General features: G+C 43.9%; 49 protein-coding genes (2 of these 49 cut by a window edge). 23 read left to right on the plus strand and 26 right to left on the minus strand.

Features of this window, described 5'->3' with window-relative positions:
- Together mutL and QGN29_RS08625 are read left to right on the plus strand one after the other, a co-directional pair.
- Positions 1-127, plus strand: partial view of a DNA mismatch repair endonuclease MutL gene (gene mutL, locus QGN29_RS08620; RefSeq protein WP_310797449.1) — the final stretch only. Its footprint begins 1805 nt before the window's first position; only the last 127 of its 1932 coding nucleotides appear in the window; the start codon falls outside the window, past its left edge; its stop codon occupies positions 125-127.
- 20 nt (positions 128-147) lie between these two features.
- Positions 148-870 (plus strand): sulfite exporter TauE/SafE family protein, encoded by a 723-nt coding sequence (locus QGN29_RS08625; protein WP_310797450.1) that lies wholly within the window; start codon positions 148-150, stop codon positions 868-870.
- Here QGN29_RS08625 and QGN29_RS08630 read toward each other — a convergent pair.
- Together QGN29_RS08630 and QGN29_RS08635 are read right to left on the minus strand one after the other, a co-directional pair.
- Entirely contained in the window at positions 860-1432 is a 573-nt protein-coding gene (locus QGN29_RS08630; RefSeq protein ID WP_310797451.1) for a PAS domain-containing protein, read from the minus strand. The two genes, QGN29_RS08625 and QGN29_RS08630, sit on opposite strands and share 11 nt — an antisense overlap.
- A gap of 63 nt (positions 1433-1495) precedes the next feature.
- Positions 1496-2350 carry an alpha/beta fold hydrolase gene (locus QGN29_RS08635; protein ID WP_310797452.1) on the minus strand — a complete coding sequence of 285 codons (855 nt, stop codon included), beginning with the start codon at positions 2348-2350 and terminating at the stop codon, positions 1496-1498.
- A 114-nt stretch (positions 2351-2464) separates the two neighbouring features.
- Between QGN29_RS08635 and zapE the strand changes: the two genes are divergently transcribed.
- A complete protein-coding gene (zapE, locus tag QGN29_RS08640; protein ID WP_310797453.1) occupies positions 2465-3667 on the plus strand; it encodes a cell division protein ZapE in 1203 nt (400 codons plus the stop codon).
- A gap of 158 nt (positions 3668-3825) precedes the next feature.
- Positions 3826-4887 (plus strand): class II fructose-bisphosphate aldolase, encoded by a 1062-nt coding sequence (fbaA, locus tag QGN29_RS08645; protein WP_310797454.1) that lies wholly within the window; start codon positions 3826-3828, stop codon positions 4885-4887.
- A 133-nt stretch (positions 4888-5020) separates the two neighbouring features.
- On the opposite strand, the gene QGN29_RS08650 is transcribed toward fbaA, so the two are convergent.
- The 9 genes from QGN29_RS08650 to QGN29_RS08690 form a co-directional block, all read right to left on the minus strand.
- Entirely contained in the window at positions 5021-5212 is a 192-nt protein-coding gene (locus tag QGN29_RS08650; protein WP_310797455.1) for an SMc00767 family acetate metabolism repressor, read from the minus strand.
- 136 nt (positions 5213-5348) lie between these two features.
- Positions 5349-6038, minus strand: a complete 690-nt coding sequence (locus QGN29_RS08655; RefSeq protein WP_310797456.1) for a cupin domain-containing protein — start codon at positions 6036-6038, stop codon at positions 5349-5351.
- Positions 6039-6140: 102 nt separating this feature from the next.
- On the minus strand, positions 6141-6710 hold the full coding sequence (pgsA, locus tag QGN29_RS08660) for a CDP-diacylglycerol--glycerol-3-phosphate 3-phosphatidyltransferase (protein WP_310797457.1): 570 nt from the start codon (positions 6708-6710) through the stop codon (positions 6141-6143).
- A 249-nt stretch (positions 6711-6959) separates the two neighbouring features.
- Positions 6960-8837, minus strand: a complete 1878-nt coding sequence (gene uvrC / locus QGN29_RS08665) for an excinuclease ABC subunit UvrC (RefSeq protein ID WP_310797458.1) — start codon at positions 8835-8837, stop codon at positions 6960-6962.
- Between the two features lie 375 nt (positions 8838-9212).
- On the minus strand, positions 9213-9632 hold the full coding sequence (gene folB / locus QGN29_RS08670) for a dihydroneopterin aldolase (protein WP_310797459.1): 420 nt from the start codon (positions 9630-9632) through the stop codon (positions 9213-9215).
- 42 nt (positions 9633-9674) lie between these two features.
- The gene (locus QGN29_RS08675; protein ID WP_310797460.1) at positions 9675-10427 is read right to left on the minus strand and encodes an SDR family oxidoreductase; all 753 of its coding nucleotides are present in this window, start codon (positions 10425-10427) and stop codon (positions 9675-9677) included.
- A gap of 11 nt (positions 10428-10438) precedes the next feature.
- Entirely contained in the window at positions 10439-11389 is a 951-nt protein-coding gene (locus QGN29_RS08680) for a calcium/sodium antiporter (protein WP_310797461.1), read from the minus strand.
- A 109-nt stretch (positions 11390-11498) separates the two neighbouring features.
- Positions 11499-12836, minus strand: a complete 1338-nt coding sequence (locus QGN29_RS08685; RefSeq protein WP_310797462.1) for an NAD(P)/FAD-dependent oxidoreductase — start codon at positions 12834-12836, stop codon at positions 11499-11501.
- 39 nt (positions 12837-12875) lie between these two features.
- Positions 12876-13832: a 2-hydroxyacid dehydrogenase gene (locus QGN29_RS08690; protein WP_310797463.1), complete on the minus strand. Its 957-nt coding sequence runs from the start codon at positions 13830-13832 to the stop codon at positions 12876-12878.
- 357 nt (positions 13833-14189) lie between these two features.
- Here QGN29_RS08690 and rpmF point away from each other — a divergent pair, with 357 nt between their 5' ends.
- Complete coding sequence (rpmF, locus tag QGN29_RS08695; protein ID WP_310797464.1) at positions 14190-14375, plus strand: 50S ribosomal protein L32; 186 nt, start codon at positions 14190-14192, stop codon at positions 14373-14375.
- Positions 14376-14476: 101 nt separating this feature from the next.
- Here rpmF and QGN29_RS08700 read toward each other — a convergent pair whose 3' ends face one another.
- Positions 14477-15772 carry a spinster family MFS transporter gene (locus QGN29_RS08700; protein WP_310797465.1) on the minus strand — a complete coding sequence of 432 codons (1296 nt, stop codon included), beginning with the start codon at positions 15770-15772 and terminating at the stop codon, positions 14477-14479.
- A gap of 145 nt (positions 15773-15917) precedes the next feature.
- Complete coding sequence (locus tag QGN29_RS08705; RefSeq protein WP_310797466.1) at positions 15918-16640, minus strand: 2OG-Fe(II) oxygenase; 723 nt, start codon at positions 16638-16640, stop codon at positions 15918-15920.
- Positions 16641-16965: 325 nt separating this feature from the next.
- Between QGN29_RS08705 and mdh the strand changes: the two genes are divergently transcribed.
- The 8 genes from mdh to QGN29_RS08745 all read left to right on the plus strand — a co-directional run bounded on the left by mdh (position 16966) and on the right by QGN29_RS08745 (position 29021).
- Entirely contained in the window at positions 16966-17928 is a 963-nt protein-coding gene (gene mdh, locus QGN29_RS08710; protein ID WP_310797467.1) for a malate dehydrogenase, read from the plus strand.
- A 43-nt stretch (positions 17929-17971) separates the two neighbouring features.
- Positions 17972-19141: an ADP-forming succinate--CoA ligase subunit beta gene (sucC, locus tag QGN29_RS08715; RefSeq protein ID WP_310797468.1), complete on the plus strand. Its 1170-nt coding sequence runs from the start codon at positions 17972-17974 to the stop codon at positions 19139-19141.
- Complete coding sequence (gene sucD / locus QGN29_RS08720; protein WP_310797469.1) at positions 19141-20016, plus strand: succinate--CoA ligase subunit alpha; 876 nt, start codon at positions 19141-19143, stop codon at positions 20014-20016. Before sucC ends, sucD begins: the two co-directional genes overlap by 1 nt.
- A gap of 85 nt (positions 20017-20101) precedes the next feature.
- Positions 20102-23014, plus strand: a complete 2913-nt coding sequence (locus QGN29_RS08725; RefSeq protein WP_310797470.1) for a 2-oxoglutarate dehydrogenase E1 component — start codon at positions 20102-20104, stop codon at positions 23012-23014.
- A gap of 23 nt (positions 23015-23037) precedes the next feature.
- On the plus strand, positions 23038-24279 hold the full coding sequence (odhB, locus tag QGN29_RS08730) for a 2-oxoglutarate dehydrogenase complex dihydrolipoyllysine-residue succinyltransferase (protein ID WP_310797471.1): 1242 nt from the start codon (positions 23038-23040) through the stop codon (positions 24277-24279).
- Positions 24280-24293: 14 nt separating this feature from the next.
- Positions 24294-25697: a dihydrolipoyl dehydrogenase gene (gene lpdA / locus QGN29_RS08735; RefSeq protein ID WP_310797472.1), complete on the plus strand. Its 1404-nt coding sequence runs from the start codon at positions 24294-24296 to the stop codon at positions 25695-25697.
- A 126-nt stretch (positions 25698-25823) separates the two neighbouring features.
- Positions 25824-28610, plus strand: a complete 2787-nt coding sequence (locus tag QGN29_RS08740; RefSeq protein WP_310797473.1) for a hybrid sensor histidine kinase/response regulator — start codon at positions 25824-25826, stop codon at positions 28608-28610.
- Between the two features lie 42 nt (positions 28611-28652).
- Positions 28653-29021, plus strand: a complete 369-nt coding sequence (locus QGN29_RS08745; RefSeq protein WP_310797474.1) for a response regulator — start codon at positions 28653-28655, stop codon at positions 29019-29021.
- Here the strand turns inward: QGN29_RS08745 and QGN29_RS08750 are convergent.
- Genes QGN29_RS08750 through QGN29_RS08760 form a run of 3 tightly spaced genes read right to left on the minus strand, consistent with a single transcriptional unit; the run spans position 29018 to position 30918 of the window.
- Positions 29018-29347, minus strand: coding sequence for a hypothetical protein (locus QGN29_RS08750; RefSeq protein WP_310797475.1), 330 nt, complete (start codon positions 29345-29347; stop codon positions 29018-29020). The two genes, QGN29_RS08745 and QGN29_RS08750, sit on opposite strands and share 4 nt — an antisense overlap.
- Before the next feature lie 3 nt (positions 29348-29350).
- Positions 29351-30265, minus strand: a complete 915-nt coding sequence (locus tag QGN29_RS08755; protein WP_310797476.1) for a tyrosine recombinase XerC — start codon at positions 30263-30265, stop codon at positions 29351-29353.
- Positions 30262-30918: a COQ9 family protein gene (locus tag QGN29_RS08760; protein ID WP_310797477.1), complete on the minus strand. Its 657-nt coding sequence runs from the start codon at positions 30916-30918 to the stop codon at positions 30262-30264. Before QGN29_RS08760 ends, QGN29_RS08755 begins: the two co-directional genes overlap by 4 nt.
- A 185-nt stretch (positions 30919-31103) precedes the next feature.
- Between QGN29_RS08760 and rpsU the strand changes: the two genes are divergently transcribed.
- Together rpsU and QGN29_RS08770 are read left to right on the plus strand one after the other, a co-directional pair.
- Complete coding sequence (gene rpsU, locus QGN29_RS08765; RefSeq protein ID WP_310797478.1) at positions 31104-31322, plus strand: 30S ribosomal protein S21; 219 nt, start codon at positions 31104-31106, stop codon at positions 31320-31322.
- A gap of 72 nt (positions 31323-31394) precedes the next feature.
- The gene (locus QGN29_RS08770; protein ID WP_310797479.1) at positions 31395-32216 is read left to right on the plus strand and encodes a substrate-binding periplasmic protein; all 822 of its coding nucleotides are present in this window, start codon (positions 31395-31397) and stop codon (positions 32214-32216) included.
- A gap of 58 nt (positions 32217-32274) precedes the next feature.
- Here the strand turns inward: QGN29_RS08770 and amaB are convergent, their stop codons facing one another.
- The 3 genes from amaB to QGN29_RS08785 are packed head-to-tail and all read right to left on the minus strand — an operon-like array spanning position 32275 to position 36594.
- A complete protein-coding gene (gene amaB / locus QGN29_RS08775; protein WP_310797480.1) occupies positions 32275-33780 on the minus strand; it encodes an L-piperidine-6-carboxylate dehydrogenase in 1506 nt (501 codons plus the stop codon).
- A 9-nt stretch (positions 33781-33789) separates the two neighbouring features.
- Positions 33790-35439, minus strand: coding sequence for a thiamine pyrophosphate-binding protein (locus tag QGN29_RS08780; RefSeq protein ID WP_310797481.1), 1650 nt, complete (start codon positions 35437-35439; stop codon positions 33790-33792).
- A 39-nt stretch (positions 35440-35478) separates the two neighbouring features.
- Positions 35479-36594: a saccharopine dehydrogenase family protein gene (locus QGN29_RS08785; RefSeq protein WP_310797482.1), complete on the minus strand. Its 1116-nt coding sequence runs from the start codon at positions 36592-36594 to the stop codon at positions 35479-35481.
- Positions 36595-36953: 359 nt separating this feature from the next.
- Between QGN29_RS08785 and QGN29_RS08790 the strand changes: the two genes are divergently transcribed.
- Positions 36954-37376, plus strand: coding sequence for an Lrp/AsnC family transcriptional regulator (locus QGN29_RS08790; protein ID WP_310800028.1), 423 nt, complete (start codon positions 36954-36956; stop codon positions 37374-37376).
- A 31-nt stretch (positions 37377-37407) separates the two neighbouring features.
- Here the strand turns inward: QGN29_RS08790 and QGN29_RS08795 are convergent, their stop codons facing one another.
- Positions 37408-38760, minus strand: a complete 1353-nt coding sequence (locus QGN29_RS08795) for a sensor histidine kinase (protein ID WP_310797483.1) — start codon at positions 38758-38760, stop codon at positions 37408-37410.
- Positions 38750-40153, minus strand: a complete 1404-nt coding sequence (locus tag QGN29_RS08800; RefSeq protein ID WP_310797485.1) for a sigma-54-dependent transcriptional regulator — start codon at positions 40151-40153, stop codon at positions 38750-38752. Before QGN29_RS08800 ends, QGN29_RS08795 begins: the two co-directional genes overlap by 11 nt.
- A gap of 279 nt (positions 40154-40432) precedes the next feature.
- Between QGN29_RS08800 and QGN29_RS08805 the strand changes: the two genes are divergently transcribed.
- The 7 genes from QGN29_RS08805 to QGN29_RS08835 all read left to right on the plus strand — a co-directional run bounded on the left by QGN29_RS08805 (position 40433) and on the right by QGN29_RS08835 (position 52412).
- A complete protein-coding gene (locus QGN29_RS08805; RefSeq protein WP_310797486.1) occupies positions 40433-41899 on the plus strand; it encodes an efflux RND transporter periplasmic adaptor subunit in 1467 nt (488 codons plus the stop codon).
- Between the two features lie 49 nt (positions 41900-41948).
- Entirely contained in the window at positions 41949-42632 is a 684-nt protein-coding gene (locus tag QGN29_RS08810; RefSeq protein WP_375164699.1) for an ABC transporter ATP-binding protein, read from the plus strand.
- A 148-nt stretch (positions 42633-42780) separates the two neighbouring features.
- Positions 42781-45216, plus strand: a complete 2436-nt coding sequence (locus QGN29_RS08815) for an ABC transporter permease (protein ID WP_310797488.1) — start codon at positions 42781-42783, stop codon at positions 45214-45216.
- Positions 45217-45257: 41 nt separating this feature from the next.
- On the plus strand, positions 45258-47774 hold the full coding sequence (locus QGN29_RS08820) for an ABC transporter permease (protein ID WP_310797489.1): 2517 nt from the start codon (positions 45258-45260) through the stop codon (positions 47772-47774).
- A gap of 9 nt (positions 47775-47783) precedes the next feature.
- Positions 47784-50213: an ABC transporter permease gene (locus QGN29_RS08825; protein WP_310797490.1), complete on the plus strand. Its 2430-nt coding sequence runs from the start codon at positions 47784-47786 to the stop codon at positions 50211-50213.
- Between the two features lie 117 nt (positions 50214-50330).
- Complete coding sequence (locus QGN29_RS08830; RefSeq protein ID WP_310797491.1) at positions 50331-51314, plus strand: YheT family hydrolase; 984 nt, start codon at positions 50331-50333, stop codon at positions 51312-51314.
- Positions 51315-51452: 138 nt separating this feature from the next.
- Positions 51453-52412, plus strand: a complete 960-nt coding sequence (locus QGN29_RS08835; RefSeq protein ID WP_310797492.1) for a DUF2336 domain-containing protein — start codon at positions 51453-51455, stop codon at positions 52410-52412.
- Here the strand turns inward: QGN29_RS08835 and QGN29_RS08840 are convergent.
- From QGN29_RS08840 to lgt, 5 genes are all read right to left on the minus strand, one after another.
- Complete coding sequence (locus QGN29_RS08840) at positions 52405-53880, minus strand: SLC13 family permease (RefSeq protein WP_310797493.1); 1476 nt, start codon at positions 53878-53880, stop codon at positions 52405-52407. The two genes, QGN29_RS08835 and QGN29_RS08840, sit on opposite strands and share 8 nt — an antisense overlap.
- 106 nt (positions 53881-53986) lie before the next feature.
- Positions 53987-54922, minus strand: coding sequence for a ribose-phosphate pyrophosphokinase (locus tag QGN29_RS08845; RefSeq protein WP_375164700.1), 936 nt, complete (start codon positions 54920-54922; stop codon positions 53987-53989).
- Positions 54923-55081: 159 nt separating this feature from the next.
- On the minus strand, positions 55082-55882 hold the full coding sequence (gene pgeF, locus QGN29_RS08850) for a peptidoglycan editing factor PgeF (protein ID WP_310797495.1): 801 nt from the start codon (positions 55880-55882) through the stop codon (positions 55082-55084).
- Positions 55875-56969 carry a class I SAM-dependent methyltransferase gene (locus QGN29_RS08855; RefSeq protein WP_310797496.1) on the minus strand — a complete coding sequence of 365 codons (1095 nt, stop codon included), beginning with the start codon at positions 56967-56969 and terminating at the stop codon, positions 55875-55877. Before QGN29_RS08855 ends, pgeF begins: the two co-directional genes overlap by 8 nt.
- Positions 56970-56971: 2 nt before the next feature.
- On the minus strand, positions 56972-57671 hold the 3' portion of the coding sequence (lgt, locus tag QGN29_RS08860) for a prolipoprotein diacylglyceryl transferase (RefSeq protein ID WP_310797497.1). Its footprint extends 122 nt past the window's final position; the window shows 700 of its 822 coding nt (coding positions 123-822); its start codon lies off the right edge, out of view; its stop codon occupies positions 56972-56974.

Below are 57671 nucleotides of genomic sequence, written 5' to 3' on the forward strand. Positions count from 1 at the left end.
TGATGAGATGAATGCCCTATTAAGGGAAATGGAGGCAACTCCTCATTCAGGTCAATGTAATCATGGACGTCCCACGTATGTTGAGTTGAAGTTGGCTGATATTGAAAAGCTATTTGGGCGACGATAATCAATGAGAAGGAGCTATTTGTGTCAACACTTGATCTTTTCTTGATTTCATTAAGCTTTATTTCTTCATTTATTACAGTTGTTTTTGGTATTGGCGGTGGGACGATCATGCTTTTAGCCATGGTGGCCATCTTACCGCCAGCTCAAATTATCATGATTCATGGTCTGGTTCAGCTTTCTTCGAATTTCTTTAGAGCTGTAATGTTCCGAAAGACTGTTGTCTGGTCGAAAGTGAATGTTTTTATGCTGGCCAGCTTCCTTGGTGTTGGCATCGGCACGCTTCTGACAGTTGAACTTCCAGTGGTCGCGATTAAACTCTCAATCGCAGTCTTTATATTATTTACCCTGTTTGTAAAAATACCAGCAATGACAACGAAAGGTTGGCTTGTCGGCGGCGTTGTCTCAAGCATTCTCACCATGTTTGTGGGAGCAACGGGGACATTAGTCGCTGCATTGGTGAATGTTTTTGAACAGAGGAAAGATTATCTTATAGGTACATTGGCCGCAATGATGGTCGTTCAGCATGGCTTGAAAGTGATAGGCCTACTCTTAGTCGCGCATGTGGTTGAGATTGACTGGCTAGTTGTTCTATGCATTTGTACAGCAGGTATTCTAGGAACCCTTACTGGAAAGAAAGTCGGGCAAAGAATGGCAGATGATACCTATAAGAAAGGGCTTAAGATTGCACTGGGGTTATCTGCCTTATGGATTATTGTTGATATATTGATGGGTTTTACGACCTAACTCCAAATTCTTTTAAGTCTTTATGAATGCCATTGCCGAGATCAAAGTAGCGCATTAACGTAATTTTACTATGATCATAAACCTTTAACTCATATTCATCCATTGTTTCCTTAATCGCAGATTCTTCAAACAAACAAGCGACTCTATACACGGGTTGCCCTGCTTTGTTTGCGAGAGGAAGGTTTAGCATATGAATGTGTTTTCTTAGTCCCATTGCGTTCTTACGATTTTCTATTGCATAGCTTCCGCAAGGAGGATTGCAGATCCCCTCATAGTGTGTTTTGGTATACTCTTGAACGGAAGGATGTGCATAATCAATGGTATTGGAGCCACTGGTGTTTTCCCCCCAAATTTGATCGAGAATGGTGCCTGTAAGTCTTAAGAGAACCGTGTCTCTATCCATTACTTCTTGAATGACTATGTGGGGTAATATTTCCACAATTTCTTGCGGAAGAAAATCCTTTTTTAGGGGGACCTTGTACGCCCCATTCTTTGGTAGTTGTTGCCAGTAGTTCCATAATGCCAGTAATTTTTCTGGCATCTTATACTCAAAAATATTCATCGAAACAAAATCCATATACTCATTTTTTATGACAATAACGATATAGAGAGAAAAAGTGAAGATTTAGCTAAAATTATACCTATTTTTTAGAAAACTCTCTAAATCTAATATTGATTGTTCACTTTTTTCGAGGGGCAAGAGGTGCCCATATCCATCATAAGAGATTGATTTGCATTTGGAATTACTCAAAAGTTTTTTAAAGGTTTCAACGTCAGAGACTTTATAGTGAGGGTTGTTTGTACCGTGTAGGAGCAAGCTGTTGCAGGTGACTTTTGCCAAAGTCGTTTCAGCAGGTCCTATAATAAAGCTTTCCATACGCTTGAGAATCTCTTTTATTGTATTTGGGCGCGCACTTAATTTAATCAATTCTATCGCCAATCTTTTGTCGATTTTAGCTTGGGGACCTCGGTATCCTGCAATCACTTGTTCAAGAAAGCTTTCTGGTGTTGATAAAATTGTTTGTTTGACGTCTTCTGGCAATGGTGATGGCTGGGCGGTGCTTACAGCATGGTGGGGCAGGCCTGCACTGTTAATTAAGGTCAGGCTTTGAACATGCTGGGGATAGTTTGCAGCCATCTGATAAGCTATTTTCCCTCCGAGAACGGAGCCTATGAAATGGGCTTGAGAAATTTCAAAGGTTGAGAGAATTGTACGGATAACGTCTATATCCCCATGATCCGTGTACTGGCCAGACCGCGGCGGATGGGATAAGCCAAAACCTGGTAAGTCAAATCGAATGATATCAAAGTCATCCCTTAACCTTTCGACCCAGCTATCCCAGATGGCTAGCCCGAAATAATTTCCATGAATTAAAACAAGTGTATCAGCCTTCTTATTGCCTTCTCGAACAACGTGGATCATGCCCGTTGGAGTGTCGATTAATTGACTGCCTTCTCTATTGCCCATGTTCGTGTGCATCAATGTTCCTTTTTTGTCACCTAATAGGAATGCGCAGTAACTGTCAATGTTCGTTGGTCTTTTTCATACTTCATGATAGACTGGTTTCGGGCAAAAATAACAGGCTGGACGACTATGGCTGATGAAAATTTACTAGGGCCTCTCGAGACATATCACGAGATGGCACGCATTGGTGAAATAACCATCGATCAAGATCAATTACGCGTTGTTGAGCATCTTGAAAGGTTATTTTCAGAGCTGAAAGATTATCCCGAAGTTGCAGGCAGGTCAAAAGGGTTGGCCATGCGCAGTTGGCGGATGATGAAGATGTTTTCATGGGGAAATAGAAAGCTTATTGCGCCAAAAGGGCTCTATCTGCACGGCGGGGTGGGACGGGGCAAGTCCATGTTAATGGACCTTTTTTACGACTGTGCGCCTGTCCGTTTTAAACGTCGTGTCCATTTTCATGATTTTATGCTTGATGTTCATGCACGCCTTAAGGTGTGGAATGATATGTCAACCAAAGAACGGGCTGCTATGGGAAGCCGTGCGACGGGGGATGATCCCATTCCTCCGGTTGCACGTCAGCTGGCACAAGAAGCCACCTTACTCTGTTTTGATGAAATGCAAGTGACGGATATTGCAGATGCTATGGTTCTGGCACGGTTGTTTGGAGAGCTCTTGGATCGAGGGGTGGTGGTAATCTCCACAAGTAATAGAGTACCGGATGACCTTTATAAGGACGGGATCAATCGCCAGCTATTCCTGCCTTTTATTGAACGTATTAAGAAAGATTTTGATGTGGTGCCTCTTGATGGGCCGACGGATTATCGTTTAGGTCGAATGAAGGGCTTGCAAACCTATTATTCTCCTCTTAATGAAGAGTCTACGGATGCTTTACGTGCCGCCTTCTTTAAACTGACAGATAGAAATGTTGAGGATGCTGATCAGGTGCCTACTGATATGGTAGAGGTCCAGGGGCGAAAAGTATTTGTGCCGAAGGCAGCGAGGGGTGTTGCAGTCTTCAGCTTTAAGCGATTATGTGCTGCTGCTCTTGGGGCAGCAGACTATCTTGCCATAGCACGCAGGTATCATACGATTATCATGGTGGCCATACCAAAACTAGGGCCTCACAATCGAAATGAAGCCAAACGATTTGTTACCTTTATCGATGCCCTTTATGAAAATGGGGTGAAATTCTTATGCTCCTCAGAAGCCGAGGCCGTCGATCTCTATAAAGAAGGGGACGGCGCTTTTGAATTTGAACGGACGGTATCTCGCCTCATGGAGATGCAATCAGAGGATTATCTCAAACGCGGTCATGGGGCCCTTGAGTAGCCAGAAACTGGAACAACCGTGAATGCAAAGTCAATTTGTGTGGTGGCTTGTATGAATAACTTTCCATGAAAATTTATTGAGCTTTTTTAAACTTTCTTTATAACAATAAGAACAACATAATTTTTTACCAAACACACTTGATTGAAAAGGTCCCAAATATGAAACCAGGTGTTATTTATGGTGATGACTATGCCCGTCTCGTCCAAACATGTAAGGATGAGGGTTATGCATTACCCGCTGTCAATATAGTTGGCACAAACTCTTTAAACGCGGTGCTTGAATCAGCAGCTAAAAATAAATCCGACGTGATTATACAATTGTCCAATGGCGGCGCTCAATTCTTTGCTGGAAAAGGTATGGAAGATAGCTTTAAAGCCAAAGTTTTAGGCGCAGTCTCAGCGGCACAGCATGTCCATCTTTTAGCGGAACATTATGGTGTATGTGTTGTTCTGCACACAGATCATGCTGATCGCAAGCTCGTGCCTTGGGTTGATGCTCTCATCGAAGAAGGGAAGAAGTACAAGGATCTTATGGGCAAGCCACTCTTTACATCCCATATGCTTGATCTCTCTGCAGAGCCAATAGAAGAAAACCTCGCTACGTCCGCCGAATTTCTTAAAAAGATGACCCCTTTGGGGATGTCAATTGAGATTGAACTTGGTGTGACAGGCGGTGAAGAAGACGGTGTTGGCGGCGATGTTGATAGTTTCGATAATCCAAGCCTTTATACACAGCCAGAAGATGTTATGCAGGCTTATGATCTTTTAAACCCTCTTGGCCACTTTACCGTTGCAGCATCTTTTGGAAATGTGCACGGGGTGTACAAGCCGGGTAATGTGAAATTACGGCCGGAAATCTTGAATGCGTCACAGGTCTTGCTTGCTGAAAAAAGAGATGTTTCTGATAAAGAACTCAATTTTGTATTCCATGGTGGTTCTGGTTCAGAAAAAGCTAAAATTGAAGAGGCTGTTTCTTATGGTGCCTTTAAGATGAATATTGATACCGATACTCAATTTGCTTTTGCGAAACCAATTGGAGACTTTGTGAAAGAAAATCCAATGGCTTTTGAAGTACAAGTCCATCCCGAGACTGGGGAACCATTTAAAAAGAAATATGACCCCCGCTCTTGGCTCAGAAAGGGTGAAGAAGAAATGGTCCGTAGATTGGATGAAGCGTTCCAAGATCTAGGGTCAGTTGGGAAGTCGTTAGCGCATCGCTAAGTGTTGGTTCTTAAATTGATAAACAGTAAAAAGGCCTCTTCAGTTTGAAGAGGCCTTTATCGTTGAGGATACTCAGGACAGGGGAGAAGGGGGTACTCAGAACTAAATGACAATCTACTCTCTTGAATAAGGTTTATTTACCTTTGTGGATGATGGGGACAAGCATATCTCCCCAGTCGCCTTCTTCATTATGATAGCGAGACGCTCGCATAAGCTCTACTGAGATGCCTGAATTTACGGCTTCAATAACAGACTCGTTTAATCGATGAAGATTGTTGGCAATTTTTCGAATTATAGCTTCTTGATCTGTTTCGTTGTCAGACATCGTTTTGGGACCTTTATCTTAAAATGATTCTCTCAATTTCATGCGATATTGCATTGCAACATGATATTGCACATATTGTAATATAAATTCAAGAATAAAATTAAATTATTTTCATTTATTTCAAAATTACTATAATTTAAGACTTATGTGACATGTTTGGTAGGTGGCCAGTCTTGACAAAGATGAGAGTCTCTTCTTCTTTTGTATAGGGGGCATGATGAGAAAGGTGAGGGGATCTAATCCATGTCCCTGCAGGATAAGTACCGTGCTCATCATAAAAGGTCCCTTTCAGTACAAATATCTCTTCGCCGCCCCAATGTTTATGAGGGGTGAAAACAGTATTGGGTGCCCATTTTACCAAGGCAACATTTTCGCCTTCAAAACTGTGAAGGGGCATAACCTCTAGACCAGGAATAAGTCCAGGAGACCAATCGGTGTTGACAGTATCGATGACTTTTTGTTCTTGGTCTGCAGGAGAGAATTGATGAAGTTTGACAAGAATTGTCGCGCCTTCATTGCCGATATGGGGTCGGTGGCCTGTTCCAACAGGGTTCCTCACATAGCTGCCCTTAGGATAATCCCTATGTTCGTCAGAGAATACACCCTCAAGAACAAGAAATTCTTCTCCGCCGTCATGATGATGCGCATCAAACTGGCTGTTAGGATCAAACTTCACAAGAGTGGTTGCACGCGCTACTTCACCGCCTATGCGGTCTAACATCATGCGATTGACGCCTGCTGAGGGCGAGGAAACCCACTCATAGTCAGCTGGACGAACAACGATTTTTTTATCAAAGTCAGCGTTTAATTTTATAGAATTTTGCATATTCATTCCAAGGCTCGTTAGAGGTCTAAAGGAGATATAAGAATTCTATGAGCCGATTCAATTCAACAAAAAGTGATGATCAACAATAGAATGACTGTTTACTCAGTCTTTCATATGTTTGAGGCCTTCTTTCAGATAATCTATACCTGTATATAGTGTCAGTGCAGCTGCAAACCAAATACCAGCATAGGCCACCCAGAAACATAAAATGCCAAGGGGCTCCCAAAGGTCCATTGTTCCATCAATCCATAACAGAGCTGCAAGAGAAATCATTTGTACAGTAGTTTTCCATTTTGCAGCAACAGTAACAGGGACACTGACCTGTGCACCAGCAAGAAATTCCCTTAAGCCAGAGACCAAAAGTTCACGGCACATAATAACAACAGCAGGAATGATGTGAAGCCCAGTGAGGGTATCAGAACCCACCAACATGATGATGACAGCACCGACCATTAATTTATCTGCAATTGGATCTAAGAATTGACCGATTTTAGAGACCAGACCCTGTGCTCGAGCCAACCACCCATCAAAGAAGTCTGTTATACCGGCAAGAGCAAAAAGCGCCCAGCTAATATGACTGGCTAAGATTTTATCTTCCATAAAAAAGGCTGCCACAAGAAATGGGATCACTAGGATACGCATCAGTGTCAGTATGTTAGGAAGGGTCCACATAGTATGCCTTTAGATGTACATTAAGAATCAAGATGTCGCTATAAATAAACACCAGTGAAAATAGCGAATTATCTTGCTGGGTCAAGAGATGGTTCACTATAGATGTCTTTAAATGAGTGTAGAGAGGGATTTTCACCCTATTCACTGTTGTGCAGTCCTCTGTCTTCTATGAATGTTTGGCCTTTATTAAGGGGCGTCTATGCTGGGAATTCAGGGTCCAGGCTGTGAATTAAGGTTTCTGGCTGGGAACTAAGTTTGCTGGAAGTAATCATAGATTTGTTGCGCCATAGCTTTCGACACGCCCTCGACAGCCTCTAAATCACGTTTATGGGCACCAATGATGGCTTTTGCAGACCCAAAATGATTAAGCAAAGCTTTCTTTCTTTTGGGGCCAACGCCGGGAATGCTATCGAGGGGAGATTTCTTAATATCTTTGCTGCGACGTGCCCGGTGACTGCCGATGGCAAATCTGTGCGCTTCATCTCTTAGACGTTGCAAATAATAAAGGACTGGATCATTTAGAGGCAGCATGAAAGGATCGCGGCCACGGATATGAAATTGCTCACGTCCAGCATTTCTATCCGGGCCTTTGGAAATAGCCACCACAAGTACATCGGTTTCTTCGATACCCATATCGTCTAAAACGTCATGAACACTTGAAAGTTGGCCCTTGCCCCCATCAATCAATAGAATATCAGGCCAGTGGCCGCGGCTTTTGTCTTCATCTTCACTGATCAAGCGTTTAAACCGACGCAGCATAACTTCTCGCATCATGCCAAAGTCATCACCAGGTGACATCTCTTCATCTTTGATGTTGAATTTACGATAGCTATTTTTCATAAAGCCATCAGGACCTGCCACAACCATTCCACCAACAGCGTTGTTGCCCTGTATGTGGCTGTTGTCATAAATTTCAATCCGTGTTGGACTTTCTTCCAGGTCTAGAATTTTAGCGAGACCCGCCAATAAATTTCTTTGGCTTGCGCTTTCAGCAAGTTTTCTCTCTAACGCTTCCGTAGCATTGCGCATCGCTTCTTTGATCGTTTCAGCTTTCTTGCCTCTTTGGGGCTTTTCAATTTTGACTTTCCGGCCAGCCTTTTCACTGAGGGCTTCTGCAAGAAGAGGCATGTCTTCAGAATCATGAGAGACAATCAATTGTTTGGGAACTGGCTTATTCTCATAAAATTGAGCGATGAAAGCTGAAAGGACGACATCTAATTTCTCTTCTTTGTCATGCTTCGGGAAATAAGCCCTGTGCCCCCAATTTTGCCCGGCTCGGAAAAAGAACATTTGTATGCAAGTCTTCCCCCCAATTTGGGCCGCAGCAATAATGTCAGCTTCATCAACCATGGCATTGACCATGCTTTGATGGCTCTGAACTTGAGTGAGAGCATGCAACCTGTCACGGAATATAGCTGCAATTTCATACTCCATACTTTCTGAAGCCCTTTGCATGCTTTCAGCAAACTTCTTTTGTATGGAGCTATCCTTGCCTTCTAAGAAGAGCTGTGTCTCATGGACCATATCCCCGTAATCTGCTTTAGATATTTTATCAACGCAGGGCGCAGAACATCGTTTTATTTGATGTAAGAGGCATGCACGTGAGCGTGTTTCTAAGGTGCTATCCGTGCAAGAGCGCAGTTGAAATACTTTTTGTAAAATATTTAAGGTTTTATTCACGGCATTTACACTGGCAAAGGGGCCAAAATAGATTCCTTTGTTTTTACGGGCGCCTCTATGTTTGGTGATTTGTGCCCATGTATGATCAGTGCGAAGCAGAATATAAGGGAAGCTTTTATCGTCCTTAAGGAGGACATTATAAGGGGGGAAATATCTTTTAATGAGGCTTGCTTCTAGCAGCAAAGCTTCTGCTTCGGTTGTAGTTGTCACAAAAACCATAGATAGAGTATGACTTACCATTCGAACGAGACGATTGTTTAAATTATTCGCTCGAGTATAGCTGGTGACACGCTTTTTAATATCTTTGGCTTTTCCCACGTATAAAATGTCGTCATTTTTATCCAACATTCGATAAACGCCAGGCTTCGACGGCGCCGTTTTTAAAGCGGTCTTTATGGCTTTAATTCCAGCCTCTAAAGTCGGTTTTGACGTTTGATTTTTGGACATGTGAGCAAAAAACCCTTTCATCACACTGCATTAGCTAAAATACATTATTATGGTTTCATCACAAGAGAATAAAGGCGACGAATCGGGTGCAAAATTGTTATCCACCGAACCTGTGGATAACCTTGTGTATAAACTAGGGGAATAAGGCCGAGATGCGCGAAATCATTAAGGTTTTCTCTGTTTGCCTAAAAAATAGGCAAAATTCGTAACTGTATGATTTTAAACAATTTTACTGTTACGGGACCCTGCCAAACACTTTCATTTTTTTTCTTCACTTGATAAGATGACAGAATTGTGTCAGCAGTGATTCGTTGTGCACAACTCTTGTAACACGGGTAGGGTGTAGCTAATTATTTTATGTGTGGTAACAATGTGTTAACTATTTTGATGGCGTTCAACTTCGACACCAACACTAACCGCTTTTTCAATGGCTTCTAGCTTTTCAACACGCACACGAGCTGTCCTAACACGGAGATCCTTGAGACAGAATTCGGCAATGTTTTCGGCAAGAGTTTCAACAAGGTTTATATGTCCAGAGGCAATGATGGCCTCGATGCCTTTTACGATTTCAAAATAGCATAAGACATTGTCAAGTTGATCTTCGTGATATGTCTCATTTTCGGATACAGATAGATCTACATTAATTCTGACCTTTTGCGTGCGCTCTTTCTCATGATCCCAAACACCAATACGCGCAATGGTTTCATAATCACGAACAAATACATGACGGATAGAGTATGTAGCATCTGCCATAGATTTTGACGATAAGGAAGGTTTATGGATGTCATTCGCCATAATCGGCTCCATTCAGCTGGTACTCATAAAAAGGTTGCCGCTTCATACAGGAATATCAGGCGTCTGCCAAGCTAAATGCTGTCCACCGTCAAGGGCAAGCATTTGTCCAGTCAGCGATGGAGTGTTTAAGATAAAGTCAATCGTTCTCGCAATCTCTTCTGGTGTGGGACCTGTTCCCAAAGGAACATTTGCGGCCTCATCTGCGAAGGACTCTTTGGATTGATGAATGCTTGCTAACACGGGGCCTGGGCCGATGGCATTCACTCGTATGCGAGGGGCCATCGCTTGTGCCATTGTCCTAGTCAACGTCCAAAGAGCAGATTTGCTCGTTGTGTAACTCATGAACTGGGGATTTAGACGCCACACTCTTTGATCAATGATGTTGATAATGTTGCCAGTCTGGTCATCTGGTAATTGTTTAAAAAAAGCTTGCGACAAAAGTGCTGGCGCTTTCAGGTTTACGTCCATATGAGCATCCCAGCTCTCTTGTGAAAGCGAATGGATATCATCCTCCTCAAAAAGGGAGGCGTTATTCACAAGAGCTGTAACTGGTTTACCAAATTTTTCTGTCGCAGTAGGCACAAGGTCTTTTACCTGTGCACTCTTTTGGAAATCAGCTGATAAAGGAACTAAGGAACCTGTGCACCCTTCAGCCTTTAGCGTGTGAATAAGTTCTTCGGCTTCTTCATTAGAGTGCCTGCAGTGAATGCCAACATCCCAACCCGCTTTGGCAAAATGACGAACAATCGCTTTGCCAATCCTCCGTGCGCCACCTGTGACAATAATCGCGTTCATTTTAAAGACCTTTATAGTGACGACTGAGCGAGGTGAAAAATATAGGCCGTATAGCCAAAAAGCATCATAATGCCAGCAGTCTTTTTTACTTTAGTTTTTAAAGCAATGAAAGGAGCCAAAGCGATGACGGATGCCAACATGACCCATAGATCGACTTGCTTTGCATTGTTTGAAACAGGAATTTCACCGAAGAGACTTGAAACGCCTATAATGGCAAGAAGGTTAAAGATATTTGAGCCAATCACGTTTCCAACGGCCACATCACTGTGACCTCTGAGAGCAGCTGTAACACTTGTAACAAGTTCTGGCAGACTGGTCCCAATGGCAACCATCGTCAGTCCTATAACTTCTTCGCTGACATCTAGTTCACGCGCGATGGATACAGAGCCTGTAACAAGTAGATCAGCGCCGAATGCAAGACCAATCAGGCCAATTATGGTGAAAAACGAAGCTTTAGTAACACTGTCTGGCTCGTCCTCGAGGCCATCAATCTCTGTAAGAGGGTCTATGCTTTCTGAACATTGCTTACTGCGTGTTGCGGAATAGTATAAAAAAGTTGCTAGTAAAGCGAGAAGGATCATGCCTTGTGGCCATTTAAAATTGCCAGTTTGTGCCATCATAATGAATATAAGAGTGACAGCAGCCATGATGAAATAATTTCGCCCAAGACGGGGGGCATTGCAGGCAATGGGCGCGATCAGAGCTGGAACGCCTATGACGAGTAGGACATTGGCTATATTTGATCCGACCACATTGCCCAGAGCCAATCCTGCAGCATCATTGAGAACGGCGTCAATACCAACCATTAATTCAGGAGCGCTGGTACCGAAGGCAATGATTGTTAAGCCAATCACCATAGGAGAAATGTCATACCGTCGAGCCAGGGAAACACCGCCCCGCACTAAAATATCACCAGCAATAATCAAAACAACAAGGCCAGCAATAGCCTGAACATAATCCATAAGATATCCCATATTATATATACTGGTCTTTGCCCAGTGATGCACATTTGATACTATATAGGTATCTTTGCCTGAGATTAAAAGGGCTTGAGCAATGAATAAGCTAAATTTATAAAATGCCCCGCTTATCCGAAGAGAGTAGGTCTGACATGAAGGCCTTATTGTTGTAGCGCATCAGGGAAAGATCTTCGGCATAAGCAGGTTTAGATTCGTCATGAACCCATCGGGCACAGAGATCGCCAGCAGCACATGCTGCCATTGTTCCAAAACCGGACATGGCACCAATAACATAAGCATTCTGCGTTTTCATTGGCCCGATCAAAGGCCAGTTTTCTGGGGTCATAGTATAATAGCCGCCGTAATGAGACCGTTCGCTTGGTAGCTTATCGTAATATTGTTTGAGACTGGGGTGTAATCTAGCGGCGCCCCTTAAGACAATTTCTGGAAAACTATCCTCAAAGGAAGGAGTGAGAGTGGCGTCTGATACCTCTGTGTTGTAAGCCCAGCCAAGTTTTAGCCAATCCCCATTCAGGCCTCCTTCAGGCCGACAGTGAACAGCACCAGGCATCTCCTCTGTTAACCATTTTAGACTTTCTTCTTCTGCTAGTAACGAGCGATCTTCATCTGACCAGTCTATGAATTGAGTATCCAGGTCGATGGTAAAAGGCATGCTGCGATCGATTGCTTTTAATTTGTCTTTGAAGGCTATTTTTTGCTGTAGGATATTAGATACAGGAAGTTTTTCCCCAAGCATTTCGGCAATAGCTTGTACGTATGGGCCTGCTGCATTGACAAGTTTTAGTGCCTTTAGGGGAGACGCCCCCTCAAAGGATAGGCGGAAATTCTTGTCTGTCTCTATGCCAGTCACTTTAGATTGGAGAATTTTACCGCCCAAAGCTTTGAATTCTCGAAGGAAAAATTGACCCAATTGTTGACTATCAAGCATGCCGCCTTTTCGAATGTGAAAAAGGGTTGTAATGTCTTTTGGGTAATAGGGATAGACTGATTGAATTAAAGTCGAGCTGGTAATGATATCCACACCGTCATAGTGGTCTTGAGTATCAGCGAGATAGATGTCACTCCTGTCGTGGCAATGAATGCGTGTTTCTTCTTCCCCGAAGCACTCTCTCAAAGAGGCGATGACCTCAGAGACATCCAGTGAACGCGTGGCGAGCATATATCCCTGGTCTGTTAAGTTTATGGCATTATCCGTTTTCTCTTTGATATCAACAAGGTGTGTTATGCTGTCCTCTATGAATTGCTTCATTATAGGATGGGGCCACCAATTTCTATAATTCTCTCCCGATTGTGCTGATGTATAACTATGCGGCGGGAGCTGGTCTATGAGAAGAATTGATTTAGAAGGGTTGGCTCTTGCGAGATGATATCCACAGGACAGGCCAATGATGCCTGCTCCAATTATGACGATATCTACTTGTTCAGTCATCGATTATATCCTTTTAGACGGTTCTATAAAGAATCCTTATTAGTAGCCTCGACGAATATCTAGCATTGTTTCAATCTTTTCACCTTTGGTTAGCTTTATTATCGTTTCTGCAACGAATTTGGTTGAGGTGTCCGGTCGAGTGATTGCTGCAACATGCGGCGTTATAATGATGCCCTCGGTCAGCCAAGCTGGATCACCTTTTGGCAGTGGTTCTTCCTTGAATACATCAAGCATTGCTCCTGCGATGTGGCCGTTTTTCACTGCGTCTACAAGAGTAGGGAGGTCAATTAAGTTGCCGCGACCTGCATTAACGATATAGCTGCCTTTTTTCATCCAACGGAGACTGGTCTTATTAATAAGGTCGGTGGTCTCTGTGGTTTGGGGTAAGAGCGCGTAAATCATATCGACGTTCGCCATGAAGTCTTTAAGGCAGGTGCTGCCCCTATAATGTGTAATGCCTTCTTCGGGATCTTTCTCTGAAGTTGACCAAGTGGCAAGCTTGAAGCCGAAAGGCTTTAATCGTTTAGCAACTGCCTTACCAAGTAGCCCATACCCCATTAAACCAATAGTGAATTGACTAGGTGCTTTAGGGAAATGGTGCTGCCATTCCCCTCTTTTTTGCCATGCAGAGACATTTTTCATATCTCTTAAAAACCATAAAGCTGCCATGGTGGCATATTCCCCCATGCCATCCTTTAAACTCTCATCACCCATACGAATGATGGGCACGTTCTTTGGAAGGAGGGGGTCTGCTGTTAGGTGGTCAATGCCCGCTCCTATTGAAAAGATAGCGTTGATCATGGAATATTTTGCCAGCAACCCTTGTGGCGGTGCCCAGACATAAGCATAGACATCAGTCGCTTCATCAAAAGATGCAGGATCGCCCCAGTTCGGCCAAGCGCGAAAATCTACACCTGGGATGTATTTTTCAAAAAAACCTTTATAGAGCTCATCAATTTGGGCGTCATAGCCTTCTACATAGCAGAGGATGATCATTGCTTTTCCTTTTTGGCTGATAAGGACGATTCTAATTAGAATGTAGATTCTATAGATCTTTCCTGCAAAATGTCTATATGAGGCTTGGCATCTGAGCAGGTCGTATATAGTTAACTTACTGAAAATAAATGATTAATTTTATTTTAAATATCTTGCAATTCTAGCTTGCGCTTTCCAGCATTCTACTATAAATAGCGTCCAGAAGATTAGTCGATTGAAGCTCTGTTTCTTTTGGCTTGATTTATTTTGGCTTTGGGCTTATTGTCCGCGCCTCGAATCAAGAGTTTGGCGATTTCGCAAGACTCGACATATTATTAGGCTGCTTTGGTAGCCTTGTTAACTAAGAAGGTTAGTAAAATGGCAGTTCCTAAGAGTAAGATCTCTCCGTCACGTCGCGGTATGCGCCGTTCACATGACGCGCTTAAGACTGTAAACTACCAGGAAGATTCACATACAGGTGAATTTAAATTGCGTCACCACATCGACCTGAAAACAGGTATGTACCGTGGCAAGCAAATTCTGGAGCCAAAAGGCGATTACTAAGATCCTTTGATCTTTTTGCCTTATGGGACAAAGTCTTGTAATTAAAAAACCCGACCAGCGCTAGCGGTCGGGTTTTTTGTGTCTAATTGAAGGCTAATCGCTTATGATTGAGCTTCTTTAATGTCGTTGGCGAGATGTTTGGCGCCTTTTAAGAACATCCAAATCTTTACAAGAATAAAGGAGAGGCCAATCAACAGCGCATACCGAAGGGCTTCCTCCTCATAGCGTTCGGTCAGTAGATCGCTCACAATACCAATGAAGAGCGGCCCAAGCCCAAGGCCAATCAAATTCAAAATAAAGAAAAGTAATGCGGACGCCATCGCGCGTTGTGAAGGGCTGACGATCATATGACTGCAGGCGATAGAAGGCCCTAAGTATGTGGTGGAGACGAGAATTGCAAAAGGCAACGTCCAAATTACTAAGGAGGCATCGTTCGCCATATAAGCCATGATGTAAAGAGGCAGGCAAATGAGCCCCCCCAATGCTGGGATCCAAAGATACCACCGCTTGTCCTTAACGCCGAATTTGTCTGTGAGGTAGCCACCAAGGAATGTGCCTGACATTCCGCCTATTCCTGTGATTAAAGCAAGGGAAAGGCCAATTTCGCTGGGGCTCATGCCGTGACTGCGTGCTAGATATGAGGGAGTGAAATTCCCTGTGCCATAGGCGACAAAGCCTGCCATAGCGCAGCCGAGTGAGAGGTAGCGGAATGACTTTTTTGCCCAGATCAATTTCATAGTTGCAATCATGGAAGGCTTTTCGCTCTCAACCTCTTCACCGGCATGGCGTCTTCTGAGAGGCTCGCGAACAGTCAGATACATGACCAGGGCAAGAAGAACGCCTGGGATGCCAACTATGAGAAAAGTCATTCTCCAGCCGTAATATTCTTGAACATAGCCGCCGATGAGAAAACCGACAAAAATACCGAGATAAATACCTGTCGAATAGATAGATAGCGCAGTTGCACGTTCTTTTCTTTCATACATATCTGAAATCATTGAGTGCGCAGGAGGGCTGCAGCCTGCTTCTCCAATGCCAACGCCGATACGGGCGAGGACAAGCTGGGTGTAATTGGTCACCAGCCCCGAAGCTGCGGTCATGAGGGACCAAATAGCGACAGCGCCAGAAATGATTTTTGTACGGTTTGCTTTATCGGCCCAGCTGGCGATGGGAATGCCTGCGGTCACGTAAAAGATTGCGAAAGAAAAGCCCGTTAAAATACCAAGCTGCGTGTCGCTAAGGCCAAGATCTGCTTTAATGCCTTCTTGAAGAATGACAAGGATTTGGCGGTCGATGAAATTGAAAGTATAGGCCAAAAATAAAATGAACAAAACATAGTTCCGCCCCTTTTTATTGGCTTGAGCTGCGGCCACATTTAAATCTGTGTGTTCTGACATAATCCACTCCCCAGTAGTTCTTCATACAATGGAACAAAAAAAGCAGGGGGTCAAATAACTATTGTGCGTTGGATTTGAAAAGATGAACACTAAAAAATTGTATTTCTCGCCAAATCAGAGGCTTATGCTCTAAAAGAAAAATACATTAACGGTTCGCCCAGCCTAAAAAGCTGTCACGTGGTTTGCCGGCATTGGGGGCCACAAGCTGGACCGCATGATCTTGGGGGTTGTGAAAAAGGTTTAAAGTATTGAATTCTGGAATGAAGCCCTCTTTGATGCCTCCCTTTTTGTCCAAGAAGACCAGATGTCCACCCCAGTTTGGGTTCCACTCTTTTGTCATGCCGATGGTGTAGGCCACTGAACGGTCGTGTTTAGGGTGTGTGTCATCATGTTTTGAAAGGAAATGGCCTGGCTCATAGCGGCTAATAAAAACATCGCACCATCTTATGGCGCTATCACCGACAAGGCTTTTAAGTAGGGAGAGGAAATCGTCCTCATTTGCCCAATGATGAAGCTCATGAAGAGGGTGCCCCATTTCCTCTCTATTCTTAACAGCTTGGGTAATATAATATTGCATAAAGACATATTGAAAAGTCGAAGAGGCTCTTTCATATATCGCCTTCATGAAATTGGTTTTAAATTCTGCAGGGGTGTCTTCAAAGTCTTGTTTCGTACTCTCGAAGAATTGATCATATTCATTATACGCCAAATTCCATGTTTGATTTGTCTTGATCAAATTATGAAGGGTTTCAGCTGTTTCGTCCGTAAAGAAGTTTGGAATTTGGACGCGCCCATTTTCTTTCAAGAGGGCGGCATAGTCTGATAAATTTAGTTCAGGATTGATTTGAATATCAGCACGTGAAAACATCAGTAAACCCCCTTTTGATGGTATACGTCTATCTAAAGCCCTTAGAAGAGAAAAGCAAGCCGGCATTGCGTTTGCCAAAAACATACTATTTTCATAAATATTGAACAAATATTACACGTTTTAGGTTATTCTTAACTCTTTTTTAAATATTTCTAATTGAAACTTCTGTGGAAAACTGAAGGATTTAACGGATAATTCACTTGCCTAGGTCTTTAAAACACGTTAAGGGTTCGCTAAGTCTTTTTGGTCCCAAGAAGATTTTTAAAGGTTGTATATACAACTGAAATTGGACTTTATATATAAATATAACCACGGAGCACTTCCCATGGCACGTAAAAAAATCGCTCTTATCGGTGCAGGTCAAATTGGCGGCACGCTTGCTCATTTAGCAGCAATGAAAGAATTAGGCGACGTAGTAATTTTTGATATTGTAGAAGACATGCCGGCTGGTAAAGCCCTAGATCTTTCGCAATCGGCCCCTGTAGATGGCTATGACGCTGATCTAAAAGGCGCTAACGACTATAAAGATATTGAAGGCGCTGATGTTGTCATCGTGACAGCTGGCGTGCCACGCAAACCCGGCATGAGCCGTGATGATCTACTCGGTATTAACTTAAAAGTAATGAAGTCAGTTGGGGAAGGGATCGCGAAATATGCGCCGAATTCGTTTGTTATCTGCATAACAAATCCGCTTGATGCGATGGTTTGGGCTCTTCAGAAATTCTCAGGCCTGCCTACCAATAAAGTATGTGGCATGGCAGGTGTCCTTGATAGTGCGCGCTTCCAGCATTTCCTTGCGCAAGAATTTAATGTGTCTGTAAAAGATGTGAATGCTTTCGTCCTTGGAGGACACGGTGATACAATGGTTCCGCTCACACGCTATTCAACAGTTGCTGGAATTCCTGTGCCTGATTTGGTGAAGATGGGTTGGTCTACAAATGAAAAGATCGACAGCATCGTTCAGCGTACCCGCGACGGGGGAGCTGAGATTGTCGGGCTGTTGAAAACAGGGTCAGCTTATTATGCCCCAGCAACATCAGCCATAGCGATGGCTGAATCTTACTTGAAAGATCAGAAGCGTTTGTTGCCGTGTGCAGCTTATCTGACTGGCGAATACGGTGTGAGTGAAATGTATGTTGGTGTGCCAACAATCATTGGTGAGAATGGTATCGAACGCATCGTTGAGGTTGACTTGCAGGGTGAAGAGAAAACAGGTTTCGACCATTCAGTCTCTGCCGTAGAAGGTCTTGTAACAGCGTGTAAAGGAATTGATGGAAGTCTGGCATAAGCCAGGCTTTTTTCTTGTCTAAATCCACTTAGGAGGGAATAGCATGAACATTCATGAGTATCAGGCGAAGGGCCTGTTGAAAGAATATGGAGCGCCAGTGCTGAAAAGCGGCGTTGCTTACACACCATCTGAAGCTGTTGATGTGGCTAAAGAATTGGGCGGACCTGTTTGGGTTGTGAAAGCTCAGATCCATGCCGGCGGCCGCGGTAAAGCGGGCGGTGTAAAAGTCGTAAAGTCTCTTGAAGACGTTGAAGCTGCTGCAAAAGAGTTGATCGGCAAAACACTTGTGACTCACCAGACCGGACCTGAGGGAAAAGAAGTAAAACGGATCTTCGTAGAAGATGGCTGTGCCATTAAATCTGAGTTTTATATTTCTTTCCTTGTTGATCGGGCTACTAGCAATGTTGCGATCGTAGCCTCTACAGAAGGCGGAATGGATATCGAGGAAGTTGCTGAAGCAACACCCGAAAAGATCGATACTTATACAATTGATCCAGCAGCAGGCTTGCAGCCCTACCACTGCCGTAAAGTTGCTTTTGGTCTAGGGCTCTCGGGTCAAGCAGCAAAGGAATGTCAGAAGCTGGTTGCCTCTCTCTATGCTACTTTCATGGAGAAAGATGCAGCGATGCTTGAGATTAATCCTCTGGTTCTAACACAAGACGATCACATGGTTGTTCTTGATGCGAAAATGTCATTTGACGGCAATGCTCTGTTCAGACATCCAGATGTTCGCGAACTGCGCGATGAGAGTGAAGAAGATCCAAAAGAGATTGAAGCGTCTAAATATGATCTAAACTACATCAGCCTAGACGGTGCGATTGGATGTATGGTGAATGGTGCTGGTCTTGCGATGGCTACGATGGATATCATCAAGCTTAAAGGCGGCTCACCTGCAAACTTCCTTGATGTGGGAGGCGGCGCAACTAAAGAACGTGTGACAGAAGCTTTTAAAATTATTCTGTCTGATGATAATGTCGAAGGTATCTTGGTTAATATCTTCGGGGGGATTATGCGCTGTGATGTGATCGCTGAAGGTGTGGTTGCAGCAGCTCGCGAAGTAGCGATTTCAGTCCCACTCGTTGTTCGTCTTGAGGGAACAAATGTAGAGCTTGGGAAAAAGATTATGGCTGAAAGTGGTCTTCCAATCATTTCTGCTGATGATCTCAATGATGCGGCTGAAAAGGTCGTTAAGGCTGTGAAGGAGGCCGCGTAATGTCTGTACTTGTAGGTAAAGATACAAAAGTAATCTGTCAGGGCTTTACAGGCGCACAGGGGACTTTCCACTCAGAGCAAGCAATTGCTTATGGTACGAAAATGGTTGGGGGTGTAACTCCAGGCAAAGGTGGTTCAAAACATTTGGATCTACCAGTTTTTGATACAGTCGCTGATGCTCGTGAAGCAACAGACGCCAATGCATCTGTGATTTATGTGCCTCCGCCCTTCGCTGCTGATGCTATTCTAGAAGCCATTGATGCAGAGCTAGAATTGGTTGTTTGTATCACAGAAGGTATTCCTGTTTTGGATATGGTTCGAGTTAAGCGCGCTCTTAAAAATTCAGGGACGCGTCTTGTTGGGCCGAACTGTCCAGGCGTTATTACACCGGGTGAGTGTAAAATCGGCATTATGCCCGGCCATATTCACAAGCCTGGTAAAGTGGGTATCGTGTCTCGCTCAGGTACATTGACCTATGAAGCTGTTGCACAAACAACGGCTATTGGCCTTGGTCAGTCAACTTGTATTGGTATCGGCGGCGATCCAGTGAATGGAACAAACTTTATTGATTGTTTGGATATGTTCCTCGGTGACGATGAGACAGACAGTATTATCATGATTGGTGAAATTGGTGGATCTGCAGAAGAAGAAGCGGCAGAATTCTTGAAGTCATCAAAAGTGAAGAAGCCAGTAGCTGGTTTTATTGCAGGCCGTACAGCGCCTCCAGGCCGCACTATGGGGCATGCCGGAGCGATTGTTTCTGGGGGTCAAGGTGGTGCTGAAGACAAGATCGAAGCAATGAAATCTGCGGGCATCATTGTTTCAGATAGCCCCGCATCGCTGGGTGAAACACTTCTAAAAGCCATCAACGGCTAAAATGAATAACTGGTCTCGGCACTGTCGAGGCCAGAATTTTTTCAACTATAAATAGGGATCTCGTGCAACACACGAGGGGACTTGAATGGGTGCAGACCTGGATAATATTGCAAGGTTAGAGGGCGTTAGCCCGGCTTTTGTAGAAGGTTTATATGACCGATATATCGTCAATCCTGATTCAGTAGATGCTGGATGGCGATCTTATTTTGAAGCATTAGAGAGCGGCATTGAACGTGCCGATGATATGCAGCCGAGTTGGGCGCGGAAAGACTGGCCACTTAGACCTGATGATGATCTGACAACAGGCCTTGATGCGACAGATATGTTCATCGAAGGCGGCAAGAAGCCTGCCACGGGCGGCGGTGTTTCAGCTGAAGAAGTCAGAGCTGCGACCCTTGATAGTATTCGGGCTCTTATGATGGTTAGAACATATCGAGTTCGAGGCCATCTCATGGCCAACTTGGACCCGCTGGGATTAGAAGAGCGTGCCGCTCATCCAGAACTTGATCCCCAAACTTACGGATTCAGTGATGCAGATATGGATCGTCCAATTTTTATGGATAACGTTCTCGGATTAGAGACATCAACTGTCCGTGAAATTGTTGCAATCCTAAAGCGTACCTATTGCGGTAATCTTGGTGTGGAATTTATGCATATCAATGATCCGGAGGAAAAGTCCTGGATTCAGCGCAATATTGAAGGGCGTGACAAAGAAATTCAATTCACAGACCGCGGGAAAGTCGCAATCTTGTCTAAGATTATTGAGGCTGAGCAGTTTGAGAAGTTCCTGGGTAAAAAATACACAGGGACGAAACGTTTTGGTCTCGACGGCGGTGAAAGTTTAGTTCCTGCCTTAGAAGCTATTATGAAGACAGGTGGACAGCATGAGATGAGTGAGATTGTCCTCGGCATGCCCCACCGTGGACGATTAAATGTACTGGCCAATGTTATGGCAAAACCCTACCGAGCAATGTTTAATGAATTTGCGGGCGGGGCAAGTAAACCTGATGATGTGCAAGGTTCAGGTGATGTGAAATACCATCTTGGGACCTCTGCGGACCGTGATTTTGACGGCAATAATATTCACCTATCTTTGACAGCTAATCCATCGCATCTTGAGGCGGTAAATCCAGTGGTTCTAGGTAAGGTGCGCGCCAAGCAAGATCAAAAGAATGATGCAACACGGCGTAAAGTTTGCCCCGTCTTGCTACACGGCGACGCTGCTTTTGCGGGACAGGGTATTGTGCCTGAGTCTCTCGCCATGTCAGGACTGGATGGCTATAACGCTGGGGGGTGTATCCACTTCATCGTGAACAATCAAATTGGGTTTACAACCAGCCCTCAATTTAGTCGGTCGAGCCCTTATCCTTCGGATGTTGCCAAGATGGTTCAAGCTCCTATCTTTCATGTGAACGGTGACGATCCTGAAGCTGTAACATTCGCAACAAAGCTTGCCACAGAGTTTAGGCAGACTTTTAAACGCGATGTTGTCATTGATATGTTCTGTTACAGACGCTTTGGCCATAATGAAAGTGATGAACCCTCATTCACTCAACCTCTTATGTATGCCTCTATCAAAAAACACCCATCTGTTGGTACGATCTTCTCAGATCGATTGATCAAGCAGGGTGTAATTACAGCGGAACAATATCAGCAGATGGTGAATGAATTCACTAGCCATTTGGAAGCAGAATTTGAGGCTGGAAAAAGCTATAAGGTGAATGAGGCCGATTGGTTCCAAGGTCAGTGGGAGGGTCTTGCAACAGCAAAAACAGATCCTGAGATGCGACGAGCAGATTCTGGCGTTGATGATGAAACTCTTCGTGAAGTCGGGGAGGTTCTTACGACCTTGCCAGAGAATTTCCATCCCCATAGAACCTTGACTAGAATTTTGAAAAACAAAGAGCATATGTTTGAATTTGGCGATCGGTTTGATTGGTCAACTGCTGAAGCCTTGGCTTTTGGTACATTGCTTAAAGAAGGCTACGGCGTGCGCCTTTCGGGCCAGGATTGTGGCCGCGGTACATTCTCGCAGCGCCATGCTGTTTTTGTAGATCAGAAGACTGAGCATAAATATCGTCCCCTCAAGCATGTGAATGAAGATGCACATTTTGAGGTATTGGATAGCCCGCTTTCTGAATTTGGTGTTCTTGGCTTCGAATATGGCTATACACTTGCAGAACCGAAAACTCTAACCCTTTGGGAAGCACAATTTGGCGACTTTGCCAATGGTGCCCAGATTATGATTGACCAATTCATCTCTTCTGGTGAAGCAAAGTGGTTGCGTATGTCAGGCCTTGTAATGCTTCTTCCTCATGGTTATGAAGGTCAAGGCCCAGAGCATAGTTCAGCACGCTTTGAGCGGTTCTTACAAATGTCAGCTGAAGACAATTGGCAAGTTGCAAACTGTACAACGCCGGCAAACTATTTCCACATTTTGCGTCGCCAGATGCATAGGGAATTCCGTAAACCGTTGATCATGATGACACCAAAGTCATTGTTGAGGCATAAGCTTTGTACGTCGACATTAGCGGATTTTGGTCCAGGATCGCAATTCCACCGTGTTCTTTGGGATGATGCAGAACATGGATCGGCTTCTGAGCTTAAACTTGCTGCAGATGATAAGATCAAGCGTGTGGTGTTATGTACAGGTAAAGTTTACTTTGATTTACTTGAAGAGCGAGATAAACGCGAACAGTCGGACACTTATCTGATGCGTGTTGAACAGCTTTATCCTTTCCCAGCCGACGTGCTAACGAAGGAACTGGCGCGCTTTAAGAATGTTGAATCAATCATGTGGTGCCAAGAAGAACCTAAAAATATGGGAGCTTGGTCCTTTGTTGATCCATTTATCGAAGACGTACTGACATCATTAGAAATTAAGCCAAATCGAGCGTCCTATGCGGGCCGTGCAGCAAGCGCTGCAACTGCCACAGGGCAAGCGTCTGTTCATGCAAGACAGCAAGCAGCGTTGATTGATGAAGCATTAAAAGGTTAATTAGAGGGTAGGAGACTAGACCCATGGCAATCGAAGATATTCGTATTCCGCAACTCGGTGAATCAATTACAGAAGGCAGCATTGGCTCATGGCTTAAAGCTGTCGGCGATGCCGTTGCAGCAGATGAACCCATCGTAGAAATTGAAACTGACAAAGTGGCGATGGAAGTTCCAAGCCCTGTTGCAGGTGTCATTCTAGAACTGTTGGCAGAAGAAGGCGACACTGTTGAAATCGGTGCACTGATCGCTAAAGTTGATACTGAAGGTAAAGGCGCAGCGCCCGCACCAAAAGCAGAAGCAGCCCCAGCAGCTGCAGCCCCCGCTGCATCCGCACCGCCTGCATCTGTCCAAGCGCCGACTGGTGCTGCAGGGGACTTGATGCCTATGTCGCCGGCTGTTCGCCGCATTGTTGAAGATTATAATATTGACCCTTCTTCTGTTCAAGGAACAGGTAAAGATAACCGGCTGACAAAAGGCGATGTTCTTAAGGCAATTGAAAATGGATCGGCACGATCTTTCTCTAACGCGCCAGCGGCACAATCTGCAGCCGCCGCTGTTGAAAGTGGGCCGCGCGAAGAGCGTGTGAAAATGACACGCCTTCGTAAAGTGATCGCCTCACGCCTGAAGGATGCTCAAAATACAGCCGCGATGCTCACCACTTACAATGAAGTTGATATGACGGCTGTCATGGAAGCTCGTGCGAAATATAAAGATCTTTTTGCAAAGAAGCATAATATCAAACTTGGCTTTATGTCTTTCTTTACGAAAGCTTGCTGCTTAGGATTGAAAGAAATTCCTGCAGTCAATGCTTTTATTGAAGGCGATGAAATTGTTTATCACAATTACGCAAATATTGGGGTGGCTGTTTCTTCCCCTGCAGGCCTGGTTGTGCCGGTTTTAAAAGATGCACAGGATATGTCTTTTGCAGATACTGAACTGACAATTGCTGGTTTTGGTAAGAAAGCCCGCGACGGCAAGCTTACTATTGATGAGATGCAGGGCGGAACATTTACCATCTCGAACGGGGGGATTTTTGGCTCTTTGATGTCATCTCCAATTTTGAATGCACCGCAATCAGCAATTCTGGGTATGCATAAAATTCAAGAGCGTCCTATGGCCATAGGGGGTAAGGTTGAAATTCGACCAATGATGTATCTGGCTTTATCTTATGATCATCGGATCATTGATGGTCGTGAAGCTGTGACTTTCTTGGTTCGCGTGAAAGAAGCTTTAGAAGACCCAACGCGTCTCCTACTAGACATGTAAGAAAAGGATTTATTATGTCTGAATATGATGTTGTCGTAATTGGTGCTGGTCCTGGTGGGTATGTCGCGGCTATACGCGCTGCGCAACTCGGCTTAAAAACAGCCTGTGTTGAAAAGAGAGAAACACTCGGTGGGACCTGTCTGAATGTGGGATGTATGCCTTCAAAGGCCTTGCTAAATTCCTCGCACCATTATCATGAAGCTAAACACGGGACAGAGAAATTTGGGTTCACCGTGAAGGGCGTTGATTTAGATTTACCTTCTATGATGAAATCAAAGGATGACATCGTGAATGGGTTAACAGGCGGGATTGAATTTCTTTTTAAGAAAAACAAAATAACGTGGATCAAAGGTACGGGAACGTTTTCGGCAAAAGATACTCTGGATGTCACATTGAATGCCGGAGGCACTGAAAAAGTAAAAGCTAAAAACTTTATCGTTGCGACAGGGTCTGATGTCGCTAGTTTGCCTGGTATTGAAATTGATGAAACGACGATTGTTTCTTCTACTGGTGGCTTAGAACTTAAAGACGTGCCTAAAAAGATGGTTGTTATTGGGGGCGGCGTTATTGGTATGGAGCTTGGCTCTGTATGGCAACGTCTTGGCGCCGAAGTGGAAGTTGTTGAATTCCAAGACCAGTTGCTCTTTGGTATGGATACAGAAGTGCGCAAAAACTTTGGACGTATGATGAAGAAGCAAGGCTTTAAGTTGCACCTTTCCTCAAAAGTAACTGGTGTCGAAAAGACGAAATCTGGCGCAACTGTTACATTTGAGCCTGTTAAAGGTGGGGATTCCAAAACAATTGATTGTGACATTGTTCTCATGTCTGTAGGACGGCGACCTTATACAGATAGCCTAGGACTAGAGACCGTGGGTGTTGAGATGGATGACCGGGGCCGGATTAAGATCAATCATGATTTCTCAACTAATGTGCCAAGCATTTGGGCGATCGGTGATGTCGTAGAAGGCCCTATGCTTGCCCATAAGGCCGAAGATGAAGGTGTCTGTGCTGCTGAAAATATTGCGGGCGAAACGGGTTATGTGAACCATGATGTTATTCCTGGCGTTGTTTATACACACCCTGAAGTTGCCTCGGTCGGTAAGTCTGAGGATGAACTGAAGGAGGCAGGTGTTAAATATACAGCTGGAAAATTCCCATTCACTGCAAATAGTCGTGCCAAAGCAAACCAGGATACAGATGGGTTTGTTAAGATTTTAGCAGATAAAGAAACAGACCGGATATTGGGTGTTCATATTATTGGGGCTGACGCAGGCAATATGATTGCTCAAGCTGCTACTGCTATGGAGTTTGGTGCGAGTGCAGAAGATATTGCACTCACCTGTCATGCGCATCCCACTGAAACTGAGGCGATGAAAGAAGCGGCGCTTGCTGTTCATGGTCGTCCGATTCATATGTAATCGTATATTTACACTATATATTTAAGAAAAATTAAGGAATACCCTCTAAAAACAGAGGGTATTTTTTTGGTTTTAGTGATTGAGCCAAACAGTGGAATGATACGGCTATGTATGGGGTGTACGGCTATGGTGAATTTAAATTTTGCGCGCTTAACAATTGTGATCGGTGTCGTGTTAACACTGATCTCTTCTTATTTGATATACACTTACGAAAAAGCAGAGAAGACTGACGCATTTCTAAACAGAAGCCAGATTGCCAGCACTGTACTTGGGAATAAACTTAGACATCATGTGAATCTTATCAAAGAATTGGAAGCCTTTCTTTCAGCTTCAAATTATGTGTCCCAAGATGAATTTGATAAGTTCTTGAATGTGGCCTTTTCAGGAATTCAATCCATGATTTCTGTGTATACAATGGATCAGGTTGAAACAAGTGAACTGGCGGCATGGACAGCAACATTACAGAGAGAAAATCCTGAGCGCCATGCTTCGACAGTTCCCTATGAATATACGAAAGATTGGCGGAAAATATACGATCTTCCTAAACGGCGCCATTATCTGGTGGCTTATAAATGGAACGATAAAGATCCTTATATCAAGAGTGGATTTGATTATGGCAGCTATAGTATTGTTGCTGATTACTACACAAACCATACACGCGATGATGAGGTTTACATTTCCCCCATTCAATTTCAGCGAGCCTGGGGGGCCACTCATTCCGGTTATTGGGTTGTCTCAAAGTCGGTCATTAAAGAAGAAAATGGTGTTCAGAAAAGAAAGCATATCGCGACGGCTTTGATTGATATCCGGAAGTTTTTAAAGTCAGTGATGGATGATTTGGAGTTTAATAACATTCAGGTTTCTCTGCTCCAAACGGAATTTATAGACCCAAGTGATGCAGAGATTGAGTTGCAGGGGGCAGATCCCTTTGCCACTGCAGTGAATTATGAATATGGTCAAAAATATTCTAAATCCGATTTTGAGTATGATGGACTGACAGGGCTTTACTTGAAGGGAAAAATTAATTTTCCATATTCAAATATTAATATGGTTTTTACCCCCACAGGTGATCTTTATAGTCCAAGTCTTCTGAGTCCCACTTTGGTCTTGTTTTTTGGCCTGCTGGTGACAGCTTTATTGTTTTGGTCTGTGAACAACTTACAAAAGACTAAAGCGTTGGTTGAAAAGAAGGTTGAGCGTAAAACAAAAGATCTTGTAACAGCGTATAATAACCTTGAAGAGAAACAGTCTGAACTCGCAACTCTCAACAGAGAGTTAGAAAAAGCTATGACAGCCGCTCAGTCTGCGAATAAAGCGAAATCTCAATTTTTAGCCAATATGAGTCATGAGCTTAGAACGCCTTTGAATGCGATTATTGGCTATTCTGAAATGCTGAAAGAGGATGCTGAAGATGAGGATAATGACGATCAAGTCGATGATTTAGGTAAAGTCCTCAGCGCCGGCCGTCATCTTCTTGGCCTCATAAATGATATTCTCGATTTATCACGGATTGAAGCGGATAAAATGAATCTCATTATTGAAGAGGTCGGTATTGAAGAAATGGTGAGAAGTGTTTCTTCTACGACGGAGCCTCTCTTTAAAAAGAATAACAATTATTTCTCGTTTGATGTTTCCTCAAAATTAACCTTGATGCATACAGACGAGCAACGAGTTAGGCAAATTCTATTTAATTTATTAAGTAATGCAGCCAAGTTTACCGCAGACGGTAATGTTCGTCTGATAGTGGACGGTGCGTCTGATCACGGTAAAGAGCAGGTTGTTTTCCGTGTTGAGGATACTGGTATTGGGATGTCAGAAAATCAGGTGGCAAATATTTTTGAAGCCTTTACCCAAGCTGATGCAAGTACAACTCGGAATTATGGCGGGTCCGGTCTTGGGCTTGCAATATCAAAGGAATTTTCAGAGCTACTGGGCGGTGATCTTTCCGTGCGCAGTACTTTGGGGGAAGGGTCTACCTTTACCTTTAAACTGCCGCTTGCCCAGGATGACATTCTCGCGAGCCAGGGGAAAACGACTGTTGAGCCGCTATCGAGTTCTATCCTCCCATCAGTAGGAGATCAGTCGGCTTCATTAGAAGAGACTGTGCAAGATACAACCGATGCAATTGTTGCTCAAAAACATGACGGGAATGAAACATCACCTCGGGTTCTTATCATTGATGATGAGTCTGTTGCGCGTGAAATAACCAAGCGCTATCTATCCTCTAAAAACGTGGAAATTCTTGAAGCTGAAAACGGTAATGAGGGTCTTCAGATGGCTCGAGAATTTGAGCCTGATTTGATCATTTTAGATATAATGATGCCAGAGTTAAATGGTTGGGCAGTTCTAGAATTACTGAAGGCAGAAGATAAGCTAAAAAATATACCTGTCATAATTTGTACAATGGTTGATGAAGCAAAAAGAGGTTATGTTCTTGGCGCAACAGATTATATTCAGAAACCTGTGAATAAAGATGACCTTTTAAAGCGTGTCACTATGAATTTGGAGGATAGTCCATTTACAGAGAGTACAGTCTTGATAGTTGAGGATGAAAAAGACATTCGAGATATGATGGACCGCCTTTTAAAGCAGGGTGGATTCACTACGTTAGTTGCTGAAAATGGTAAGATAGGGCTTGAGAAATTAAATAAAAACGATGTGGATGTCATTCTTCTAGATCTAATGATGCCCGTCATGGATGGTTTTGATTTTATGGAGCACTTTAGAAGAGATGAACGCCATAATGACATCCCAATTATCATTGTAACAGCAAAGGAAATCACCACCGAAGATAGGATGCGTTTGGACAGTAAGGTTTACAATATTATGCGTAAGGGTGACTATTCAAGGGATCAATTGTTGTCAGAAGTTGATCGACTGACAAATCGTGCAATCAATGAGTCACGTGTTTAGAAAATACGGCATAAAAAACGACAGAGAGATAGAGGGGCGACCATGTCAACAATTCTGATAGTTGAAGATAATGAAATGAATAGAGACATGCTGATGCGACGTCTTAAGCGAAAAGGCTTTGATGTCGTCTGTTCTATAAATGGTCAGGAAGGGGTTGATATGGCCCTCAAATTAATTCCTGATTGTATCATTATGGATATGAATATGCCCGTCATGGACGGTTTTGAAGCCACGCGATTCTTAAAGGCTAATGAGGCTGTTTCACATATCCCTATTATTGCCTTAACTGCATATGCCTTAGATGAGGATGAGAATAAATGCTTGGCGGCTGGATGCGATACCTATGTTGCTAAGCCTCTGGATTTTAAAGAATTACTCGCTAGTATGGCTGCCTTTGAGATTACCGCCTAGATCCTACTAAAGAGAAAGCTGGATAGCATTAAACAGAAGGAGACAGCGATCAGATGCGGAAGATAGATCAGTTGATCTAAAGTCAATCCGATCTTATGAATCTTTCTGTCGCGGTAAAGCATAAGTGAAAATTTCAATCCTGTAACTGCTGCGCTAATCCCGCTGAGGGATTGTAAGAGAATGATGAAAATTGAATTCTCTGTTTGTAGATACGGCCAGAAAGAAAAAGCCGCGAATACAAGCAAGATAGCAAACAGGCTTAGTGCTACATAGAGAAGCAAAAAAGAATAAAGCCGTATGAGACGAATGAGGTGTAGATCGTTCATGCCCTAAGCCCTTGGATGCGCGTTATCATAAATATCTTTGAGGCGGGCTGCGTCTATGTCGGCATAGACTTGTGTCGCCTTGAGGTCTGTATGGCCGAGTAATTCTTGTATGGTTCTTAAATCACCACCGGCAGAGAGAAGGTGGGTAGCAAAACTATGTCTCAGGGCGTGCGGCGTTGCTGTGGCTGGTAGCCCAAGTGCCGCTCTCACTGATTGCATTGCTTTTTGAATAATACGAGGATTGCATCGCTTTCCTCTCGCTGAATAAAAAAGAGGAGATTCTTTTGAAATTATATAGGGGCATAAATTTTTATATCGATCCAGTGCATCATGAATGATTGGCAGAAGAGGAATAAGACGTTCTTTATCTCGCTTGCCTTTTATCATGATTGAAGTGGCACGGGATTGTATATCCCTGCCATTTAATTGAAGCGCTTCACTAATCCGAAGGCCACACCCGTATAAAAGGATAAGGACTGCAGTATCTCTTGCACCCTGCCAATCGTCTTTAGCAAAATCGCCTATGGTATCAATGACAGTCTCACTATCTGCTTCGGTGAGCGGTCGGGGTAAGCTTGTTGTAACTTTTGGGGCTATGACGGCACTGATAGAGTCATTCTTGAGATGATGGACACGCGAGCAATATCTATAGAAATTTCGAATTGAAGAGAGGCGGCGAGATACAGACTTAGGGCCTTTACCAGTCCGTCTTTCCTCAGCCAGGAAGGCTCTGAAATCTCTGACATGGAGGCTTTCCAAAAGTCGGGGCGTGATGTCTTGACCTTTATAATCTCTTAAAAAGGCAATGAAAAACCCTAGATCACGTGAATAGGCTTGAACACTATGGTGAGATAGCCTTTTTTCCGTTTCGAGATAAAGGCGCCATTGATGAATGATCTTGTCTAAAGAAAGGGTCATGAAGCGTTAGGGTACCTCAAGCGTCCAAAGAATTTAGAGAGGGACGGCATGTTTTTTGTGACCTCTTTAATTTGAAACTTAGTTGTTTCAATTTTCATGACATCTTCTATCCGTCGATCGAGAAATTCCCAAGTCCCGTCATTATTCTCGGTTTCATCGTTAAGCCAATAGGTTAGGACGGCTGAATAGACAGCCGATAAAGTCATTCGTTTTGTATACCAATTATGGTCTGTGCTTGTATCGCCAATAGCTCTCCACATAAGATCAGACGTATCCCATAAAGCTTTCATCCCAATCGGTGCATATTGGGGGAGCGCTAAAAGAGCCACGCCTTTGCGGACAATATCTTTATCAGCGTGTGCACCTTGCAGGCGTAACTTAATAGCCTGTGTAATTTTATCTCTGATTTTCATCTCGTTTAAAGGGAGAGCCTGGATGGCGACTAGAAGTTGCTCATCGGCTTGTTTCAGATGGTCTTGAAGGACCTCAATAGGCCCTTGTGGATAGGCAAGCTCAGCTATTTCAGGACTAATCCCAAGGTCATCAGCGGCTAAGGACATGGTTTTTTTTGTCCAACCATCAAATGCTACATGGGGGAGCATGGCCTCTAAAAGTTTAGGGCGTATTTCAAGCGGTGTCTCATCATTAGTCATGCAGTCTGCCTTCTCTAAGCTATTGTTTCATCATAATATAAGGCTTCCGCGCCGTCTAGACTTATAAATTAAAAGAGAATCGCTTGCACTTCCCAAAAAACTTTGATAGAAAGCCCCCCTTGTTAGTGGCTTTAGGTACCCGCCTTGAGTCGCATATCTTAACTTTAGAAAGGGGTGAACAACCAATGCAGGTTGTTGTACGCGAAAATAATGTGGATCAAGCTCTTCGTGCACTGAAGAAAAAACTTCAGCGTGAAGGTGTATACCGCGAAATGAAGATGCGTCGCTTTTACGAAAAGCCTTCTGAAAAGAAAGCTCGTGAACAGGCTGCTGCAGTACGTCGTGCTCGTAAACTCGAGCGTAAACGTCTGGAGCGTGATGGTCTAGTGGCTCGTCGTCGTTAAAATTTTCTGAGCTGGCTTACCCGCCAGTATCGAATTAAGAGACCTTTTCCTTCGTGGGAAAGGTCTTTTTATATGGATTGTATATGGGGTAAATTGAGTAGCATGTTTAGAGTATGTATCTTTCTTCTGTGTGTCGTAATCAGCTGCAGTATTAAAGCAAAAGAAAAAGAACTGCGCGTTGCGGTTCTTAATCAATATCCCTTTGTTATTGTCAAAGATGGCAAGGTCACTTCTGGCCTTCTTGTAGAGAAAATGCGCCTCTTAGTAGAAAAGGCGGGCTATAAAGCGACCTTTTATTCCATGCCATCAGCAGGACGCTTATTAGACTTGCTCGAACGGGGTCGTATGGATGCAGCCTTATCACTTTTCTATTCAGAGGAAAGAGCGAAGCGATACGAATTTGTCGAATCTCCGCTTTATATGCACAGTGTGTTAGTATTGCTGTCGAATAAAACTTACCCCCAAGGGATTAAGTCTCTGAATGACCTTCAAAAAGGACGCATAGGGTATATCCGAGGATTTTATCTTGGTAAAAAAGTTGATCCTTTTATGAGAAAAATTGGTGCCGAATATAAAATGGATATCAATAAACCACAAAAAGCTCTCAAATTGATGCTGAAAGGGCGCGTAACCAGCACAATTTCTGACTTTGAAATCCCTAATTTATCAAATGGAGCAGTCTATACTTGTAAGGGGCTTGAATATCGCGTCGAACATCTGGACAGTGTTCCCTCCTATATTGCCATGCATAAAAGCAGCAGACATGCGAATATTGCAAGACAGTTAAATAATGCTCTCATTGAAATTGAGAATTCAGGTTTGGGTCTCGCTGTAAAGCAGAAATTTTGGCATCAGCAACCTAAGAATGGGTGTATCGCCTTTAACGGATCGTAAAAAAAACCACTCTGCAGGTGCAGAGTGGTGTGGGTTCTTGTGAGCGTATATCTGACATTTAAATGTCGAATTTAATACCCTGTGCCAATGGCAACTCACGGCTATAATTTACAGTGGATGTTTGACGGCGCATATAGGCTTTCCATGCATCTGATCCACTTTCTCGACCGCCTCCAGTTTCTTTCTCTCCACCAAAGGCACCGCCGATTTCAGCGCCGCTTGTACCGATATTCACATTGGCAATCCCGCAATCTGAACCAGAGCTACAGATAAACATTTCTGCTTCTCTCATGTCATTCGTAAAGATAGAAGAGGAGAGCCCCTGTGGCACATCATTCTGCATTGTCATTGCTTCTTCAAACTCAGAATATTTCATAATATATAAAATAGGAGCAAAGGTTTCTTCGCAGACACTTTCTGACTGAGCAGGCATTTCTACAATGGCAGGTTTTGCATAGTAGCCGCCTTCACAGCCCTCAACAGTTACTTTTTCACCTCCAAAGACAGCCCCGCCTTCAGCTTTTGCAGCGTCAAGCGCTCGTTGCATGGCATCAAAGCTATCTTTATCGATCAAGGGGCCAACAAGGGCGCCAGACAGCGGATCACCAATCGAAATGCTTTCGTATGCTTTCTTGAGGCGCGGTACAAGGTTGTCATAGACAGAATCGTGAACAATCAATCGGCGTGTTGATGTGCAACGCTGACCTGCTGTTCCCACAGCACCAAAAACGATGCCTGGGATCGCCATATCAAGATCTGCAGTTGGGGCAACGATAATAGCGTTATTCCCGCCCAGTTCTAGGAGGCATTTTCCAAAGCGAGCTGCAACTCGAGGACCGACAGCTCGGCCCATTCTTGTAGATCCTGTCGCACTGATGAGTGCCATACGCTCATCATCAACCATTGTCTCTCCAACATCGGCATGACCTATGATCACCTGACTTAGATTGGCTGGGGCATCATCGCCAAATTTAGCGATAGCGCGCTCTAGAAGTGCTTGGCAGGCCAGTGCTGTAAGAGGTGTCTTTTCACTGGGCTTCCAGATGATGCTATCACCGCAGATGAGAGCAAGTGCCGCATTCCAAGACCAAACAGCCACAGGAAAGTTAAAAGCAGAAATGATGCCAACGGGGCCGATAGGCTGCCAGTATTCACGCATATGGTGGCCGGGTCGCTCAGAAGGGATGGTTTGTCCATTAATAGCTCTAGACAGGCCTACAGCAAATTCACAGATATCAATCATCTCTTGGACTTCGCCTTTGCCTTCCTCGAGTATTTTACCGCATTCAGCAGAAACAAGAGCCCCAAGAGCATCTTTGTGAGTGCGGAGTTCATCTCCTAGCAATCTCACAAGCTCACCTCGCCGCGGTGCTGGCAAGCTTCGCCAAGCTTTGAAAGCTTCTACAGATTGTTCAATCTTGTGAGTTACAGAAGAGGGGATATCAGTCCCTACACTGCCAATAAATTCACCATTGATTGGCGTTGTGACATCTAAATTGCCGACTGTAAGATCTGCAGGATCTAAATATAATTCTTTGAGTAGGTTTGCAACTTTCGTTTTCATAGAGACCTCTTATAGTTTTGTGTAGTTTTTCCCTGGTGCAATTGCACGGGGATCAACGGTTATTTCGATTAAGCTCGGACAATCAACTGTCTGTGCGGCGGTAAGAATCAAATTGAAATCTTCAGTTTTTGAAACCCGCCAAGCTTGCATGCCAAAGCTTTTGGCAAGAGCTACAAAATCTGGATTGGTTAAGTCAGTGCCGCTTATGCGGTCTGGATAGGTATTTTCTTGATGCATCCTGATGGTGCCCAGCATGCTATTGTTAAACACAAGAAAGATAACATTGGCTTTATAGCGAACTGCCGTAGCAAGTTCTTGAACACTCATCATGAAGCAGCCATCGCCAGCTGCACAGAGCACAGTACGTTCTGGAGCAATAAGTTTTGCTGCAATGGCGGCAGGCACTCCGTAACCCATAGCGCCAGATGTAGGTGCTAATTCGCTGGGAAACTTTCTATATCGCCAAAATCTATGAAGCCACGCGGCATAATTACCTGCACCATTACAAAAGATACTATCCTCAGGGAGCGTATTCTTCATATGGGAATAGAGGTCCGCAACCTGAACATCGCCTTCACAGGCAACTGGCTCATTCCATTTTTCATAAGAATGGCGACCTTCAGTGACAAGAGTTTGCCATTTTTCGGCATGTTTAAACCTACTGTCCTTAAGCGCGCGTAAAAAGGTTGTTGGGGTGGCATTGATACCAAGGTCTGGTTGGTAAACACGACCAATTTCTTCAGCGCCTGCATGAATATGAATAAGAGTTTTATCCAAAACTGGCGGGTTGAGGCGGCTATATCCTCCTGTGGTCATTTCGCCGAGACGCGCACCCAGAACAATCAGGACATCGGCCTCTTCCATTTGCGCTATAAGCGATGGATTAGCACCAATACCCATATCTCCCATATAATTTGGATGATCATTGTTCATTCGATCAGCGCATCTGAAACTTGCACAGACAGGCATGCTGTTATTCTCTGCAAATGCCAAAAGCGCCGCACAGCTTTCATCGGTCCAACCACTGCCGCCAACCATAAGAAGAGGGCGCTCTGCATTTTCTAGAAGTTCACTAAAAGCAGCAAGATCAGTTTCACTAGGGGCTGGCTTTGATGGCATAAAAGGAATTGATTTTTGTGCAGTTGTCAGGGATGTGAGCATATCTTCTGGCAAGGCTAAGGCGACAGGCCCAGGACGACCGCTGGTGGCAACACGATAGGCGCGACCAATATATTCTGCAATCCTATCAGCGTCATGGATTTCAGCGGTCCATTTTGTCACTTCTGATAAGAAGTGCGTATAGTTAACCTCTTGAAAAGCTTCTCTGTCCCGCTGGTCGCTTGCAACTTGTCCAATAAGCATAATCATTGGGGTGCTATCTTGGAAAGCTGTATGAAGCCCAATGGTTGCATGAGTAGCACCAGGCCCTCTTGTAACGAAGCAAAGGCCTGGTTTTCCGGTCATTTTACCATATGCTTCAGCCATGTTCGCAGCGCCTGCTTCATGACGACAGGTTATGAAAGGCAGGGAATCTTCTTTTGCATGTAAGGCATCAAGGGCTGCGAGATAACTTTCGCCAGGTACGCCGAAAGCCATGTCTGCCCCATTGTCTAACAATGCTTGGATGAGGGCTTCGCCCCCTGTAATCTGCTCGCCCATAAGCGCCCTCTCATGTCAAAAGATAAATAGAAGAGACTTCTATTCTGCAGCATTGATCACCAATTGATCAACCCCCTCTTTCTTTGCATAAGCTGAGCCAAATCGATTTGCAATAAAGATATTAAAATCAGCATCTTCTTGGCGAACAAAGCCCTTCTGAGGGAGGTCCCCATTGACTAACATATCAAGCATGCAACAAATACCTGCTGCTGTCGTGATCTGAATGCCGGTTTGCATTTTGCCGTTCACTTCCCCTGCATAGACTTTCTGAGAGTAGCTTTCCTGCATGAATTTGCCATTTTGAGTGCCAGAAACTGTCGCATAAATTACAACAACATCCTGCTGCGTAAGAGGCAGAGCATTTTCGAATATTTCCCGCATCAAATCTTGACGCTCATTAAGGCGAAGGTCTTGCAAAAGAAGTTTGAGAATATCACGGTGGCCTGGATAGCGCATTGTGCGATAATTTAAGTTCCTCACTCTACCTTCTAGTGTTTCGCAGAGTGTTCCAAGGCCGCCTGATGTATTAAAAGCTTCATATTCGACGCCATCAATGCATAGATTTTCGAGTTGCTCGAGCGGAGGCGTTTCAGTTTTTACGCCGTCGATAATGGCTTCACATGGCTGACAGTATTCATTGATTAAGCCATCTGTCGACCATGTCAGGTTATATTTTAAGGCGTTGGATGGCATCACGGGAAGGGCACCAACGCGCATGTGAACATTATGGAGTGTGTCAAAATTCTTTGTTAGATGATGCGCAACAATGCCTATGAAACCTGGGGCAAGGCCGCACTGCGGTATAAAGGCAGTTTCACTATCTTCGGCGAGATCTTTTACAAGGCGTGTTGACTTAACATCTTCTGTGAGATCAAAATAATGCGCCCCTGCTTTTTTAGCCGCCGGTGCAATCACATGGGTCATCACATGACCGCATGCCATAAGGACAGCGTATTTTCCTGCCATAACTGCATCCATTGCTTTTTCATCTAAAGCATCAACAACAGCTGTTTCTATGCGCTGGTGCTTTGTGATACGTGCAAGAGTCATCTCATCGCGGTCTGCAACGGTCACCATATAATCCCCGCAGTCTGCAAGCATGCTGCTGATCATCTCGCCGATTTTACCGCCGCCCATTACTAAGATATTTTTCATTTTGCCCTCCAATAGATGTATCGTTTAGAAATAAACCCTAAGGACATGCCCAGACCTAAGGTTCTAAAATGTGTGACTTTCTTCCCGCCCTAAATTCAAATGCCTGCTCCTCCCCCGAGGTGTAGACAAAAGAAAAAAGGGAACAGGGTAAGGGTGGTGACCCCTGTTCCCCCAGAAAGGTTTCCGTTAAAGACTAGCAAGTCGATTACAACCATAAAGTCAGGGACGAAACAGGCTATCGCATACCTGTTTCTTGAAAACCAATAAAGATATTGTGACAAAAGAAACTGTTGAAATGAAGTGTAAAATTGTACAATATGATGCATAGTTTTTAACATAATAACGGAAATATCGTGAAAATGGACAAGAAGGATGAAAAGCTAGTTGCCTTGCTGCGCAGAAATGCACGACTGTCAACCAGTGAAATTGCACGTCAGATCGGGATGTCTCGGACGACAGTTCAAGACCGTATCAACCGGTTAGAAGATATTGGGGTGATCGCAGGTTATACCTTGAAGATGGGTGAAAAAGGCGAGACAGGGGTTAGAGCGCATGTGATGCTCAAAATTCAGCCCCGGGCTCAGGTTGCCGTGGTGGCTTCTATGAAGAAAATGGATGAGGTGTTGTCCATTTACACAATTTCTGGTGAATATGACATGATTGCAATTGTTGGGGCGTCTACGACATCTGCGCTTGATTATGCTTTGGATACTCTTGGTGGCATTGAAGGTGTTGAGCGTACTAAGACCAGTATTTTGTTAACAACTAAATTAGAACGTTAATGATAAAATATCATAAGCTCGACATGCCAAGTTAAAATGTCAGGGTAAAACAAGCGCCCCCTTGTTCTAAATTGGTTACTTTCACGTTCCCACCATGAGCAATCATGACTTGTCGAGTGAGGGCCAAGCCAACACCTGACCCATCTCGTTTTGTTGTGAAAAAAGGCACGAAAATCTTTTTTATAATTTCGTCTGCTATGCCAGGACCGTTATCACTAATCTCTAATACAGGACGCCCTCGCTTGCTGAGAAAACCTTTGATCCATATTGTAGGATTGTGAGTACCGATTAATGCCTGCTCAGCATTTTGGATCATATTTATGAGAATTTGCTCGATCATATTTGCATCTACAGAAACATCCAACTCGGTGGGTTCAATGGAAATGTTGATCATGAGCTCTTTATCTTCCCATTGCTGTGTTCCTAGCACTTGCGCCTGTTTGACCAACTCTCCAAGCAAGATCGTCTCTTTTTGCGGCGGGGGAAGACGGGTAAGTCTGCGATAGCTTGAGACAAAACTCATCAGGCCGTCACTGCGCCTTGCTACTGTTGTGACAGCATCTGATACATCTTGTAGTTCTTCGACCAGTTCGGGATTGTCTGCAACTTTTGTTTTGACATCTTCGACCAAGTCTACAGAGGTTGTTGCTAAGCTTGCGACAGGCGTAATGCTATTCATTATCTCATGTGTTAGGACTCGAACGAGATCTTGCCATGCTTGAAGTTGAACAACGTCTAATTCACTTTGAATGTCTTGCAGACTGATGAGCTTCTCACTTTTGCCGCCAAATATGATTTGTGTTGCGGCTAGAGAAAGTTTTTCTTCAACACCGTCATTTTCAAATAAGGCTAAGCGCCTTTCCCCTGGTGGAATAGTCGTGATTTCTCTGAGGAATTCTTCACCAAATTGGCTAAGATTGCTCAGGCGAGTAATTTTAGCACTACCAAATAATCGTCGAGCAGCATTGTTCCACAAAGTGATCAACCCATCTTGATGGACTGAGATTAAGGGCACGGGAACATGTTCAATAAGTGCTTTCAGCCGGCGGAGCTCACGTTCTTGATCAGCACGGACTTCTTGGAAACGGTCAAGAATATCTGTAAAGGCTTCGCCTAGCTCCCCGAAACCAGCTCCCATACCACTGAGTTTAAAGCGCTGCGAGAAATCAGCATAGCGCGCAGCGTCAAGAAACCGTGTAAGTTCCTTGTTTGTTTTTGAAACGAAACGAAAAAATTCAGTGAGAAGTACGGCAAGAACACCAATGACTAACAGTGTCGCGGCATGGTATCCTGGTGTATTAAAGAGCAGCACTAAAATAGAGATACACCCGATTAAGAGAGTGGTTCTGAGCGCAATTAATAATGAAAATTTCTTAAAGCCCATGTTTTTCCATCCGTCTGTAGAGTGCAGCTCTTGTGAGACCAAGTTCTTTAGCTGTATGCGAAATATTATACTGGTTTTTTCTCAGGGCGACTTCAATGGCTTTCTTCTCGATGCGCTCAAGGTTTAAATCATCGTCTACAAGAGGTGTGCTTTTAGGTTGCGCTGTTTTCGTTTCACCTTCACCACTTGTGTCCATCGAGAAATCTTGCGGTTGAAAGCTTTCCCCTTCAGCAAGAATAATGGCTCGCTCTATGGCATGGCGCAAGGCCCTCACATTGCCAGGCCAGTCATAGTTCGTCATCGCTTCAATGGCAGCCTGACTCAGAGGTTTGATGGCTTTTTGATATTTCTTCGAATAGTGAGCAATATAATGCTCGGCTATGGCTAAAATATCTTCCCGTCTCTCTCTCAGCGGAGGAAGATTAATCTCAACAGTATTTAATCGAAACAGTAAGTCTTGTCTGAAATGGTCTTCGTTCATTATGGACGTCTTAGGGATATTGGTTGCAGTAATAATTCTTACGTCAATTGGAATTACGTCATTTGATCCTAGGGGTGTAATTGTTCTTTGTTCTAGAACTGTTAACAGTTTAGCTTGCAAATGCTTCGGTAAATTGCCGATTTCATCAAGGAAAAGAGTGCCGCCTGATGCAGCTTGGAAGCGCCCAGTTCGATCTTCTCTTGCACCGGTGAAGGCGCCTTTTTTATGCCCAAATAATTCACTTTCAAAAAGGCTTTCTGATAGAGACCCTAGATCCACAGACATAAAGACATTGTTCCTACGCAAGCTTGCTGTGTGAATGGCCCGTGCAGCCAGCTCTTTGCCTGTACCATTTTCACCGAGGATAAATACATTGGCTTCGGTTGGTGCTGTCCTAGAGATTAATGTGAGCACATCATTCATGGGACCTGACGAAGAGATAATCATATTATGCTGAGAGGGTAGAGATGCTGCGATAAGGGCTTCATTTTTCTGCTTTAGAGATTTTGCTTCTACCCTCGTTTTTCCAAGCTTTACACAGGCTGATAGAGTTGCGACGACTTTTTCATTTTGCCATGGTTTCGCAATGAAATCAGTGGCTCCAAGTTTCATGGCTTCAACAGCAATATTAACGCCGCCATGCGCAGTAATCATAACAATGACGGCACTTGGATCAATTTCCAAAATTTTTCCAAGCCAGATAAACCCTTGCTCACCTGTGCTTTCACCTGGGCCAAAATTCATATCCAGAAGAATAGCGTCAAATTGATGGCTACTCAGTAATTCTGGGATAAACTCTGGTTTGTTGCAGGTCATGACTTGTTTGAAATGCCGTCTCAAAAGAAGTTTCCCTGCCGTGAGAATATCTTCGTCATCATCAACAATTAATATTTTTCCGTCTTTTTTTGTCATACGCTTATTCTTTAGACTATTTTGTAAGTGTTCAATATTGTACACCAAATGTTCGAAAACGTACAGTAAAGAATGTTCGAAATCGGACGTTTTTAGAAAAAATTTATTTAAAACAACACTTTAGTATTTGGCACAGCAGTTGCTACTAAAAGGGTGTATCTGAATAACCCGAGGTACGATAGCGATAATGAAAATGAAAAACTACAAAATTAAGACTGGTAATACGACAGATAACAAGCCAGCATTGGGCGAGGAGTTAGAAAGTGGGTAGAGGAAAATATGTCAGATAACAATGATAATAATGACGGTAAGCCTATTGAGGGAAATGAGCCTCGCAAGCTGAAGCAAATTAAAATGCCAAAAGGCAGAAAAGCGACGCAGGCAAAAAGTGATGCTCAAGATCTTTCTGATCAAAAGGGAATGAAGAGTTCACTTCACAGCGAGCTTCAAGCGGGAAGACAAGGCCATGAAGGGGCTCAATCTGGTGCGGGCATGGACCGCCAAGTGACAAAAAAGAAAACATGGCTTCCTAAATGGGCAGCCTACGCGCTCGTCTTGGTCATTGGTAGTTACTTTATCTATGACATGATGGCAGGGTCTGGGGGGCGCTCACTTAAGGTGAATGAAGACAGGATTGTTATATCAGAGGTGCAATCAGGTATATTTGAAGATTTCTACCCCCTTCGCGGCCGTGTGACACCGGCTAAAACTGTCTATCTTGATGCAATAGAAGGAGGGCGTGTTGAAAAAATCCTTGTTGAAGACGGTACTTTACTGAAAGCTGGCGACCCTATTGTTATATTATCTAATACGAGCCTTCAGCTAAATGTTCTCGGGAATGAAGCTCGTGTTGCAGAGCAATTGAATAACATGCGCTCAATTGAGCTGAGGTTAGAGCAGAATAGACTTCAGCATAAACGAAATTTGACCGACATTCGGTATCAGATTAGTCTTTTATCTCGTCAAGTTTTGCGAGAGAAAGAGTTGGCGGAACGCGGGAATGTCGCGCAATCAAAGTTTCAAGATACTCAGGATACCTTGAATTGGTATAAGCAACGTCTTGAGCTAACACTTGAGAGCCAAGCTACTGATACAAGAATGCAAGAAGAGCAGCTTTCCTTTCTTAAGGCGACAGCAGCGCGTCTTGAAAGCAATCTCGAGATTTCTCGCGCAAATTTGGATAATATGAATGTAAAAGCACCAGTTAATGGCAAGCTTTCTGGGTTTGATGTGGAAATTGGAGAAAGCATCAGCCGTGGAGGCCGCTTGGGTCAAATTGATACACCTAATAATTACAAATTAGAAGCTGATATAGATGAATTTTATCTTGGTCGCGTGGATATTGATCAACGGGCTAGCTTTGATCGGGGCGGGAAAACCTATGATATGCGTGTATCAAAAATATATCCTCAAGTGACAAATGGCCAGTTTCGCATAGATCTATCTTTTTTGGACCGCCAACCTTCTAATATTCGTCGGGGCCAGACCATTCAAAGTAAGCTAACCCTTGGGGATAGTTCAAAAGCACTGATGATTCCTAATGGTGCCTTTTATCAGGATACAGGGGGAAATTGGATTTTTGTCGTGGCCAGTGACGGGTCGCAAGCTGTGCGTCGTCAGGTTAAGATGGGACGAAGAAACAATCGCTTTATCGAGATTATCGAAGGCCTAGAGGAAGGGGAGCGTGTGGTGACTAGCCCTTATACAAGTTACACTCAAATGGATAGACTGAAATTATCCAAATAATAAAATACCAAGATTAATCAGCGAGGAAGAAAGGAAAAATAAAATGTCCATGTTGAAATTACACAATCTTTCGAAAATCTATAGAACTGACGAGGTTGAAACGGTTGCCCTTGATAAAGTTCAAGTTGAAATTGAGCAAGGTGAATTTGTTGCGATTATGGGCCCTTCGGGGTGCGGCAAGTCAACATTGTTGAATATCATTGGCATGTTGGATACACCCAGCGACGGCAATTACTTTTTTATGGATGAAGATATTTCAGATTATTCAGAAGGGCAACTTTCTGAAATTAGAAAACATAATATTGGATTTATCTTCCAAAGCTTTAACCTGATTGATGAATTGTCGGTGGAAGAAAATATCGAGCTTGCCTTACTGTATCACAATATCCCATCAAGTGAGCGTAAAGCCCGCGTTGCAAAAGTTATGGATAAAGTGGGCATCGCGCATAGAGCAAAGCATATGCCAAGTCAGCTTTCAGGGGGACAGCAGCAGCGTGTGGCTGTTGCCAGAGCAGTTGTTGGCGATCAGGCTCTTATTCTTGCTGATGAGCCAACAGGAAACCTTGATAGTGCTCACGGGCAGGAAGTCATGGAAATGCTTCAAGCGCTGAATGATGAAGGCACAACCATCATTATGGTGACACACTCTCCAGCCCATGCTGATTATGCCCGCCGGACAATCAATCTGTTTGATGGCCATGTGGTCACAGAAAATTTACGGGCCGCTCAGTAAAACGCAGGCCTTTCATTAAGTTGGGAGTATGAAGCACTGATGGATCATTCTGTCAGTGGATGGGGGACATTTGCCAAAATAGTCTCCTGAAATAAGCGGCAGAATAATAAGCCGTGCTAACGATAAACAAAGTGAAGCGAGAAAAAAAATGTTTCAGAATTATGTGTTGATTGCGCTGAGAAATTTAAAAAAGAATAAGCTTTATGCTCTGATAAACATCATGGGTCTTGCCATAGGGCTGACCATTTTTATGTTTGGCGGGATACTCGCCGATTATGAATTAAACCATGATACCATGTTCGCTCAGCATAAGCGCATCTATACAGTGGGCGCAACTCTTCACCCAAATGCTAATATTGGTGTGCAAGAGCTCAGTTCAACCTACACAGCCATGGCACCGCTCATTCAGGCCTCAATGAGCGATGATGTGGAGGCCGTCGCTCGGACAGTGAGGCGGGGTTATTTGGCAAGTGCAGGGGATAAGCATTTTAATGAGACCATTCGTTTCATGGATAAAGAATTACTCGCAATTTTTGATTTCGTCTATCTAGAGGGGAATAGTCGGGCGCTGGCTGATCCAAAAGGGGCCGTTCTATCACGTGATCAGGCCATAAAGATGTTTGGCCGCCTCGATATTGTTGGTAAGACCATCATGCTGGATCATACACATGACTTAACCGTCAGGGCAGTGATTGAAAATTTACCTGAAAATAGTCATTTCTTATCCTCCATAATAGATACCAACGGGTACAATATTTTTGCACCGCTTGAGAGTTTAAATCGGATAGACGATTGGGATCTTCAAGGGAATTGGAATAACTTGTCCATGGGGAATAACGTTTATGTACTGACTAAGAAGCCTATGGATATTGACGAATTAACAGCGAAAATTAATACGGTCTTTGTGAATAATGTAGATCCAGAGATTCGAGAAAATTTCATGACAGCGCAGACAGTTAGGCCCATCTCAAAAGCCAATTCATCTGTGTGGGATGCGATCGGAATTCCAGCAATTGAAATTGTACTGATCCTTGGAACTTTTGTCCTCATTATAGCGATTGTCAATTATACAAATCTGGCTGCAGCGCAAAGTATGGGGCGTGTTCGTGAAGTAGGAATGCGCAAAACCTTGGGTGCGGATCGGAAGCAACTGCTAATTCAATTTTTAGTCGAAAGCATAACGATTGTTTCTATCGCAATGATCATATCGCTTGTGATTTTAGAGGTGTTGGTCCCTAGTTTTAATGCCAGCCTTGGTCGGGTAGTCACACTGAATTACGGTGAATTGCTGCCATGGCTCCTTTTAATCACGCTTGGTGTTGGCCTTCTTGCAGGTCTCTATCCTGCCTTTCTAATCACGCGCGTGAATCCTATTGAAGCGCTTAAGCAAATGACCATGAAAGGGGCGCGAGGCAGTTTATTTAGATCTGTGATGATTGGATTGCAGTTCACTTTATCAATTCTGATGCTCGCAATGGTGATGATCATCTATTTCCAAAATAAAAAAGTCGAAGATGCCAGTCAAATCTTCCCAAAGGATGAAGTCCTGACACTTACAAGCATGAGCAAACAGTCTATTCGCGATCGAGAAGATACATTGAAACTTGAATTGATGAAACTGCCTGATGTGGAGCAGGTAACTTTTGCCAGCCAAGTTCCATTCGAGCAAAGCAACAACCAACGCTCAGTCTCTAGGATAGAGGGTGATGAAAATAACCGGTTACCAACAAATGTCCTTTATACAGCGGAAGGTTTCTTACCTACTTTTGATATTAAACTGCTTGCAGGTAGAAATTTTGAAAGAGGGAATAGTGGAGACATTCGCTTGAATAGGGAAGATCGTGATAGCAATGTCATTATCAATGAACTTCTGGCCACGCGTTTAGGCTATAAGAATGCGCAAGAGGCAGTTGGACAATCATTTTATGGAAGACCTGGGGAACTGGCAGCCTTTCGTTATAACATTATCGGTGTCGTAGAAACGCAGAATATTCTTGGACTGCATAATGAAGTTAAAGCTTGGATCTTTATGAATGACTGGGACCCGCATTTCTATGGTGCAATCCGAATTAAAAAGGGCGCGCCCGCCTCTGTCATAAAAGAGATCGAAGAAACATGGAAGGCTGTCATTCCTGACTATCCAATTGAACACCAATTTCTGAATGCGGTCTTTGAAGGGATCTATAATATTTTCAGAACATTAAACATGGTCATCACGATGTTTGCAGCTGTCGCATTGAGTTTAGCTCTCATCGGATTGTTCGGGCTCGCAGCGTTTATGGCCCGTGGAAGGACTAAAGAGATTGGTATTAGAAAAGTATTAGGGGCATCGGTGTCACAATTAATCCGTATGATGCTTCTGCAATTTTCTAAACCTGTCATCGTGTCTTTATTGATTGCGTTGCCATTGACGTATTTCTTAGCAGGCCAGTATCTCAATCTATTCTCAGATAGGATTGATACTCTTGTACCGATTACATTGCTAGCTGGCTTCTCGGCGATTTTCTTGTCTTGGAGTGTCATTGCTCTTCATGCAATGCGTGTCGCTAGATCCAATCCAATTTTGGCTTTGCGATACGAATAAGAAGACGACAGTACGGATAATATAAGAAAAAGGATAGGACAATGTGGATTAATTATTGCCTCTCAGCGTGGAGAAATCTCATAAAAAACGGTATGTTTTCAGCCATCAATATCTTTGGGCTTGCCCTTGGGTTAATGAGCTGCATTTTGATCATGTTATTCGTTCAAGACGAATTGGGCTATGAGAAAAACCTGCCTGAGAGTGAGAAAATTGTTAGGCTTCACACCAGCTATACTCCCGCGGGCCGTGTACCATTCCACACGATCCGAAGCGCAGGTCGTATGATGGAAGCCATAAAATCATATGCAAACGCGCAGGTTGCGGAGGGAACGCGTTTATTAAGTGTTGGTTTTACGGCGCAGGTTGACGGAGAAGCCTTTAACGAGACTGTAACCTATGCTGATGGCTCTTTTTTTTCGCTCTTTGATTTCCCTTTCATTGCGGGGAGTAAGGCTGAGGCTTTTAATAACAAAAACGATATGGTTTTAACCAAGGAAATGGCGATTAAATATTTTGGAAGGACAGATGTTGTAGGAGAAACATTGACCTTCAATTCGCCGATGACTCCGCCCTTGCCATATAAAATTACAGGTGTTCTTGATGCGCTTCCCACGAATACTCATCTGAATTTCACCTTCCTCATTCACCTTGACCCTGCCTTGTTCGATCCTTTTCCAAATATGCTGAATACATGGTCTAGCGTGAATACTTATACATATTTTAAACTGAAAGAAGGGGCGGAAATTGAAGAGCTGCAATCGCGCATTTCACAGTTCATCAATACGGAGAGCGTCTTTAAAGATCAAGTGGCCCAGATGTCTGCAGAAGCGAAAGCCACAGACTTTGTTCAACATAAGCTTATGCCAATCCAGGATATCTACCTCAACGCCCGCACACAAGCGGGAAGCATTGGTGATATGAAAGCGCTTGGAGATAAAACCCTTGTTTATACTTTTATGACTGTAGCGATCCTGGTTCTTTTGATTGCCTGTATCAATTTCATGAATTTAGCGACAGCCAGAGCCACAGGCCGAGCCCGTGAAGTTGCCCTCCGGAAAGTTATGGGGGCGTCGCGCACTCAAGTAGCGCTTCAATTTTTAGGAGAGGCGGTTCTTGTTTCTTTCATCGCTCTGCTTTTTGCAATAGCAGCAGTTGAGCTTATTTTGCCGAGCTATAATGAAATTTTATCTCGTGACTTAGCCCTTGATTTCACGGCAACACCTTTGGCGTTGCCGATGCTACTTGGCACTTCCTTAGTGGTTGGTCTTGTAGCGGGGTCATATCCAGCCCTTTATCTTTCAGGATTTTTGCCGGCCCGCATTTTAAAGGCGAATAAGAGTGCGGAAACGAAAGGTTCAAGTCGATTTAGGTTTGCTCTTGTCTTGTTTCAGTTTGCGATCTCAATTGGTTTGGTGGTGAGTACAGCTGTTGTATACGGGCAAACCTTCTATGTCTTGAGTAAAAACCCTGGATATGAGGTTGGGCAGAAACTTGTTGTCAGCGGCAGAAATTTGCCTGATGAGCAAAAAGAAATGATGCGCACGGCTTTGTCCAAAGTTGACGGCGTAACCTCAGTCTCTTGGGCTTCGGAAGTGCCTACCCAAGATAATGAAAATAATACAGGTTTTACACTTATAGATAGTGATGGCAGGACAGTTGAAGGACAGCAGTCAGTGGTAATCAATTATCACACAATGGGTGTCGGTTTCTTCGAAAGCTATGATGTCACCCCTCTTGCCGGCCGGTTGTTTAGTGATGACTATGGGACAGATCGTATCGTAGCCTTACCTGAAGGTGCGACAGAGATGGGCAGGTCAACTATCCTGCTTAACGAGTCTGCTGTAAAAGCCTTGGGATTACCATCCATCGAAGCTGCGATTGGTCGCCGTGTTAGAGCAAATGTATTCAGAGCTGGCAATTATGAGCTAGAAATCGTTGGGGTGATCCCTGATTTATATTATCGGTCAATGAAATACGGCGTTAGACCTAGCGTTTATATGCAAAATCCTGCTGCGTTCAGATCAATGACGGTCTCATATGCACGTCAAGACGTCACAAATTTGGTGGAAGAGTTATCATCAATTTGGCGTGAGCGGGCGCCGCTCCAGCCCCTTGTCATCCAACATTTAGATGAGATGATGGCGTCACAATACGCAGCTGAAACAGCACAAGGTAAAATTTTCGCAGCTTTTGCATTGCTTGCTATTGTGATTGCATGTCTTGGTTTGTACGGCCTTGCTAGTTATACGGCAGAGAGACGGACAAAAGAAATTGGCATTCGGAAAGTACTTGGCGCTGGCTTGATTGACATCATTAGTCTGTTGGTTTGGCAGTTTTCAAAACCTGTTATGTTGGGTGGATTGATCGCCGCCCCGATTGCTTTCCATTTCATGAATGAATGGCTTATGGCCTTTGAATATAGATTAGGTCAAGAATTTGTCGTCTTGATGGTCGCTATTGCCTCAGTGGTGGCTCTTCTTGTGAGTTGGGTCACAGTTGCCAGCCGTGCTTATAAAGTAGCATCTCAAAATCCCATCAATGCACTTAGATACGAATAGGATACTTTAATGTTTGGAAGTTATATAAAAATTGCGCTGCGTAGCCTGTCTAAAAATAAACTCTATGCTGCTATTAACTTGATAGGACTGGCCCTTGGATTAGCTGTTTATCTGATCAGTGGGTTGATAGCACACTATGAAAAAAACCATGATCATATGTTTGAAAATAGGGACCGGACTTATACAGTTTCCAGCTATAATAATCCTCTAAATAACAACGCGAATGTAGAGAGTTCCGGCACATATATGGCCCTTCAACCACTTATGAAGGTACAAATGCCGGAGCTGACGGTTGCCCGTGGTTTGGACATGGAAGTTCTTTTGCAAACTGATGATAAAGGCTTTTATGAACAGGCAAAATTCATTGATCCTGAGTTTTTAGATATTTTTAACTTTGACTATTCTTCAGGGGGAAAGGCATCTCTAACAGGCCCAAATCAAGCCATATTGACAGAAGAAATGGCGGTGAAATATTTTGGGACCGTTGACGCTGTGGGGCGGCGATTTGATATCCGTGGACAAGACACTGTGACATCTATTCTCGTGGTTGCGATCATCAAAGAGGTTGCTGTAGATAGCCATTTTAACTCGGACTTGATGGGGAATGACCGCCTTGGGCTCATGGTGCATATTAAAACAATTGATACTATTTGGGACTTTTTAAAACCAGATACAAACTGGGGTTGGCTTTCTTCGAGGTACCATAGTTATATTATGACTGATGGTGCTGTCTCGCTTAACTCACTCAACACGCGTGTTAACCAATTATACATGCAATCTGCACCCAAACGGGAATTGGATGTGGTGAGTAAGCTGGTTGTCCGTCCTCTCGTGGATAAGAATCTTTCAACATGGTTTTCTGTAGGCATACCTGTGATTGATATTATGGAGTATCTCGGTCTTCTTATTCTTGTGGTGGCTATTGTGAATTATTCCAATCTGGCAACAGCACAAAATATGGGGCGCTTCAAAGAAGTTGGACTGAGAAAAACATTAGGCGCGAACAGAAAACAATTGTTGGTCCAATTCATGGTTGAATGCGAAAGTATCGTTTGCATGGCTATGGTGCTTGCTCTGGTGCTTGTCGAACTATCAATCCAGCCCTTTAATGCTGCGTTAGGGAAAAATCTTATCATTGATTATGTCGCCATAACCCCATGGGTACTGACGACTACGGTCCTTGTTGGCCTGATGGCAGGGAGCTATCCTGCTTATATGATTACGAAGATGTCTGCGTCTGATGCTATAAAAAATGTGGCACAGAAAGGACGATCAGGCAGTCTCTTTAGAAATATTATGATCGGTGTACAATTTGTTATTTCTATTGTCATGCTGGCAATGGTGCTCGTCGTCACGTCTCAAAATAACGAGATGACAAAGGATAGTGAGATATTTCCAAAGTCTCAAGTTATGACACTGAGTCGTATAGATGATCAGGCTATTATGGATAAGAAAGAAACCCTCTATAACGAACTCATGAAGTTAGCTGATGTGGAAAATGTGAGTTTTGCCTCCCAAGTGCCTTTTGTGAATCAAAATTGGACGTGGACTGTCTCTAAAGTTAAAGGTGAAGATCAGGGTGTCAGCATGAATAACATGCACGGCGACCCAAATTTCCTTGATTTATATGATATACCAATAGTAGCGGGCCGGAATTTTGATGACAAAAACAGCTCAGATGAGGCAAAATCAGGTGATCCCCTTGCGAAAGTTATCATCAATGAAAAAGCTGTCTCTCTTCTAGGGTTTGAGACGCCATCAGAGGCGCTTGGGCAGTCTGTTTATGTGGGCGACCCTAAAAACCCTTACGAGTTATCCATTCTAGGCGTTATGGAAGATCGCAATGTCTTGGGGCTTCAAAATCATGTTAAGCCGTTTATTCTAAGATGGCGAGAAGCCAATTATAATTATGTTTCTATTCGGCTTAGAAAAGGAGCTTCAAGTCAAACTATTGATAAGATAGAAGATCTTTGGAAACAGCTGTTCCCAAAGAATCCAATTGAATGGTCTTTCTTAGACAGTCGCTTTGAAGAAAACTTTAAAATCATGAAAGCATCTGGGTCTATTTTAGCGGGTTTTGCTACTCTTGCCATGACGTTGGCGCTTTTTGGTCTCTTTGGTTTGGCTGCTTTTATGGCAGAACAACGTACCAAAGAGATTGGCCTTAGGAAGATCTTAGGCGCAGGGATCAAGCAAATCGTGCCTATGTTGCTCCTGCAGTTTTCTAAGCCAGCCCTTTGGTCGATGCTCATTGCCTTTCCGTTGGCCTACTATAGTGCGACACGCTATCTTGAGATTTTTGCCACGCGCATCGATAGCACAATCTTTTTGATCGTCTTAGCCTGTAGTTTTTCAGTCTTACTGTCTTGGCTGACAATTTCTGTCCATGCACTGAAAGTAGCCAGAGAAAACCCTATCAAAGCTTTAAGGTATGAATAAGTATAGTTTGGGGCGAAGGCTGAATGAGGTAAGGACCTAAAAGAGCTGGTCAAATAGGGTGTTACGCCTTATCTAGGAGAAACAAAATTGTTTCTCCTTTTGATTTTTGGATCTGTAATGAAATGTATTGGCCGTCCTCTTAAGCAGACTGTTGCTCCCTTTAAATCTCGATTTCCTTGGTGGGGCGCAGATCTGCAAACCATTCGAAGTTCGCTGTATGTGGAAGAGGGAATCACCGAGACATATCGGCTGGCAATCCCAATTGACGGAGACAATAAAATCTCTGTTGCAGTCAATGACCCTTCTGAACCATGGACAGGGAAGTTACTCCTCTTGTCTCATGGTATGGGCGGGACGGAAGGCAGCGGTTATATGCGTCGCACAGCCCGATATTTTCTAGATCGTGGATGGAAAGTTGCACGGCTAAATATGCGAGGTGCGGGGAAATCAGCGGAAACATCTGCGCCGCCCTATCATGCAGGGCTAACAGGGGATTTAAGTGCAGTTCTGACAGGATTGACTGAGTGTGAACCAGAGGCAGATATATTTTTAATGGGTTTTTCTTTAGGCGGCAACCTCACTCTTAAATATCTAGCGGAAGGCGACGTGCCGGAGAATGTGAAAGCAGCTGTGAGCATCTCTGCTCCCATCGACTTAACCGCGGCTTCTGCTGTCTTGAGTAAAAAGAGAAACGCGCTCTATGTCACCTATCTGGTGAATCAGCTTAAACGGGATTTAAAGAAAGCACCATCCGTGATGGCACCCGATGCTCTGGAAAAAATAAGATTTATCCGAGAGCTTGACGATCAGCTTATTGCACCGTCATTTAGTTTTAAAGATCGTTTTGATTATTATGAACAAATGTCTGCTGGTCAATTTATGCACCGAATCAAAACGCCAACCTTAGCTATTCATTCAGAGGATGATCCTTGGATTCCCTACGAAACTTACCTCAAGGCGGTAAAAAATGACCACCCCTTTGTCTCAATTTTATTGACAGAGGCTGGGGGACATGTGGGTTTCTTTGGGAAAGGCTCTAAAATTAATTGGTTTATTCCAGTAGCTTACGACTACTTTATCTCAGAAAGCGCTACGTCCTAACCCTCTGTATTATCATTATTATTTAAAGTTTTAATTAAAACTATCACTATCTATTGCTCAATTTAACTAAACTTGTTTTCCTATAAGCGTGGTGGGTGGAATCATTGTTGCAAGGGCATCTTATATAGGAATAGACGAATGGTTTCAGAATTGAATGATCTTAACCTTATAGAAGGTGATTTATTAGATAAGATGCTTCTGGCGCAGCGCGTGGGAAAATTCCTTCGCTCTGATAAAGAAGAAAAAGAGCGCTTAGTTATAGAAAATGTTGCTCACTTGTTGGCCAAAGATCTTCACAATGCTGTACGAGAAATGTTGGCATTTGAAATCCGAAACTGTACTCTGTTGAATGCTGAGCTTGCCGAGACGATTGCAACTGACATCCAAAGTGTCTCTAAGCCTTTTTTAGCTGAAACACCTACATTTACAGATGATCAATTAGCAACTCTCATTCCTAAATTACAGAATTTTGCTCACGTAACGCTCGCCAAACGTAAAGATATTGGTGAAGAGACTGTTATGGCTCTTGTGACTGTTGCTGATAGTGAGGCTGTGACATTCGTAGTAAGAAATCACGACGTAAGTATTCCAGAAAAAGGCATGCTGACTGTAATGGATCGTTTTCCAGATCAAACAACACTCATGGACTATATGAGTGAAAGGACAGACTTGCCAGTTTCTATCGCCTTGGATTTGATTGAGCGGATTTCAGCTGTGTATAAGAATGCGCTTATTCAGCGTTATAATGTCAGTGAACCAGTAGCAGAGATCGTGCGTAAGAAATCGACGGCTGAAGTGATTTTAGATCGTCTAAACAAGTTGGAAGACGGCCGCGTACATGGCTATGTGATTGATCTCCACCGTGAAGGAAAAATATCCATTGATCTGATCTTAGAGCTTGGTCCCAACTTAAGTCATCAATTTTTACTAAGTAGTATTGCAGTCCTAACAGGCAATACGGTATCAGAAATTCGGGTCATTCTCTCTCTTGAGGATACAAAAGATTTTGTTCGCTTTTGCAAAGGAAGTGGTTTCACAGATCATCAATCTGTGAAACTACTTCGTCTGATCAAACAAGTGAATGAAAGCCTTAGTTAAAAACCATTGGGACAATTAAGTAGCATAATCCAGTCACAATGAATGTGCCCAATATGTTAAGCCATAGTCCTGCACGAACCATCTGAGGGACCTGGATGTGTCCTGTAGAGAAGACGACAGCATTTGGCCCCGTCGCCACAGGCAACATGAAAGCACAGCTGGCAGCCATAGCGACAGGCGCAGCCAGCATGATAGGATCTAGACCTGCTGTTGTAGCGAGCGCAGCTAACACTGGGACAAGAGCTGCCGTGGTTGCCGTATTGCTGGTAAGTTCTGTCAGAAAGATCACAAGGGCGACGATCGCCAGAATTATGAGAATTAATGGGGCCGCTGACATCACTGTCATGGCATTTCCAAGCCACAGTGCTAAACCAGAAGATTGAATAGCCGCAGCAAGGCTTAAGCCGCCTCCAAATAAGAGAATAACGCCCCATGGAAGTTTTGTGGCCGTCTCCCAATCAAGAAGCGCGCTGGTTTTTTGGTCATCCCCTGCGGGAATTAGGAACATTGTTAGGGCTCCGCCAATGGCAATATGTGTGTCTTTTAAAGACGTGAGAAAGGGTAATATGTTGACGAGCCATTCAATATCATCCAGCACGGTTCGGAAACTCCACATAAAGGCCATTGCCGCCATCACATAAGCGACACGCTTTTCGGGTGTAGAAATTGCCCCCATTTTATTGAGTTCCTTTTCGACAACCTCTTGGCCTCCTTTGATGCTCTCACCGTCAAAAGGAAAGACAAGTTTTGTGAGCACGAACCAGGCAGTAGGAACCATGACAAGAACTACTGGTAGGGCAAAAAGCATCCACTGAAGAAAGGTAATTTCTATTCCCATGTTAGAGTTAATATATTCTACTACAAAAAGATTTGGGGGGGTCCCAATTATAGTTCCCAAACCGCCAATGCTCGCAGACCATGCACATCCGATAAGCAGGGCGATCGTAAAGCGCTTGATATCTTTAGCTTCCCCGATGATTGTTGTGGCGACTGTAATTGCAATCGGGACAATCATTAGGGTTGTCGCTGTATTTGAAATCCACATGGAGAGCAGCGCTGACGCTGCCATAAATCCTGCAATAAGATTAGCAGGATGCTCCCCAACTTTATCAAGGATATTGAGGGCGATTCGCCGATGAAGGTTCCATTTTTGCATGGCCATTGCAGCAATGAAGCCACCAAGTAATAAAAAGATAACAGGCCGTGCATAAGGCAAGGTTGCTTCAGCTGATGATGTAATACCTAAGAGGGGTAAGAGAATGATAGGCAAAAGGCTGGCCGCTGGAATAGGGATGGCTTCTGTGGACCACCAACACCCCATCCATAGAGCCACAGAGACGACGGCCCAACTTTCAACAGTCATCCCTTCAGGTGCAGGAAATAACCACAAGATTAGGGCGAGTATTGGCCCTAAAAATAATCCAACTGTTTGAACTTTAGTGCGTGTTTCTTGAATAGTCCCAGCCATGATCAACTCCCCTTTTTAAAGAAAGATACTTATTATCTGTCTTTGATCAAGAAAAAAGCCTCGTCCCATGACAAGGCTTTCTATATCTGATTGCATGATTACCTGATTAGTCAAAGAGACTCGAGACAGATGTTTCATGAGCGATACGGCTCACAGCTTCTGCAAGCAGCGGCGCTACAGAGACGACCCGCACTTTATCACAGCCCTTAACACTATCAGTAGGGGCAATACTATCTGTAATGATTAATTCGTCCATAACGCTATTGGTAATACGATCAATAGCGGGCCCAGAGAGAACTCCGTGGGTCACACAAGCAGAAACACTTGCAGCGCCCGCTTCGTGAAGCGCTTTTGCCGCATTACAAAGAGTGCCTGCACTATCTACAATATCGTCTACCAAAACACAGTGATAATCTTTCACTTCGCCAACAATATGCATGACTTCTGAAATGCCAGCCTTTTCACGGCGTTTATCAATAATAGCAATTGGCGCATCAATCCGCTTAGCATAGGCGCGAGCGCGAACAACGCCGCCAACATCAGGAGAGACAACCATGACTTTATCTTTGCCAGCATATTTTTCTTTTAGATCCCGTGTAAGGACAGGTTGTGCAAAAAGATTATCCGTTGGTATGTCAAAAAAGCCTTGAATTTGTCCAGCATGAAGATCCATAGTCAGCACCCGATCAGCACCTGCTGTGGTAATTAAGTTCGCAACCAATTTTGCAGAAATAGGTGTTCTTGGACCTGGCTTTCGATCTTGGCGAGCATAGCCATAATAGGGCACAACTGCCGTGATGCGTCTGGCGCTGGCTCTGCGCAGAGCATCAATCATAACCAGCAATTCCATAAGGTTATCATTAGCAGGGAAATTTGTTGGCTGGATGATAAATACATCTTCACCGCGCACATTCTCTTTAATCTCAACCCAAATCTCTTCATCAGAGAACCGTTTAACGTCAGCGTTGGTTGTTGGAATGTTCAAATAGGTGGCAATAGCTTCAGCTAATTCGCGGTTAGAGTTACCGCTTAGAATTTTCATGCCCATGAGGGACCTCCGTAAAGAGTTTCAGACCAAGATGAGTGATATCTTGCTCTCTTTATTGCTTTAAACTTCATGTAGCAGGGGGCAGGGGGTGTGTAAAGTCCGACTGAAAGCTGAACGAAAGTTTGAGCCATATTTAGTCGATAAACGCTCTATTCATGGCCCCCCGTGTAACATTATTGCGCTAATGAGCCGTCCATAGTCCTCTTCACCGGCATGTGTGGCCCGTCTATAAGAATAGTAATGCCCCGAATCAGTGTAGGTGTCTTCGTGAGCGTTCCAAATATTTGAGAGGCCAGACTTCTTCAATTCATCTTCTACAAAACATGGCAGATTGAATTGCCAGTGCTGATGATCTTTCCCAGGGCTGAAATATTTATCATTGGTTGCTGTATCTTTAAGGAATGCACCAATGAATTCTTCCGTGACTTCGTAGGAGGGTTGGGCGAGTGTGGGGCCGATTGCAGCGCGAATGCCGTCAGTGGATGCGCCCAGGGAAATCATGAGATCAACTGTGCTTTGAATGATGCCTCTCTTTGCCCCTTTCCATCCCGCATGCGCAGCCGCTATGACCTTTGCCTGTTCGTCATAAAACAAAATGGGAGTACAGTCTGCAGTAAGAATACCGATGATTACACCAGGCGTATTTGACACAAGAGCGTCTGCTTTTTCTGGCTCGCCGGCCCAATGACCAGAAACGGTGACAGCAACATTCTCATGCACTTGATACGGCGTAATCAGAGGTGTATCGCGTCGGCATGAGAGATCTTGTGCCACTAACATTCTATTCTCATGAACGGCTAGCATGCTGTCTTTTGACCCAGATCCGCAATTCAATCCTTCATAGAGCCCTGTAGAGGTGCCTCCGCATCGGGTATAAAAGCCGTGCGATACATGGGGCGCTGATAGCGAAGGGGCTATTATTTTTTTCAAACCGCTCTCAGGGATATTAAGCATGTTCAAACCCTTTTGCTCTTGTTTCAATCTTGCTTTCCAGACAAATGACCTTGAACAGGGTGCCCATTTGGTCTGGAGCAGTCAGTCTTTTAAGTCCTGTTAATATCTCTGTTTGTTCTTTTTTCTGCTTCCCCTCAGAGAGCTGCATTGCGCGTTGGCCCGCTCCTATAGCCATTAGAAAGGCTCCTTGGTCTATGGGGCCTGATACGGTAAGGCCTTTCTCTGAGGCAGCATCTTTGATGGCGGCAAAATTCACATGAGCTGTTAAATCCGCTCTGCCTGGAGACTGAAGAGGATCCACATACTGATGGTTTTTGATCGCTTGGAAGCTATCGCCGACAGAATGGGCGTTATAACCATAGTCAATAAAGAGACAGCTCCCCCCGGCCGTTTCGAGTAAATGCGAGATATCACTGACAAGCGATAAAGCTGCAGGGCAGACTTCGATAAGAGCCTCTTCCTTTGCCTCTTGCTTTAGACTTTCTTGTGCAAGTAATAAGGTATTGCCTGCAGGGCTTAGACTATAGGCAAGTTCGGCGTCAAAAAAGTTGACACGTTTTTCGAGCCAGATGCCTTTTTGTTTTTGATATTGATGGATAGGAAGGGCGTCTATGAATTCATTACCAATAATTAACAAGGGCCCTTGCCCCTGATATTCTTTTAGAGAAGAGAGATGCGTGAGATTAAGGTCATATTCTTTGACTTTTTGGCGCTGTATTTCTTTGAGTTTTTTACTCATTTCCACCATGACTAAGGTGACAGCTTTGTGGAAACCAGGAATATTTTTTGTTACGCGGAGGATGTCATTCATAAGCACCCCGCGACCGGGGCCCAGTTCAAGTAAAGTAAAGGCAGAGGGACGACCTAAAGCTTCCCATCGTTCTGCCAGCCATAGTCCTATCATTTCGCCAAAAATTTGATGAATTTCTGGGGCTGTAACAAAATCACCTTTGGTTCCAAATACTTCCTGATTTTGATAATAGCCATGTTCAGGATGCATAAGGCAGTCAGCCATATAGTCTGCAATGGTAATTGGACCATGCCGTTTTATGCGCTTTTTTAAGATATCAAAAAGAGAGTTTGTCATCGTTATTTCTTACGCTTAAAGCCTTGGGACATAAGCCAACCGGCAAAGATAAACATAGGAATTGTTAATAATTGTCCCCGAGAGATTTCAATGCCCAGCATGGAAGACAACCCGAGGTGTGCGTCTGGTTCACGGAAATATTCAACCGTAAAACGAGAGAGCGCATAGCCAGCAAAAAAGAGCCCGGCAATAATGCCTGCTTTTTTCTTTAATTGTGTGAAGTGATACAGATATTGTAATATTAGAAATAGTATAAGTCCTTCGAGGAGGGCTTCGTAGAGCTGACTTGGGTGGCGCGGAAGTTGTTCTGGGTCTGAAGGAAAGACCATGCCGACCCAGCTGTCTGTCGGACGCCCGTAAAGCTCTCCGTTGATGAAATTTGCTAGACGTCCAAGAAGCAAGCCTATAGGGCTAACAATTGCTACAACATCAGCGACCCGCATCAGATCAAGTTTTTGCTGGCGGCAAAAAAGAATGACAGCTAGGACAACACCAATCAAGCCACCGTGAAAGCTCATTCCCCCGTCCCAGAGTTTTAATATGGCTAATGGGTTTTCCATATAATAAGGGAAGTTATAAAACAGGACATATCCAATCCTCCCACCGATTATAACACCCATGGCAGCGTTAAAGAAAAAATCATCAATATGATGCGTGGCCATTGGCGCGCCAGGTTTAGAACTGATCCGTCTGATAGACCAC

It is taken from the genome of Temperatibacter marinus (assembly GCF_031598375.1).
Taxonomy (GTDB): Bacteria; Pseudomonadota; Alphaproteobacteria; order Sphingomonadales; family Kordiimonadaceae; genus Temperatibacter; species Temperatibacter marinus.

What these genes read in the sequence shown, in the direction of transcription:
- QGN29_RS08630 (WP_310797451.1), bottom strand. Translation starts at nt 1,432, where the DNA reads ATGAATATTTTTGAGTATAAGATGCCAGAAAAATTACTGGCATTATGG.
- QGN29_RS08635 (WP_310797452.1), bottom strand. Translation starts at nt 2,350, where the DNA reads ATGCACACGAACATGGGCAATAGAGAAGGCAGTCAATTAATCGACACT.
- zapE (WP_310797453.1), top strand. Translation starts at nt 2,465, where the DNA reads ATGGCTGATGAAAATTTACTAGGGCCTCTCGAGACATATCACGAGATG.
- fbaA (WP_310797454.1), top strand. Translation starts at nt 3,826, where the DNA reads ATGAAACCAGGTGTTATTTATGGTGATGACTATGCCCGTCTCGTCCAA.
- QGN29_RS08650 (WP_310797455.1), bottom strand. Translation starts at nt 5,212, where the DNA reads ATGTCTGACAACGAAACAGATCAAGAAGCTATAATTCGAAAAATTGCC.
- QGN29_RS08655 (WP_310797456.1), bottom strand. Translation starts at nt 6,038, where the DNA reads ATGCAAAATTCTATAAAATTAAACGCTGACTTTGATAAAAAAATCGTT.
- pgsA (WP_310797457.1), bottom strand. Translation starts at nt 6,710, where the DNA reads ATGTGGACCCTTCCTAACATACTGACACTGATGCGTATCCTAGTGATC.
- uvrC (WP_310797458.1), bottom strand. Translation starts at nt 8,837, where the DNA reads ATGTCCAAAAATCAAACGTCAAAACCGACTTTAGAGGCTGGAATTAAA.
- folB (WP_310797459.1), bottom strand. Translation starts at nt 9,632, where the DNA reads ATGGCGAATGACATCCATAAACCTTCCTTATCGTCAAAATCTATGGCA.
- QGN29_RS08675 (WP_310797460.1), bottom strand. Translation starts at nt 10,427, where the DNA reads ATGAACGCGATTATTGTCACAGGTGGCGCACGGAGGATTGGCAAAGCG.
- QGN29_RS08680 (WP_310797461.1), bottom strand. Translation starts at nt 11,389, where the DNA reads ATGGATTATGTTCAGGCTATTGCTGGCCTTGTTGTTTTGATTATTGCT.
- QGN29_RS08685 (WP_310797462.1), bottom strand. Translation starts at nt 12,836, where the DNA reads ATGACTGAACAAGTAGATATCGTCATAATTGGAGCAGGCATCATTGGC.
- QGN29_RS08690 (WP_310797463.1), bottom strand. Translation starts at nt 13,832, where the DNA reads ATGATCATCCTCTGCTATGTAGAAGGCTATGACGCCCAAATTGATGAG.
- rpmF (WP_310797464.1), top strand. Translation starts at nt 14,190, where the DNA reads ATGGCAGTTCCTAAGAGTAAGATCTCTCCGTCACGTCGCGGTATGCGC.
- QGN29_RS08700 (WP_310797465.1), bottom strand. Translation starts at nt 15,772, where the DNA reads ATGTCAGAACACACAGATTTAAATGTGGCCGCAGCTCAAGCCAATAAA.
- QGN29_RS08705 (WP_310797466.1), bottom strand. Translation starts at nt 16,640, where the DNA reads ATGTTTTCACGTGCTGATATTCAAATCAATCCTGAACTAAATTTATCA.
- mdh (WP_310797467.1), top strand. Translation starts at nt 16,966, where the DNA reads ATGGCACGTAAAAAAATCGCTCTTATCGGTGCAGGTCAAATTGGCGGC.
- sucC (WP_310797468.1), top strand. Translation starts at nt 17,972, where the DNA reads ATGAACATTCATGAGTATCAGGCGAAGGGCCTGTTGAAAGAATATGGA.
- sucD (WP_310797469.1), top strand. Translation starts at nt 19,141, where the DNA reads ATGTCTGTACTTGTAGGTAAAGATACAAAAGTAATCTGTCAGGGCTTT.
- QGN29_RS08725 (WP_310797470.1), top strand. Translation starts at nt 20,102, where the DNA reads ATGGGTGCAGACCTGGATAATATTGCAAGGTTAGAGGGCGTTAGCCCG.
- odhB (WP_310797471.1), top strand. Translation starts at nt 23,038, where the DNA reads ATGGCAATCGAAGATATTCGTATTCCGCAACTCGGTGAATCAATTACA.
- lpdA (WP_310797472.1), top strand. Translation starts at nt 24,294, where the DNA reads ATGTCTGAATATGATGTTGTCGTAATTGGTGCTGGTCCTGGTGGGTAT.
- QGN29_RS08740 (WP_310797473.1), top strand. Translation starts at nt 25,824, where the DNA reads ATGGTGAATTTAAATTTTGCGCGCTTAACAATTGTGATCGGTGTCGTG.
- QGN29_RS08745 (WP_310797474.1), top strand. Translation starts at nt 28,653, where the DNA reads ATGTCAACAATTCTGATAGTTGAAGATAATGAAATGAATAGAGACATG.
- QGN29_RS08750 (WP_310797475.1), bottom strand. Translation starts at nt 29,347, where the DNA reads ATGAACGATCTACACCTCATTCGTCTCATACGGCTTTATTCTTTTTTG.
- QGN29_RS08755 (WP_310797476.1), bottom strand. Translation starts at nt 30,265, where the DNA reads ATGACCCTTTCTTTAGACAAGATCATTCATCAATGGCGCCTTTATCTC.
- QGN29_RS08760 (WP_310797477.1), bottom strand. Translation starts at nt 30,918, where the DNA reads ATGACTAATGATGAGACACCGCTTGAAATACGCCCTAAACTTTTAGAG.
- rpsU (WP_310797478.1), top strand. Translation starts at nt 31,104, where the DNA reads ATGCAGGTTGTTGTACGCGAAAATAATGTGGATCAAGCTCTTCGTGCA.
- QGN29_RS08770 (WP_310797479.1), top strand. Translation starts at nt 31,395, where the DNA reads ATGGATTGTATATGGGGTAAATTGAGTAGCATGTTTAGAGTATGTATC.
- amaB (WP_310797480.1), bottom strand. Translation starts at nt 33,780, where the DNA reads ATGAAAACGAAAGTTGCAAACCTACTCAAAGAATTATATTTAGATCCT.
- QGN29_RS08780 (WP_310797481.1), bottom strand. Translation starts at nt 35,439, where the DNA reads ATGGGCGAGCAGATTACAGGGGGCGAAGCCCTCATCCAAGCATTGTTA.
- QGN29_RS08785 (WP_310797482.1), bottom strand. Translation starts at nt 36,594, where the DNA reads ATGAAAAATATCTTAGTAATGGGCGGCGGTAAAATCGGCGAGATGATC.
- QGN29_RS08790 (WP_310800028.1), top strand. Translation starts at nt 36,954, where the DNA reads ATGGACAAGAAGGATGAAAAGCTAGTTGCCTTGCTGCGCAGAAATGCA.
- QGN29_RS08795 (WP_310797483.1), bottom strand. Translation starts at nt 38,760, where the DNA reads ATGGGCTTTAAGAAATTTTCATTATTAATTGCGCTCAGAACCACTCTC.
- QGN29_RS08800 (WP_310797485.1), bottom strand. Translation starts at nt 40,153, where the DNA reads ATGACAAAAAAAGACGGAAAAATATTAATTGTTGATGATGACGAAGAT.
- QGN29_RS08805 (WP_310797486.1), top strand. Translation starts at nt 40,433, where the DNA reads ATGTCAGATAACAATGATAATAATGACGGTAAGCCTATTGAGGGAAAT.
- QGN29_RS08810 (WP_375164699.1), top strand. Translation starts at nt 41,949, where the DNA reads ATGTTGAAATTACACAATCTTTCGAAAATCTATAGAACTGACGAGGTT.
- QGN29_RS08815 (WP_310797488.1), top strand. Translation starts at nt 42,781, where the DNA reads ATGTTTCAGAATTATGTGTTGATTGCGCTGAGAAATTTAAAAAAGAAT.
- QGN29_RS08820 (WP_310797489.1), top strand. Translation starts at nt 45,258, where the DNA reads ATGTGGATTAATTATTGCCTCTCAGCGTGGAGAAATCTCATAAAAAAC.
- QGN29_RS08825 (WP_310797490.1), top strand. Translation starts at nt 47,784, where the DNA reads ATGTTTGGAAGTTATATAAAAATTGCGCTGCGTAGCCTGTCTAAAAAT.
- QGN29_RS08830 (WP_310797491.1), top strand. Translation starts at nt 50,331, where the DNA reads ATGAAATGTATTGGCCGTCCTCTTAAGCAGACTGTTGCTCCCTTTAAA.
- QGN29_RS08835 (WP_310797492.1), top strand. Translation starts at nt 51,453, where the DNA reads ATGGTTTCAGAATTGAATGATCTTAACCTTATAGAAGGTGATTTATTA.
- QGN29_RS08840 (WP_310797493.1), bottom strand. Translation starts at nt 53,880, where the DNA reads ATGGCTGGGACTATTCAAGAAACACGCACTAAAGTTCAAACAGTTGGA.
- QGN29_RS08845 (WP_375164700.1), bottom strand. Translation starts at nt 54,922, where the DNA reads ATGAAAATTCTAAGCGGTAACTCTAACCGCGAATTAGCTGAAGCTATT.
- pgeF (WP_310797495.1), bottom strand. Translation starts at nt 55,882, where the DNA reads ATGCTTAATATCCCTGAGAGCGGTTTGAAAAAAATAATAGCCCCTTCG.
- QGN29_RS08855 (WP_310797496.1), bottom strand. Translation starts at nt 56,969, where the DNA reads ATGACAAACTCTCTTTTTGATATCTTAAAAAAGCGCATAAAACGGCAT.